47 protein-coding genes are annotated in these 49,703 nt (G+C 54.8%); 23 read left to right on the top strand and 24 right to left on the bottom strand.

All coding sequences use genetic code 11. The features are described 5' to 3' along the window. Nucleotides 1-72: 72 nt before the first annotated feature. Together mobB and mobA are read right to left on the bottom strand one after the other, a co-directional pair. Nucleotides 73-576, bottom strand: coding sequence for a molybdopterin-guanine dinucleotide biosynthesis protein MobB (gene mobB / locus INF86_RS07885; protein ID WP_063150752.1), 504 nt, complete (start codon nucleotides 574-576; stop codon nucleotides 73-75). Next, the gene (gene mobA, locus INF86_RS07880; protein WP_063150751.1) at nucleotides 573-1,157 is read right to left on the bottom strand and encodes a molybdenum cofactor guanylyltransferase MobA; all 585 of its coding nucleotides are present in this window, start codon (nucleotides 1,155-1,157) and stop codon (nucleotides 573-575) included. Before mobA ends, mobB begins: the two co-directional genes overlap by 4 nt. 68 nt (nucleotides 1,158-1,225) lie before the next feature. Here mobA and INF86_RS07875 point away from each other — a divergent pair, with 68 nt between their 5' ends. The 3 genes from INF86_RS07875 to dsbA all read left to right on the top strand — a co-directional run bounded on the left by INF86_RS07875 (nucleotide 1,226) and on the right by dsbA (nucleotide 3,208). After that, nucleotides 1,226-1,495, top strand: coding sequence for a YihD family protein (locus INF86_RS07875; protein ID WP_003861904.1), 270 nt, complete (start codon nucleotides 1,226-1,228; stop codon nucleotides 1,493-1,495). 75 nt (nucleotides 1,496-1,570) lie between these two features. After that, nucleotides 1,571-2,557 carry a serine/threonine protein kinase gene (locus INF86_RS07870; RefSeq protein ID WP_022649859.1) on the top strand — a complete coding sequence of 329 codons (987 nt, stop codon included), beginning with the start codon at nucleotides 1,571-1,573 and terminating at the stop codon, nucleotides 2,555-2,557. A 27-nt stretch (nucleotides 2,558-2,584) separates the two neighbouring features. Continuing rightward, nucleotides 2,585-3,208, top strand: a complete 624-nt coding sequence (gene dsbA / locus INF86_RS07865; protein WP_193543403.1) for a thiol:disulfide interchange protein DsbA — start codon at nucleotides 2,585-2,587, stop codon at nucleotides 3,206-3,208. A 21-nt stretch (nucleotides 3,209-3,229) separates the two neighbouring features. Here the strand turns inward: dsbA and INF86_RS07860 are convergent, their stop codons facing one another. Beyond that, nucleotides 3,230-4,138 (bottom strand): acyltransferase, encoded by a 909-nt coding sequence (locus INF86_RS07860; RefSeq protein ID WP_022649857.1) that lies wholly within the window; start codon nucleotides 4,136-4,138, stop codon nucleotides 3,230-3,232. Nucleotides 4,139-4,577: 439 nt separating this feature from the next. On the opposite strand from INF86_RS07860, the gene polA reads away from it, so the two are divergent. Further along, nucleotides 4,578-7,370 (top strand): DNA polymerase I, encoded by a 2,793-nt coding sequence (gene polA, locus INF86_RS07855; protein WP_032626913.1) that lies wholly within the window; start codon nucleotides 4,578-4,580, stop codon nucleotides 7,368-7,370. A gap of 311 nt (nucleotides 7,371-7,681) precedes the next feature. On the opposite strand, the gene yihA is transcribed toward polA, so the two are convergent. After that, nucleotides 7,682-8,311: a ribosome biogenesis GTP-binding protein YihA/YsxC gene (gene yihA, locus INF86_RS07850; RefSeq protein WP_003861913.1), complete on the bottom strand. Its 630-nt coding sequence runs from the start codon at nucleotides 8,309-8,311 to the stop codon at nucleotides 7,682-7,684. 580 nt (nucleotides 8,312-8,891) lie between these two features. Here yihA and yihI point away from each other — a divergent pair. Further along, on the top strand, nucleotides 8,892-9,407 hold the full coding sequence (yihI, locus tag INF86_RS07845) for a Der GTPase-activating protein YihI (RefSeq protein WP_022649854.1): 516 nt from the start codon (nucleotides 8,892-8,894) through the stop codon (nucleotides 9,405-9,407). A 188-nt stretch (nucleotides 9,408-9,595) separates the two neighbouring features. Further along, nucleotides 9,596-10,969 carry an oxygen-independent coproporphyrinogen III oxidase gene (hemN, locus tag INF86_RS07840; protein ID WP_032626916.1) on the top strand — a complete coding sequence of 458 codons (1,374 nt, stop codon included), beginning with the start codon at nucleotides 9,596-9,598 and terminating at the stop codon, nucleotides 10,967-10,969. A 100-nt stretch (nucleotides 10,970-11,069) separates the two neighbouring features. Here the strand turns inward: hemN and INF86_RS07835 are convergent, their stop codons facing one another. The 4 genes from INF86_RS07835 to glnA form a co-directional block, all read right to left on the bottom strand. Beyond that, entirely contained in the window at nucleotides 11,070-11,180 is a 111-nt protein-coding gene (locus INF86_RS07835; protein WP_017382667.1) for a YshB family small membrane protein, read from the bottom strand. A gap of 111 nt (nucleotides 11,181-11,291) precedes the next feature. Continuing rightward, nucleotides 11,292-12,704 carry a nitrogen regulation protein NR(I) gene (glnG, locus tag INF86_RS07830; protein ID WP_022649852.1) on the bottom strand — a complete coding sequence of 471 codons (1,413 nt, stop codon included), beginning with the start codon at nucleotides 12,702-12,704 and terminating at the stop codon, nucleotides 11,292-11,294. An 11-nt stretch (nucleotides 12,705-12,715) separates the two neighbouring features. Next, nucleotides 12,716-13,765: a nitrogen regulation protein NR(II) gene (gene glnL, locus INF86_RS07825; RefSeq protein WP_003861923.1), complete on the bottom strand. Its 1,050-nt coding sequence runs from the start codon at nucleotides 13,763-13,765 to the stop codon at nucleotides 12,716-12,718. Between the two features lie 167 nt (nucleotides 13,766-13,932). Beyond that, complete coding sequence (gene glnA / locus INF86_RS07820; protein WP_003861925.1) at nucleotides 13,933-15,342, bottom strand: glutamate--ammonia ligase; 1,410 nt, start codon at nucleotides 15,340-15,342, stop codon at nucleotides 13,933-13,935. A 377-nt stretch (nucleotides 15,343-15,719) separates the two neighbouring features. On the opposite strand from glnA, the gene typA reads away from it, so the two are divergent. Next, on the top strand, nucleotides 15,720-17,543 hold the full coding sequence (typA, locus tag INF86_RS07815) for a ribosome-dependent GTPase TypA (RefSeq protein WP_022649851.1): 1,824 nt from the start codon (nucleotides 15,720-15,722) through the stop codon (nucleotides 17,541-17,543). A 79-nt stretch (nucleotides 17,544-17,622) separates the two neighbouring features. Here the strand turns inward: typA and ompL are convergent, their stop codons facing one another. The 7 genes from ompL to yihU form a co-directional block, all read right to left on the bottom strand. Continuing rightward, a complete protein-coding gene (gene ompL, locus INF86_RS07810; protein WP_032626918.1) occupies nucleotides 17,623-18,309 on the bottom strand; it encodes a porin OmpL in 687 nt (228 codons plus the stop codon). 74 nt (nucleotides 18,310-18,383) lie between these two features. Further along, nucleotides 18,384-19,808: an MFS transporter gene (locus tag INF86_RS07805; protein WP_193543402.1), complete on the bottom strand. Its 1,425-nt coding sequence runs from the start codon at nucleotides 19,806-19,808 to the stop codon at nucleotides 18,384-18,386. A 43-nt stretch (nucleotides 19,809-19,851) separates the two neighbouring features. Beyond that, on the bottom strand, nucleotides 19,852-21,234 hold the full coding sequence (locus INF86_RS07800; protein WP_022649848.1) for an MFS transporter: 1,383 nt from the start codon (nucleotides 21,232-21,234) through the stop codon (nucleotides 19,852-19,854). A gap of 45 nt (nucleotides 21,235-21,279) precedes the next feature. Further along, nucleotides 21,280-23,304, bottom strand: a complete 2,025-nt coding sequence (locus INF86_RS07795; protein WP_193543401.1) for an alpha-glucosidase — start codon at nucleotides 23,302-23,304, stop codon at nucleotides 21,280-21,282. Between the two features lie 16 nt (nucleotides 23,305-23,320). Then, entirely contained in the window at nucleotides 23,321-24,562 is a 1,242-nt protein-coding gene (yihS, locus tag INF86_RS07790) for a sulfoquinovose isomerase (protein WP_126490448.1), read from the bottom strand. 14 nt (nucleotides 24,563-24,576) lie between these two features. Then, entirely contained in the window at nucleotides 24,577-25,452 is an 876-nt protein-coding gene (gene yihT, locus INF86_RS07785; protein WP_048966002.1) for a sulfofructosephosphate aldolase, read from the bottom strand. Nucleotides 25,453-25,469: 17 nt separating this feature from the next. Continuing rightward, complete coding sequence (gene yihU, locus INF86_RS07780) at nucleotides 25,470-26,360, bottom strand: sulfolactaldehyde 3-reductase (RefSeq protein ID WP_022649844.1); 891 nt, start codon at nucleotides 26,358-26,360, stop codon at nucleotides 25,470-25,472. A gap of 155 nt (nucleotides 26,361-26,515) precedes the next feature. Between yihU and INF86_RS07775 the strand changes: the two genes are divergently transcribed. The 6 genes from INF86_RS07775 (at nucleotide 26,516) to fabY (ending at nucleotide 31,260) form a co-directional block, all read left to right on the top strand. Next, nucleotides 26,516-27,412, top strand: a complete 897-nt coding sequence (locus INF86_RS07775; protein WP_063163772.1) for a sugar kinase — start codon at nucleotides 26,516-26,518, stop codon at nucleotides 27,410-27,412. Between the two features lie 34 nt (nucleotides 27,413-27,446). Next, nucleotides 27,447-28,247, top strand: coding sequence for a DeoR/GlpR family DNA-binding transcription regulator (locus INF86_RS07770; protein WP_022649842.1), 801 nt, complete (start codon nucleotides 27,447-27,449; stop codon nucleotides 28,245-28,247). A 118-nt stretch (nucleotides 28,248-28,365) separates the two neighbouring features. Beyond that, complete coding sequence (gene yihX / locus INF86_RS07765) at nucleotides 28,366-28,965, top strand: glucose-1-phosphatase (protein ID WP_023305109.1); 600 nt, start codon at nucleotides 28,366-28,368, stop codon at nucleotides 28,963-28,965. Then, nucleotides 28,959-29,840 carry a virulence factor BrkB family protein gene (locus tag INF86_RS07760; protein WP_023298923.1) on the top strand — a complete coding sequence of 294 codons (882 nt, stop codon included), beginning with the start codon at nucleotides 28,959-28,961 and terminating at the stop codon, nucleotides 29,838-29,840. The genes yihX and INF86_RS07760 overlap by 7 nt, the downstream gene beginning before the upstream one ends. Then, on the top strand, nucleotides 29,837-30,274 hold the full coding sequence (gene dtd, locus INF86_RS07755; RefSeq protein ID WP_193543400.1) for a D-aminoacyl-tRNA deacylase: 438 nt from the start codon (nucleotides 29,837-29,839) through the stop codon (nucleotides 30,272-30,274). The genes INF86_RS07760 and dtd overlap by 4 nt, the downstream gene beginning before the upstream one ends. A 44-nt stretch (nucleotides 30,275-30,318) precedes the next feature. Next, nucleotides 30,319-31,260, top strand: coding sequence for a fatty acid biosynthesis protein FabY (gene fabY / locus INF86_RS07750; RefSeq protein WP_022649838.1), 942 nt, complete (start codon nucleotides 30,319-30,321; stop codon nucleotides 31,258-31,260). 8 nt (nucleotides 31,261-31,268) lie between these two features. Here the strand turns inward: fabY and INF86_RS07745 are convergent, their stop codons facing one another. Further along, nucleotides 31,269-32,189, bottom strand: coding sequence for an alpha/beta hydrolase (locus INF86_RS07745; protein WP_154051969.1), 921 nt, complete (start codon nucleotides 32,187-32,189; stop codon nucleotides 31,269-31,271). A gap of 199 nt (nucleotides 32,190-32,388) precedes the next feature. On the opposite strand from INF86_RS07745, the gene INF86_RS07740 reads away from it, so the two are divergent. Beyond that, nucleotides 32,389-32,631, top strand: coding sequence for a ribbon-helix-helix protein, CopG family (locus INF86_RS07740; RefSeq protein WP_023298920.1), 243 nt, complete (start codon nucleotides 32,389-32,391; stop codon nucleotides 32,629-32,631). Between the two features lie 2 nt (nucleotides 32,632-32,633). Further along, nucleotides 32,634-33,005, top strand: a complete 372-nt coding sequence (locus INF86_RS07735) for a type II toxin-antitoxin system VapC family toxin (protein WP_080298797.1) — start codon at nucleotides 32,634-32,636, stop codon at nucleotides 33,003-33,005. Between the two features lie 39 nt (nucleotides 33,006-33,044). Here INF86_RS07735 and fdhE read toward each other — a convergent pair whose 3' ends face one another. The 4 genes from fdhE to fdnG are packed head-to-tail and all read right to left on the bottom strand — an operon-like array spanning nucleotide 33,045 to nucleotide 38,568. Beyond that, nucleotides 33,045-33,974 carry a formate dehydrogenase accessory protein FdhE gene (gene fdhE / locus INF86_RS07730; RefSeq protein ID WP_022649835.1) on the bottom strand — a complete coding sequence of 310 codons (930 nt, stop codon included), beginning with the start codon at nucleotides 33,972-33,974 and terminating at the stop codon, nucleotides 33,045-33,047. Beyond that, nucleotides 33,971-34,606 carry a formate dehydrogenase cytochrome b556 subunit gene (fdoI, locus tag INF86_RS07725; RefSeq protein ID WP_006808711.1) on the bottom strand — a complete coding sequence of 212 codons (636 nt, stop codon included), beginning with the start codon at nucleotides 34,604-34,606 and terminating at the stop codon, nucleotides 33,971-33,973. Before fdoI ends, fdhE begins: the two co-directional genes overlap by 4 nt. Next, nucleotides 34,603-35,505 carry a formate dehydrogenase subunit beta gene (gene fdxH, locus INF86_RS07720; RefSeq protein ID WP_003861960.1) on the bottom strand — a complete coding sequence of 301 codons (903 nt, stop codon included), beginning with the start codon at nucleotides 35,503-35,505 and terminating at the stop codon, nucleotides 34,603-34,605. The genes fdoI and fdxH overlap by 4 nt, the downstream gene beginning before the upstream one ends. Before the next feature lie 12 nt (nucleotides 35,506-35,517). Then, entirely contained in the window at nucleotides 35,518-38,568 is a 3,051-nt protein-coding gene (gene fdnG / locus INF86_RS07715) for a formate dehydrogenase-N subunit alpha (RefSeq protein WP_087878250.1), read from the bottom strand. A 371-nt stretch (nucleotides 38,569-38,939) separates the two neighbouring features. Between fdnG and fdhD the strand changes: the two genes are divergently transcribed. Both fdhD and INF86_RS07705 read left to right on the top strand, forming a co-directional pair. Then, nucleotides 38,940-39,776: a formate dehydrogenase accessory sulfurtransferase FdhD gene (gene fdhD, locus INF86_RS07710; protein WP_193543399.1), complete on the top strand. Its 837-nt coding sequence runs from the start codon at nucleotides 38,940-38,942 to the stop codon at nucleotides 39,774-39,776. Nucleotides 39,777-39,890: 114 nt separating this feature from the next. Next, entirely contained in the window at nucleotides 39,891-40,103 is a 213-nt protein-coding gene (locus INF86_RS07705) for a DUF1471 domain-containing protein (protein WP_003861966.1), read from the top strand. 40 nt (nucleotides 40,104-40,143) lie between these two features. Here INF86_RS07705 and INF86_RS07700 read toward each other — a convergent pair whose 3' ends face one another. Both INF86_RS07700 and INF86_RS07695 read right to left on the bottom strand, forming a co-directional pair. Beyond that, entirely contained in the window at nucleotides 40,144-40,467 is a 324-nt protein-coding gene (locus INF86_RS07700) for an AzlD domain-containing protein (protein ID WP_022649832.1), read from the bottom strand. Beyond that, nucleotides 40,467-41,126, bottom strand: coding sequence for an AzlC family ABC transporter permease (locus INF86_RS07695; RefSeq protein WP_193543398.1), 660 nt, complete (start codon nucleotides 41,124-41,126; stop codon nucleotides 40,467-40,469). The genes INF86_RS07700 and INF86_RS07695 overlap by 1 nt, the downstream gene beginning before the upstream one ends. A gap of 103 nt (nucleotides 41,127-41,229) precedes the next feature. Here INF86_RS07695 and INF86_RS07690 point away from each other — a divergent pair, with 103 nt between their 5' ends. The 6 genes from INF86_RS07690 (at nucleotide 41,230) to INF86_RS07665 (ending at nucleotide 48,153) form a co-directional block, all read left to right on the top strand. Continuing rightward, nucleotides 41,230-41,778 (top strand): helix-turn-helix domain-containing protein, encoded by a 549-nt coding sequence (locus INF86_RS07690; protein ID WP_022649830.1) that lies wholly within the window; start codon nucleotides 41,230-41,232, stop codon nucleotides 41,776-41,778. A 464-nt stretch (nucleotides 41,779-42,242) separates the two neighbouring features. Further along, a complete protein-coding gene (locus INF86_RS07685; protein ID WP_022649829.1) occupies nucleotides 42,243-42,782 on the top strand; it encodes a fimbrial protein in 540 nt (179 codons plus the stop codon). Between the two features lie 59 nt (nucleotides 42,783-42,841). Next, nucleotides 42,842-43,570: a molecular chaperone gene (locus INF86_RS07680; RefSeq protein WP_022649828.1), complete on the top strand. Its 729-nt coding sequence runs from the start codon at nucleotides 42,842-42,844 to the stop codon at nucleotides 43,568-43,570. Nucleotides 43,571-43,605: 35 nt separating this feature from the next. Then, on the top strand, nucleotides 43,606-46,128 hold the full coding sequence (locus INF86_RS07675; protein ID WP_051979836.1) for a fimbria/pilus outer membrane usher protein: 2,523 nt from the start codon (nucleotides 43,606-43,608) through the stop codon (nucleotides 46,126-46,128). A gap of 19 nt (nucleotides 46,129-46,147) precedes the next feature. Continuing rightward, nucleotides 46,148-47,452 carry a fimbrial protein gene (locus INF86_RS07670; protein WP_193543397.1) on the top strand — a complete coding sequence of 435 codons (1,305 nt, stop codon included), beginning with the start codon at nucleotides 46,148-46,150 and terminating at the stop codon, nucleotides 47,450-47,452. Further along, on the top strand, nucleotides 47,449-48,153 hold the full coding sequence (locus INF86_RS07665; RefSeq protein WP_022649825.1) for a molecular chaperone: 705 nt from the start codon (nucleotides 47,449-47,451) through the stop codon (nucleotides 48,151-48,153). The genes INF86_RS07670 and INF86_RS07665 overlap by 4 nt, the downstream gene beginning before the upstream one ends. A gap of 31 nt (nucleotides 48,154-48,184) precedes the next feature. Here the strand turns inward: INF86_RS07665 and rhaM are convergent, their stop codons facing one another. Further along, nucleotides 48,185-48,499 (bottom strand): L-rhamnose mutarotase, encoded by a 315-nt coding sequence (gene rhaM / locus INF86_RS07660; RefSeq protein ID WP_022649824.1) that lies wholly within the window; start codon nucleotides 48,497-48,499, stop codon nucleotides 48,185-48,187. After that, nucleotides 48,496-49,644, bottom strand: coding sequence for a lactaldehyde reductase (gene fucO / locus INF86_RS07655; protein ID WP_048965901.1), 1,149 nt, complete (start codon nucleotides 49,642-49,644; stop codon nucleotides 48,496-48,498). The genes rhaM and fucO overlap by 4 nt, the downstream gene beginning before the upstream one ends. Between the last annotated feature and the right edge of the window lie 59 nt (nucleotides 49,645-49,703).

Raw genomic sequence — 49,703 nt, 5'->3', positions numbered from 1 at the left:
AGGATGGCCTTTTTGCGTTTGTACGTCGAAAAACGATAGGCCGGGTCAGGCGAAGCCGTCACCCGGCAGATTTCAGACTGCACACCACGCCAAAATAAACTCTGCAATCCCCTCCACATTATTCAAATCCAGAACCGGTACTTCCAGCGTCAACGCAGCGTCACTGGCCACAGCAATCACATGTTCATCCAGCGTTAACTCACTTACATCATGCCCGGCACCGTTTCTGAACAGCAGGATCTTCGCAACAGCCTCGTGCTTAAACCCCTCAACCAGCACCAGATCCAGCGTGGAATGTTCCATCCGGCTGACAAGATAAGCGAGATCCAGCGGTGCTTCATCCGGAGTTTCTGTCATTAACGCCCAGCGCTGGTTACTCGCCACCATCGTTTGTGTAGCGCCAGCCTTACGCAGCTCATAGCTATCTTTCCCCGGCTTATCGACATCCATGTTATGGTGCGTGTGCTTAATCAATCCGGGACGAATACCTTTAGCGCAAAGTGCAGGTATCAGCTTTTTTAGCAGCGTAGTCTTCCCGGTGCCGCTCCAGGCAGAGATCGCTAATACGGGTATCATTTCTTCTCCTGCATCATCTGCAAATCTTTCGTCGTGTTTACATTCACAAACGCCGATTTCATGTCGCTGAAATCAACGGAATGCCCTCCTGACTGGCGCATAAATACCATGACGCGTCGCTCTCCTGCGGCCAGGTAATCTTCCAGCGCAGATATTAACGAGCGATTAATCAATGCGATCGTCGGATGGTCGCGTTCGCCGTCGTGTACCCAGACGACGGGAGCACCCTCGCACCGCTGCACCAGACGTTTAACCAGACAGGACGGGATGAAGGGCGTATCACATGAACAAAAGAGAAACCACTCTCCGTGCGACTGCTGCATAACGGAAAGCATTCCCGCCAGCGGGCCGGGGTAGTCCACAAGCTTATCCTGATAAACCGGATATCCACTGCGCTGATAAATATCAACATGTCGGTTAGCGCTGATCGCCATCGACGACACCTGATTTGCCAGGGTATCAGCAACATGCTGCCATAAGGGGGTGTTGTTCAGGAGCTGAAGACCTTTATCTTTTCCGCCCATTCGCGTTGCCCTGCCTCCGGCAAGAACGACCCCGATGATTTCCTGGCATTGATTCACGAATATCGCCTCTTTTATTGTGGGATTGACCCTGCTAACGTGTCTCTCTAAATGAAAGGAGCACTACCATGAAATGTAAACGTCTTAATGAAGTCATTGAGCTTCTCCAGCCGGCCTGGCAAAAAGAGCCAGAGCTGAATCTGATGCAATTTTTACAGAAACTGGCGAAAGAGTCAGGTTTTGATGGCGAACTGGCAGACCTTTCTGACGACATCCTGATCTACCACCTCAAAATGCGTGACTCGGCTAAAGATGCTGTTATTCCTGGTATTCAGAAAGATTATGAAGAGGATTTTAAAACCGCATTACTGCGCGCCCGAGGCGTAATTAAAGAGTAAAAGCTTGTAAGCGGAGCCACCGAAATCGCCACAAGATGATATCCTGAATCATTCGTATAATTTCCGGATGATCGGATGAACGACCAGGCTTTTACTTTCCAGACACTACACCCGGATACCATTATGGATGCGCTGTTCGAGCAGGGTATTCGGGTGGATTCCGGGTTAACCCCTTTAAACAGCTACGAAAACCGTGTCTACCAATTTCAGGACGAAGAGCGGCAGCGCTTTGTCGTAAAGTTTTACCGGCCACAGCGCTGGTCCGCAGAACAAATTCAGGAAGAGCATCAGTTTGCCCACGATCTGCTGGATGACGATGTTCCCGTTGCGGCACCGCTCAAATTTAATAACCAAACGCTGCTGACCCATCAGGGTTTTTACTACGCGGTATTTCCGAGCCTGGGCGGAAGACAGTTTGAGGCAGATAATATCGATCAGATGGAATGGGTTGCCCGTTATCTGGGGCGCATTCATCAGACGGGACGTAAAAAATCGTTTGTTGCCCGACCGACGATTGGTGTTCAGGAATATCTTATTGAGCCGCGAGAGGTATTCGAAACATCGGCGCTGATCCCAAAGGCGCTTAAGGATAATTTCCTCACGGCGACCGATAAGCTTATTGATGCTGTAAAAGCCTGCTGGCGGGATGATATTACCGCTCTACGCCTGCACGGTGACTGCCACGCCGGGAATATTCTCTGGCGCGACGGCCCGCTATTTGTCGATCTTGATGACGCTCGTATGGGACCTGCGGTGCAGGATCTGTGGATGCTGCTCAACGGTGATAAAGCCGAGCAGCGCATGCAGCTTGAGACCATAATTGAAGCTTATGAAGAATTTAGCCCCTTTAATTCAGACGAAATTGCCCTGATAGAGCCTTTACGTGCGATGCGATTTGTTTATTATCTCGCGTGGTTAATCAGGCGTTGGGAAGACCCGGCTTTTCCCCGAAATTTCCCCTGGCTTACCGGGGAGGATTACTGGCGCAACCAGATATCCACATTTACCGAGCAGGTTAAGGTTCTACAGGAACCCCCTCTGCAATTAACGCCGATGTATTAATTGGACACACCCAGGAGAGAGTTAATCATGAAAAAAATTTGGCTGGCGCTGGCTGGTATGATTCTGGCATTTAGCGCAACTGCTGCGCAGTTTACCGACGGTAAGCAGTACATTACGCTGGACAAGCCTGTAGCTGGCGAGCCTCAGGTGCTGGAGTTCTTCTCCTTCTACTGCCCGCACTGCTACGAGTTTGAGCAGGTACTTCATGTTTCTGACAACGTGAAGAAAAAGCTGCCGGAAGGCACCAAAATGACGAAATACCACGTTGAGTTCCTTGGCCCATTGGGTAAAGATTTGACTCAGGCATGGGCGGTTGCGATTGCGCTGGGTGTGGAAGATAAGATCACCGCGCCTATGTTTGAAGCCGTACAGAAAACCCAGACCGTACAAACTACGGCAGATATCCGTAAAGTGTTTGTTGATTCCGGTGTGAAAGGTGAAGACTACGACGCTGCCTGGAACAGTTTTGTGGTGAAATCTCTCGTGGCACAGCAGGAAAAAGCTGCCGCTGACTTCCAGTTGCAGGGCGTGCCGGCGATGTATGTTAACGGTAAATACCAGGTAAATATGCGTGGTATGGACACCACCAGTATGGATATCTTCGTACAACAGTACGCTGATACCGTGAAACACCTGGTTGAGATGAAGTAACAAACATAAAGAAAACGCCGGTCATTGACCGGCGTTTTTGTATGAAGATTTTAACTCCGCTATCTGTTCGTCTTTCTCTTTCCAGAGTGTATTGAGCCAAAGCTGGAAACGACGTTTGAAGTTTTTATCGTTAACGTAATCACCGTGCAGTTCCGTATCGATGGGCAACAGATCAACGCGGACTACGATACGCGTCAGCTTGCCGCTGAGCATATCGTAGAACGGCGTCCTGTCGTTTTCCGGATAGCAGAGCGTTACGTTCAACAATTTATCAAACTGCTCACCCAGCACGTTGAGGGCCATTGCGATACCCGCTGCCTTTGGCGGCAACAGGTGCTGATACGGAGAGCGAGTCTGCTGGCGCTTCTCTTCGGTAAAGCGCGAACCTTCGACGAAATTAACTATGGTGGTGGGATGCGCGCGAAACTTCTCGCAAGAACGGCGCGTAGTTTCCACGTCCATACCGCGGCGTTCCGGATGACGAATCAGATAGCTGCGTGAATAGCGTTTCATAAACGGCATATCCAGCGCCCAGCAGGCCAGACCAATGAAAGGCACCCATGCCAGTTGCTGTTTCAGAAAGTATTTGTTCATCGGAATATGTTTGCGAAACAGCACGCACAATACAACGATGTCGGCCCAGCTGTGATGATTGCAGATCAGCAGATACCAGTTCTTTTTATTCAGCTTCTCAAGGCCCTGAACGTCCCATTTTAACCAGGGGTTCAGATACAACAGGATCGCCAGCCCTTCACACCAGCAGTACATCATAAAATTACAAAAAGCAGACACTGCACGCCATACCGGAGGGACGGGCAGCAGGAGCTTAATTATTCCGGCAACGATGATTGGCACAGAACAGGCGATGGTAACCAGAATAGTTAAAATGACGCTTAGCAATAAGGTTATCGCAGCGAGTATTTTCGACATAATGAATTTTTTCAGATAGTTAGCTGTAATTAAGCAGCCGGCTATCCGGTGCTGGGCGCCGATCTTATCAGATATTGGCCCAGACCAGGGCGCTTTCGCACGAAGAGGCTGCGGCTTTTCCTGCCATGCAGCGAAATTTTCTATATAGACAGGGTGCTTACGTCTTATATCCACATAGACTAAATAACCATCAGCGGGGTGGGATCTTAAGTGATCTAATTTCAACTAATTGATTTTATTTGATAAATAAGTTTTCGGTATCAGTTTTATAGAACTGTTATTCACCTGTATTAAAAATATGCACAAACTTATCCACAGTTTGTTTTTGCGAGCGATCTTCACGATCGCAAAATCTTTTTCTGTATAAAGCGCTAAAACCTGATGTTTTCATCCTTCTGTGGCATCCTTTACCCATAAATTAATTAAAGGCACGGACATTATGGTTCAGATCCCAGAAAACCCACTTATACTCGTCGATGGCTCTTCTTACCTTTATCGGGCGTATCATGCGTTTCCTCCTCTGACCAACAGCGCAGGGGAACCTACCGGCGCAATGTACGGCGTGCTGAATATGCTGCGCAGCCTGATTCTGCAATACCACCCAACCCATGCGGCCGTGGTGTTTGATGCGAAGGGGAAAACCTTCCGCGATGAATTATTTGAGCATTACAAATCTCACCGTCCTCCCATGCCTGACGATCTGCGTGCGCAGATTGAACCGCTGCACGCTATGGTCAAAGCGATGGGGCTGCCTTTGCTGGCTGTCTCGGGCGTTGAGGCTGACGACGTTATTGGCACCCTGGCGCGCGAAGCTGAAAAGGCTGGCCGTCCGGTGCTGATCAGTACCGGTGATAAAGACATGGCGCAGCTGGTAACACCTGGGATCACGCTGATTAATACCATGACCAACACCATTCTTGGCCCGGAAGAAGTGGTTGCCAAATATGGCGTGCCGCCAGAACTCATTATTGATTTCCTCGCCCTGATGGGGGATTCCTCGGATAACATCCCTGGCGTGCCGGGCGTGGGCGAAAAAACAGCTCAGGCGCTGCTGCAAGGGTTAGGTGGGTTGGATACGCTGTACGCTGAGTCCGACAAAATTGCCGGACTTACCTTCCGTGGTGCAAAAACCATGGCCGGAAAGCTCGCCGATAACAAAGAGGTGGCTTACCTCTCTTATCAGTTAGCCACCATCAAAACCGACGTCGAGCTGGAGCTTACCTGCGACCAGCTTGAAGTGCAGGAACCCGCCGCAGAAGAACTGCTTGGCCTGTTCAGAAAATACGAATTTAAACGCTGGACCACGGATGTCGAAGCCGGGAAATGGCTTCAGGCGAAAGGGGCAAAAGCTGCGGCGAAGCCGAAAGAAACTATCGTTGTCGATGCCGAAGAGCAGGCAGAAGAAGCAGCGGCAGCGCTCTCATTCGATAACTATGAAACCATCCTTGAAGAGTCGCAGCTCGTCGCCTGGATTGAAAAGCTGAAAAAAGCACCGGTATTTGCGTTCGATACCGAAACGGACAGTCTCGATAACATATCTGCCAATATGGTAGGTCTGTCATTCGCGACGGAGCCGGGTATGGCAGCCTATGTTCCGGTAGCGCATGACTATCTGGATGCGCCGGAGCAGATCTCGCGCGAGCGCGCCTTAGAACTGCTGAAGCCGATTCTGGAAGACGAGAAAGCGCTGAAGGTCGGGCAAAACCTGAAGTACGACCGCGGTATTCTGCAAAACTACGGCATTGAACTGCGTGGTATCGCTTTTGACACCATGCTGGAATCTTACATTCTGGATAGCGTGGCGGGCCGCCATGATATGGATTCCTTATCCGATCGTTGGCTGAAACACAAAACCATCACCTTTGAAGAAATTGCCGGTAAGGGCAAAAATCAGCTGACCTTTAACCAGATCGCGCTGGAAGAAGCAGGCCGCTACGCCGCGGAAGACGCTGACGTCACGCTACAGCTGCATCTCAAAATGTGGCCGAAATTGCAGAAGCACGAAGGGCCGCTGAATGTTTTCCAGAACATTGAGATGCCGCTGGTGCCTGTGCTGTCCCGCATTGAGCGTAACGGCGTCAAAATCGACCCAACGGTGCTGCATAATCACTCTGGCGAGCTGGCGCAGCGCCTGACCGAGCTTGAACAGAAAGCGCATGAACTTGCTGGAGAGGCATTTAACCTGTCGTCACCGAAACAGCTGCAAACCATCCTGTTTGAAAAGCAGGGTATCAAACCGCTGAAGAAAACGCCGGGCGGCGCGCCTTCAACCTCTGAAGAGGTGCTGGAAGAGCTGGCGCTGGACTATCCGCTGCCAAAAGTTATCCTGCAGTACCGTGGTCTGGCGAAGCTGAAATCGACCTATACCGACAAACTGCCGTTGATGATCAACCCGAAAACGGGTCGCGTGCACACCTCCTATCACCAGGCTGTAGCGGCGACCGGGCGACTTTCGTCAACCGATCCTAACCTTCAGAACATTCCGGTGCGTAATGAAGAGGGCCGCCGTATACGCCAGGCTTTCATTGCGCCAGAGGATTATCTGATTGTCTCCGCAGACTACTCGCAAATCGAACTGCGTATTATGGCGCACCTGTCGCGTGACAAAGGCCTGCTGACGGCATTTGCCGAAGGGAAGGATATCCACCGGGCGACAGCTGCCGAAGTGTTTGGCCTGCCGCTGGACAGCGTGACAAACGAACAGCGTCGTAGCGCTAAAGCGATTAACTTTGGCCTTATTTACGGCATGAGCGCATTTGGCCTATCACGCCAGCTCAACATTCCGCGTAAAGAGTCGCAGAAGTATATGGATCTCTACTTTGAGCGCTATCCGGGCGTGCTGGAATATATGGAGCGTACCCGCGCGCAGGCGAAAGAGAAAGGCTACGTTGAAACGCTGGATGGCCGTCGTCTTTACCTTCCGGACATCAAATCCAGCAACGCCGCGCGCCGTGCTGGCGCTGAACGTGCTGCTATCAATGCCCCGATGCAGGGCACTGCGGCAGACATCATCAAACGCGCGATGATCGCCGTTGATGCCTGGCTGGAAAAAGAGAAACCGCGCGTGAAAATGATCATGCAGGTACACGATGAACTGGTATTTGAAGTCCATAAAGACGACCTGGAAAAGGTCTCTCAGAAGATCCATGAACTGATGGAAAACAGCATGAAGCTGGACGTTCCGTTGCTGGTGGAAGTGGGTAGCGGCGAAAACTGGGATCAGGCTCACTAAGCGTTATCGGAATAACGCGCGTTTTATGTAAGTAAGCAACATAAGTACGCGCGTTTTGTGACGATCATTAGAATTCCCTATGTAAAGAATGAAAAAAAACTACAAAAAGTGCTTTTTCAAGAGACAAAAAAAGAGTAGAGTTAACGACGTAGGGTACAGAGGTAAGATGTTCTATCTTTCAGACCTTTTACTTCACGTAATCGGATTTGGCTGAATATTTTAGCCGCCCCAGTCAGTAATGACTGGGGCGTTTTTTATTGCGGAAAGGAAAGTTTCGGGCGAAAAAAACGCGGTCATCGCCGCGCCTGTTGTTACTCTGCTTCCGCTTCTGTCGCCGGTTCCAGATCGTTAAACCAGCTGTCTAGCTTCTGTCGCAGTTTGTCCACACCCTGCTTTTTCAGCGAGGAGAACGGTTCAACCTGTACATCACCGTTGAATGCCAGCACCGCTTCACGCACCTTGTTCACCTGCGCCTTGCGCGCGCCGCTCGCCAGCTTATCCGCTTTTGTCAGCAGCACCAGCACCGCAATATCGCTTGCCACCGCCCAGTCAATCATCTGCTGGTCGAGATCTTTTAGCGGGTGTCGAATATCCATCAGCACCACCAGACCTTTCAGACACATGCGTTTTTCCAGGTATTCACCCAGCGCACGCTGCCATTTGATCTTCATCTCTTCCGGTACCTGCGCGTAACCGTAGCCCGGTAAATCGACCAGGCGTTTGCCTTCAGCCACTTCAAACAGGTTAATCAGCTGAGTACGGCCAGGTGTTTTTGAGGTACGCGCCAGGTTTTTCTGATTGGTCAGCGTATTCAGGGCGCTGGATTTTCCCGCATTGGAGCGGCCAGCAAATGCCACTTCAATCCCTGTGTCTGAGGGCAGGTGGCGAATATCGGGCGCACTGGTGACAAAATGCGTCTGTTGGTAGTTCCAGGTAGTCACGTGGTCGTCTCCAAAAATCGTAATCTGCGGGGGATTATACCTGAATGCGGGCAAAAGGCTTTTCCCTTCGTCATTGACGTGTAAGTGAAAGCCCTACGGAATGTAAGAGATCTGCCCTTAAGCGTATGAGAAATTTAAGAGAAATCGCAGGCGCTAAAAAACTCAAAATATTAAAATTCAAAGAGTTATTAATGAGTAATTATCTGAAAATCCGGTTTAGTACCTTTTCGTTGCTTGTTAGTTTAAGAGAACAAGGTAAAGTGTGCGTCAAGGCGAGGATGCCAGCAGGAAAACGACTTAAGGATAAGGGTCAGGAGCGCCAGGAGGCGAAGACTCAGGATTGTCAGGACGACCGGCGCCTGGAGGCGTTTTTAACAGGAAACGGAACCGTATCACGGACGGTAGTAGCCAAGGGATAAACAGGGTTTGTTGAAGGCAAACAGGGAATGTCTGACCCGTTAAGGGTTGTGAGTCAGGAAAAAAGGCGACAGATTGCTCTGTCGCCTTTTTTCTTTGCTTGCTTTCTGCTAGATTTCGCCGCAATTCTATACTGAAGAAAACGACTTAAAGATAAAACATCATGAAAAAACCGACCTCCGCTGCGGGCGCGAAACGCCCTGCAAAAGCACGCCGCAAAACGCGCGAAGAACTGAATCAGGAAGCGCGCGATCGCAAACGCGATAAAAAGCATCGTGGCCATACTGCGGGTAGCCGTGCTAATGGTGGCGGTGCCGCAGGCGCTTCTGCAAAAGGCAAACAGCAGAAAGATCCTCGTATCGGCAGTAAAACTCCCATTCCACTGGGCGTGACAGACACGCCGGTCACTAAGCAGCACAAACCAAAGAGCGAGAAACCTATGCTTTCACCGCAGGCTGAGCTGGATATGCTGGAGAACGATGAGCGCCTGGATGCGCTGCTGGAACGTCTTGAAGAGGGTGAAACCCTGACCGCTGAAGAGCAGTCCTGGGTAGATGCCAAACTGGATCGCATTGATGAACTGATGCAGAAGCTGGGTCTGTCCTACGATGATGAAGAAGACGAAGAGGAAGACGAAAAGCAGGAAGATATGATGCGTCTGCTGAAAGGTGGAAACTAACATTTGCACCCGGCAGGTACACTCGTCCTGCTTATAACCCTTCCGGTTATATGTTATCTGGTGTGGTTATTCGTTAAACTACGGCGGTTGTCGCGGCGACAGAAGTGGCTGCGCACCCGAATGATGGCCCGCAACGGGACCAGAACGGGCCGCCGTATACGAACGCGACACCAACGGAAGGAGTGAGCATGTCTGTACCATCTATCGACTGGGATTTGGCCCTGATCCAGAAATATAACTATTCCGGGCCGCGTTATACCTCATACCCCACCGCGCTGGAGTTTTCTGACGCTTTCGGCGAGGCGGATTTTCAGCATGCTGTGGCGCGCTATCCCGAGCGCCCGCTGTCGCTCTACGTCCATATTCCGTTCTGCCACAAGCTCTGCTACTTCTGCGGCTGCAATAAAATCGTTACCCGCCAGCAGCACAAAGCCGATCAATACCTCGATGCGCTTGAACAGGAAATTCTGCACCGCGCACCGCTGTTTAAAGGCCGTCACGTCAGCCAGCTTCATTGGGGCGGCGGTACGCCAACTTATCTGAACAAAGCGCAGATCAGCCGCCTGATGGCGCTTCTGCGCGGCAATTTCAGTTTTAACCACGACGCTGAAATTTCGATCGAGGTCGATCCGCGTGAAATCGAGCTGGATGTGCTGGATCATTTACGCGCCGAAGGCTTCAACCGCCTGAGTATGGGTGTACAAGACTTCAACAAAGAAGTACAGCGCCTGGTCAACCGCGAGCAGGATGAAGCGTTTATCTTTGCCTTACTCAACCATGCGCGTGAAATCGGCTTTACCTCAACGAATATAGACCTGATTTACGGCCTGCCGAAGCAGACGCCGGAGAGCTTCGCCTACACGCTTAAACGCGTGGCTGAGCTCAACCCGGACCGTCTGAGCGTCTTTAACTATGCGCACTTGCCGACGCTGTTCGCCGCGCAGCGCAAAATCAAAGATGCGGATCTGCCTTCCGCCCAGCAGAAGCTGGACATTTTGCAGGAGACCATCGCCTCGCTGACCGAAACCGGCTATCAGTTTATCGGGATGGATCACTTTGCCCGCCCTGACGACGAACTGGCGATTGCCCAGCGCGAAGGTGTTCTCCACCGTAACTTCCAGGGATACACCACCCAGGGAGATACCGATCTGCTCGGAATGGGTGTCTCCGCTATCAGCATGATTGGCGACTGCTACGCCCAGAACCAAAAAGAGCTGAAGCTGTATTACCAGCAGGTTGATGAAACGGGCAACGCGCTGTGGCGCGGCATTGCGTTAACGCGCGACGACTGCATCCGTCGTGATGTGATTAAGGCGCTTATCTGCAACTTCCGTCTCGAATTCCGCGAGGTGGAGTCGCAATGGGATCTGCAATTCAGCGATTACTTTGCCGAAGACCTGAAGCTTCTTGCGCCGCTGGCGAAGGACGGGCTGGTGGATGTGTCGGAGAGCGCGGTGGTCGTCACGCCGAAGGGGCGTCTGTTGATTCGTAATATCTGCATGTGCTTCGATGCCTATCTGCGCCAGAAAGCGCGTTTACAGCAGTTCTCGCGCGTGATTTAAGTTGCAATGCCGGATGGCGCTTCGCTTACCCGGCCTACAACTCGCAACTATGTAGGCCGGGTAAGGCGAAGCCGCCACCCGGCTTTTCATCGACAGCTCGTTAGCTAAACAGCCCAACCAGTGCCGCACACAATACCGCCGCAACGGCAGTTTGTGGCGTGTGGCTTTCTGCTGCACCGCTCGAAAGTAAGGTCACTAATGATTCCAGCATGATGCACCCCCCAAGTTTCCGGGCACGATCATACAAAACTCATCGGAACAGTAAAGCGCAAAATAACGGCACTTTGCGCTCAATTAGTAACCTTTACACAGCGGAGTAAGATCACTCCATTCCCAGCTCTTTCAGCTTGCGCGTGAGGGTGTTTCGACCCCATCCCAACAGGCGAGCCGCTTCCTGTTTGTGGCCCTGGGTATGACGAAGCGCGGTGGTCAACAGCGTGCGCTCCATTTCAGGCTGTGCTTCAGAAAGCAAGTTTTGATGACCGGAACGCAGCGCGCGATCTGCCCACTGCGCCAGCAGCGTCGCCCAGCTATCCGGCAACGTATGTCCTGCGGTGCTCTCGGGCACGGTGGCTTCAAACAGTTCTGCCGGTAAATCCTGAATCAGCACTTCCTGGCCGGCGGCCATCACCGTCAGCCAGCGACAGGTGTTTTCCAGCTGACGCACGTTGCCCGGCCACGCCAGACGGGTGAGGGCGGCATCCGTTTCCGGATGAAGCTGCTTGGCTTCCACGCCCAGCTCGCGGGCCGCCACCTGCAGGAAATGGCGCGCCAGACGCGGGATATCTTCCCGACGCTCGCGCAGCGGCGGCAGGTGGACGCGGATCACGTTCAGACGATGGAATAAATCCTCACGGAATTTCCCCTCCTGTACGCGCAGCTCCAGGTTCTGGTGCGTCGCGGCGATAATGCGTACGTCCACCTTCACCGGCGCATACCCGCCCACGCGGTAAAACTGTCCATCTGCCAGCACGCGCAACAGTCGGGTCTGTACATCCAGCGGCATATCGCCGATTTCATCCAGGAAAAGCGTGCCGCCGTCAGCCTGTTCAAAGCGTCCCTGACGAATGGTATTGGCTCCGGTAAATGCCCCTTTTTCGTGGCCGAACAGCTCAGATTCAATTAAATCCTTAGGGATCGCTGCCATGTTCAGGGCGATAAAAGGGGCTTTCGCCCGCGGGCTGTGGCGATGCAGGGCGTGTGCGACCAACTCTTTACCGGTCCCTGATTCACCGTTAATCAAGACGCTGATAGACGAACGCGACAGACGCCCGATGATGCGAAACACGTCCTGCATGGCCGGCGCTTCACCGATGATGTCCGTCGTTGGTCCAAAGTCGGGGGCATTGCGGGGCTGCTGTTGCTCCTGATAGTGGCTGATAGCGCGCTCAACCAGCGCAACGGCTTCGTCGATATCAAACGGTTTTGGCAGGTAATCAAACGCGCCCTGCTGGTACGCGCTGACGGCAGCATCCAGGTCGGAGTGGGCGGTCATTATGATGACCGGAAGCATAGGGTGGCGCTGTTTGATCTGCTTTAAGAGCGCCAGTCCGTCCATTCCCGGCATGCGAATATCCGAGAGCAGAACGTCCGGCGTTTTGGTGGTGAGTGCGTCGAGCACCTCGCTGCCACTCTCAAACGTCGTGCAGCTTAATCCCGCTCCTGTGAGCGCGCGTTCAAGCACCCAACGGATGGAGCTATCGTCATCGACTACCCAGACTATCCCTCGTTGCATAAACGTCACCTTTATTTTTTAATCGGCAGGAAAACCGAAAACTCGGTATGTCCCGGCCAACTGGTAAATTCAATTTTGCCGGAGTGTTGGTCAATCAAATTTCGGGCTATGGATAACCCCAGCCCGGTGCCGCCTTCGCGACCGCTGACCATCGGGTAGAACAGGGTGTCCTGGAGATGCGGCGGGATCCCCGGTCCGTTATCTTCCACATCAATACGTGCTGCCAGACGATAACGTACGCCGTGCAGCGTCAGCTGGAACGCGGTGCGGGTACGCAGAATAATTTCGCCACCCTCCGGGCCCAGCGCCTGCAACGCGTTACGCACAATGTTCAACAGCACCTGTTCAATCTGGTCCGGATCGTGCGCCAGCTCCGGCAGGCTTGGGTCATAGTCACGCACCAGCGTGACGTTATCCGGCAGCTCCATCGAGACGAGTTTCACCACCCGCTCCGCGACCTTGTGAATGCTTTCTGAAACGTGCATCCCTGGCTGCTGCGGCCCGAGCAGGCGATCGACCAGATTACGCAGACGGTCCGCCTGCTCAATAATGACGTTGGTATACTCCGCCAGGGCAGGGTCAGGCAGCGCTTTGGTCAGAAGCTGTGCCGCGCCGCGTAAGCCGCCCAGCGGGTTTTTGATCTCATGGGCCAGCCCGCGCACCAGGTCGCGCGCCGCAATCTGCTGCGCATGCTGAAGCTGCTCCTGGCTGAGACGACGCTGGTTATCCATCGGCGCCATTTCCAGCAGAATCATGCCATCTGGCAGACGCTGTGCGGTGAGGGACAAAATATGCGAGCGTCCGTCAATCACCAGCGTCACTTCGTTATCGGTGAAGCCCTGACCCGCCTGCAAACTCTCCTGCATCAGGCCAATATTCAGCGAGAAATAGCTCAGCAGTTCTGGCAGCGGCGTGCCAAACAGTTTACGGGCGCTTTGGGCGAGCAGCTGCTGCGCCGCCGGGTTGGCGTAATGCACCGCCAGCTCGTCGTCGACCAGCAAAATACTGTTAATTAAAGAATTGAGGATCTGCCCAGCATCGGGCAGCGTGCCAGTTGCCATTCAGCAGTCTCCTGGAGTCGTTGCACTATTTTAGTGCAGTATAGCGTTTTAGAGGTAAAAAGCGCGTGAGATCAGGTTGTTGGTGGAGAAAAAAGCCCATCCGAAGATGGGCTAAAGTTTCCACGGCAACGACTCCCGACGCGTATGCGCCGGGTAAAACAAATCAATTAAACGCTGTAGTACAGTTCGAACTCAACCGGGTGCGGCGTCATGCGAACGCGGTCGTTTTCTTCGGTACGCAGCGCGATGTAAGCGTCGATAGCTTCATCGGTGAACACGCCGCCAGCGGTCAGGAACTCGCGGTCTGCGTCCAGCGCCTGGAGGGCTTCTTCCAGAGAGCCAGCAACCTGTGGGATCTCTTTCGCTTCTTCTGGCGGCAGGTCGTACAGGTTTTTGTCCATGGCTTCGCCCGGGTGGATCTTGTTCTTGATACCGTCCAGACCGGCCATCAGCAGTGCTGCGAAGCACAGGTATGGGTTAGCCGCCGGGTCCGGGAAGCGCACTTCGATACGACGCGCTTTCGGAGACGCAACCACCGGGATACGGATAGAAGCAGAACGGTTACGGGCAGAGTACGCCAGCATTACTGGTGCTTCGTAGCCAGGGACCAGACGCTTGTAGGAGTTAGTGGTTGGGTTCGCCAGGGCGTTGATCGCTTTAGCGTGTTTGATAACACCACCGATGTAGTGCAGCGCCTGCTCGGACAGACCCGCGTACTTGTCGCCAGAGAACAGGTTAGTGCCGTTCTTGGACAGGGACATGTGGCAGTGCATGCCGGAACCGTTGTCGCCAAACATGGGTTTTGGCATGAAGGTCGCGGTTTTACCGAAACGGTGCGCAACGTTGTGTACAACGTATTTGTAGATCTGAATCTCATCCGCTTTTTTGGTCATGGTGTTGAAGCGGGTAGCGATCTCGTTCTGGCCAGCCGTTGCCACTTCGTGGTGGTGCGCTTCAACAACCAGGCCCATCTCTTCCATGATCAGACACATGGTAGAACGGATGTCCTGAGAAGAATCGACCGGAGGAACCGGGAAGTAACCGCCTTTCACGCCCGGACGGTGACCTTTGTTACCACCTTCGTACTTGGTGGAAGAGTTCCATGCGCCTTCGATGTCATCGATAGCGACGTGGGAGCCAGAAATGGAAGCACCAAAACGGATGTCGTCGAACAGGAAGAACTCTGGCTCTGGCCCGAACAGAACGGTGTCTGCGATGCCGGTAGAGCGCAGGTACTCTTCAGCGCGTTTTGCGATGGAGCGTGGGTCACGGTCATAGCCTTGCAGCGTGCCAGGTTCCAGAATATCGCAGCGGATGATCAGCGTAGGTTCTTCGTAGAACGGGTCAATGAGCGCAGTGGTTGCATCTGGCATCAGAACCATGTCGGATTCGTTAATGCCTTTCCAGCCGCCAATGGAGGAGCCGTCAAACATTTTGCCTTCTTCAAAGAATTCGGCGTTCACCTGATGAGCAGGGATCGTGACGTGCTGTTCTTTACCTTTAGTATCGGTGAAGCGCAGATCAACAAACTTCACTTCATGTTCGTTCAGCATCGTCAAAACGTGTTCAGCGGACATACTTAACTCTCCAGATTGGTCATTGTCGTCGTGGTAACGAGGTCTTCAAATCGGCTGGGCTGCCATATTTTTACTGTATTTCTGTAAAGCGAAATCTGTGCCAACTTTTAAAACACCCCAAAAAGGCGTTATCATGCGCACCATAGTGCAGAAGGGCTGCACCACATTGGATTCGTTGCACCATTATAGTGCTTCAGTGTGAACATTGAGCACCATATTGGTGCAATTTACGTTAAAGTGCCCTTTTACCGCTCCGTGAAAGCGATCACAAAGCATCTCTGCAATACTTGTTTGCGGGGGATGTTTGTGATCCTGTTTTGTAGTGCGATTAATCCGTGTACAATAACGCGCTATTTCTAAATGCCTGAGGCAAAGTTGTGATCGAAAAATTGCGTAATATCGCCATCATCGCGCACGTCGACCATGGTAAAACTACCCTGGTTGACAAGCTGCTACAGCAGTCCGGTACGTTTGATGCTCGTGCCGAAACTCAAGAGCGTGTGATGGACTCCAACGATTTGGAGAAAGAGCGTGGGATTACCATCCTCGCCAAAAACACCGCTATCAAATGGAATGACTACCGTATCAACATCGTTGATACCCCAGGGCACGCCGACTTCGGTGGTGAAGTTGAGCGCGTGATGTCCATGGTGGATTCCGTGCTGCTGGTGGTTGACGCATTTGATGGCCCTATGCCGCAAACGCGCTTCGTGACCAAAAAAGCATTTGCCCACGGCCTGAAACCTATCGTTGTGATCAACAAGGTTGACCGTCCTGGCGCGCGTCCTGACTGGGTTGTTGACCAGGTCTTCGACCTGTTCGTTAACCTCGACGCGACTGACGAACAGCTGGACTTCCCTATCGTTTATGCGTCTGCGCTGAACGGTATCGCCGGTCTGGATCACGAAGACATGGCGGAAGACATGACTCCGCTGTACCAGACGATTGTTGACCGCGTTCCTGCGCCAAACGTTGACCTGGAAGGCACCCTGCAAATGCAGATCTCCCAGCTCGACTACAACAACTATGTTGGCGTAATCGGCATTGGTCGTATCAAGCGCGGTAAAGTGAAACCTAACCAGCAGGTCACTATCATCGATAGCGAAGGCAAAACCCGTAACGGTAAAGTCGGTAAAGTTCTGACTCACCTGGGTCTTGAGCGTATCGAGAGCGACATCGCTGAAGCGGGCGACATCATCGCTATTACCGGTCTGGGTGAACTGAACATCTCCGACACCATCTGCGATCCGCAGAACGTCGAAGCGCTGCCAGCCCTGTCCGTTGATGAACCAACCGTATCCATGTTCTTCAACGTCAACACCTCTCCGTTCTGTGGTAAAGAAGGTAAGTTCGTTACCTCTCGTCAGATCCTTGACCGCCTGAACAAAGAGCTGGTGCACAACGTTGCGCTGCGCGTTGAAGAAACCGAAGACGCTGATGCATTCCGCGTTTCCGGTCGTGGTGAGCTGCACCTGTCTGTTCTGATTGAGAACATGCGTCGTGAAGGTTTCGAGATGGCGGTATCCCGTCCGAAAGTTATCTTCCGCGAAATCGATGGCCGTAAACAAGAGCCATTCGAAAACGTAACGCTGGACGTTGAAGAGCAGCACCAGGGTTCTGTCATGCAGGCACTGGGTGAGCGTAAAGGCGACCTGAAAAACATGAATCCAGATGGCAAAGGCCGCGTACGTCTCGACTACGTGATCCCAAGCCGTGGCCTGATCGGCTTCCGTTCTGAGTTCATGACCATGACCTCCGGTACCGGCCTGCTGTACTCCACCTTCAGCCACTATGACGACATCCGTCCGGGCGAAGTGGGCCAGCGTAACAACGGCGTACTGATCTCCAACGGTCAGGGTAAAGCGGTTGCGTTTGCGCTGTTCGGTCTGCAGGATCGCGGTAAGCTGTTCCTGGGTCACGGTGCTGAAGTTTACGAAGGCCAGATCATCGGTATTCACAGCCGTTCTAACGACCTGACGGTAAACTGCCTGACCGGTAAGAAACTGACCAACATGCGTGCGTCCGGTACTGACGAAGCAACGGTTCTGGTTCCACCGATCAAGATGACGCTGGAGCAGGCTCTGGAATTCATCGATGATGACGAACTGGTAGAAGTGACGCCTCAGTCAATTCGTATCCGTAAACGTCACCTGACCGAGAACGATCGTAAACGTGCTATGCGCGGTGCGAAAGAAGAGTAATTCGGTTATGCCGTAGGCCGGGTAAAGCGCAAGCGCCACCCGGCAACGAAAAGCCGCTGAGCGATCAGCGGCTTTTTTATTAGAACGAATAACGTAACCCTAACCGAATCCGGTACTGCTCGCGGTTGTAATCATTCCATCGGTCCAGCCACTGTAGTTCGAGGTACGGCAGCCAGTTTCTGTCGATCTTATAGCTGAACTTGTTGGTAATTTCCCAGTGATGATCTTTGCCATTTTTGCTGTGGTAATCATTCACCCGCTGGAAAAAATGCGGCTCAAAGGTGTAGAAAAACGCATCCGTCACTTTGAAATTCCAGTAGTTGGCGAATTCGTGCGTGTCGTTTTTATCCATCTGCCCGTTATAGTCCGGCGTATCGTAATTGTTATGGTTATAGCGATAGCGGAACGTCAGATTGAACCAGTCCGTAAATTTATAGTTAGTATCTAAATAGAGTGCTCCACCCGATCCTGCGCTGCTGTCATTGATCAAGCCGCCGGGCTGGAAGGTGAGTTTGTCGGTCGGTTTGAAGAGCGGATACCAACCCTCGATTTCGTTATAGCTGTGCTTCAGTTCGTCCCATTTCCCCACGTTATAAGCGTTGGTGAACATCAGCCCCGCGCCCATATCGAAGTTATAGCCCGCACGCAGGATCACCTCGTGCAGCTCAGAGGCCGTATTGTACGCTTCGCGCGTTTCGACATAGGCCCCGGCAAAAACCGGGCAGGACACAGACGACACGATCAGTACGGTGATGATTCTATTCATAATTTGTCCATGTATCAGGTACAGAAAGGCCTCCCTCCTGATTAACAGGAAGGACATATTGGCCGGATTTATAGTTATAAAGTGACTGCTGACGCTTTATTGTTGGTGGTTATCTCAGGGGTATTTGCTGTCTGTTTTTTCCGTTTTCCAATCTCCTCGATAATAAAGGCGAAGCGCGCTTCGTTGAGTTTATAAAACAGCCCCATGGTCACGGCAGCAACGATCGCCAGGCCGCACGGCCAGAGGAAAATCAGCTGACGCAAACCCAGCAGCGTGCCCGCGCTCTGCACGGCATGGGGAACGTAGCCAATCTGGGTCAGCATGATGCCGGGCAGAAAACCGGCGAGCGCAGCGGAGATTTTGCGCGAGAAGGTATAGCCGGTATACACCGACCCTTCGGCGCGAATCCCGGTTTTCCACTCGCCGTAATCAACCGTATCCGGCACCAGCGCCCAGTTCAGGCTGTTCACAAACGCCGTGCCAAAGAAGGCCATGCAGGAAAAGAGCACGAACAGCAGGGAGCTGGTCCCCCAGAAGAAATTCAGCACGTCGCCCACCGCCCACAGCGCCAGCCCGCCCAGATAGACCGGTTTCTTGCCAAAGCGCTTTACCGCACCGGGCACCAGAAACACGCCAATCAGAATGCAGCCCATGCTGAAAAAGCCCATCCACGACAGGAGATGCAGATCGTTCAGCACGTACTGGGTGTAGTAGACCTGAATCGCCAGCTTGATGTTAAACGCGGCGAGGGTACAGAGGTTGGCGATGCACAGCACCAGCAGCGGCGGATTGCGGAAAATTGCGCACAATGATTTCAGAATGCCGGGCTTATGGTGATCGGGCGTAAGCTCGACGTAGCGCTCTTTCACCCCGCTGTAGCACCACCACATGCAGAACAGCCCCCCGGTGACGAACACCAGCGCGGCCACCAGATAGCCGAGTGAGGGCTGGCTGACGAACAGCGCCTGAATCGGCATAAAGCCGACGGTGCAGAGCAACAGTCCTACCGTTGCGCCGCCCTGACGCCACGCCGCAAGCTGCGCGCGCTCGTTCGGGTTTTTGGTGATGGCCGGAACCATTGCACCGTAGGCGCAGTTCATCAGGCTGTAGCAGAGGCCAAACATCATGAAGAGCACGGTGGCGAGGGCCGTTTTCACCGTCAGGCTAAAGTCGTTGGCCATAAACTGCGCCGTGGCCACCAGCGCCACCGGGACGGAGGCGTAGAGAATGAATGGCCGGAATTTCCCCCGCGCGCCGATATTACGCCGGGAGTCCAGCAGCACCCCGGTCAGCATGTCGGTAAACGCGGTAAAGAACTTGGCGACCAGAAAAATGATGCCGCCGTAGAACGCGGGCATGCCCAGCTCGTCCGTGTAAAACTTCAGCAGATACAGCGTGCCAATACACAGCATCAGGTTCGAGCCAAAATCGCCCATCCCGTAGGCGCACTTCTCTCGCAGGCTCAATTTCAGGGTTAACGGATCAGTATTGTGTGTCATGGTCGATCCTCAAAGCGCCCCGCAGGGCGCTCAATCACGTCATTTATGCCGTACGTTTGCGCAGCTCAATTTCTTCCACGATGCGCACATACATCTTCTCGTTGAGGTTGTAGAAGCAGCCCATCGCCACGATGGTGATGACCGCCAGCAGGCTCGGGTAGATAAATATCAGCTGCCGCAGCCCTTCAACCGTGCCGGCGGATTGCACCACGTTGGGCACATAGCCAATCTGCGTAAGCATGATCCCCGGGAAGAAGCCCGCCAGCGCCTGCGATACCTTGCGGAAGAAGGTAAAGCCGGTATAGACCGTCCCCTCGGAGCGTACGCCGGTGCGCCACTCGCCGTACTCCACGGTATCGGAGACCAGCGCCCAGTTCAGGCTGTTCACGAACGCGGAACCGAAGAACGCCAGACAGGAGAACGCCACAAAGCTTACCGAGCCGCCGCCGAAGAAGTAGTTAAGCAGATCGCCTGCCACCCAAATTGCCAGCCCGCTGATATAGACCTTTTTCTTACCAAAGCGCCGCACCGCGCCGGGCATCATAAAGACGCCGATAAAAATACAGCCCATGCTGAAGAAGCCCATGTACGACAGCAGGATCGGGTCGTTCAGCACGTACTGCGTGTAGTAGACCTGAATGGCGAGTTTGACGTTAAAGGCACCCAGCGTGCACAGGTTAGCGATGCACAGGATAAACAGCGGACGGTTCCCGGCGATGGCGCGAAACGACTGCAACAGCCCCGGTTTCTGCGCCGGGTTAGCAGGTTGCGTCTCAACGTAACGCTCGGTTACGCCTTTATAGCACCACCACATAAAGAACAACCCGAACAGCGAGAAGAGGGTGGCGGCAAAGATGTAGCCAAGCTGGTCATTGCCCTCAATGAGGTTCATCACCGGGACAAAGCCCACGGTACAGAGCAGCAGGCCGAGCGTGGCGCCGCCCTGACGCCAGGCCGCCAGCGAGGCTCGCTCGTCCGGGTTTTTGGTAATGGCGGGCACCATCGCGCCGTAAGAGCAGTTCATCATGCTGAAGAACAGGCCGTACAGCATGAACAACACCGTTGCCATCACCGTTTTGCCGGTCATCTCAAACGGTGTGCCGACGAAGTTGGCAATCGCCAGCAGCGTCACAGGGAAGGCTGCATACAGCACGAACGGGCGGAATTTCCCTTTCGGGCCAATCTTGCGCCGGGAATCGAGCATGATCCCGGTGCCCATATCGGTGAAGGCGGTAAAAAACTTCGCAATCAGGAAGATAATCCCCCCGTAGGTACCGGGCAGTCCCAGCACGTCGGTGTAGAACTTCAGCAGATACAGCGTGCCGATATCCAGCAGGATGTTAGAGCCGAGATCGCCCATCCCGTAGGCGAGTTTTTCTTTAAACGGCAGGCGCAGGGTTGCCGGGTCAGAAGTATGTTGACTCATTATTGTTCTCCGTCTGCCCGCAGGTTTCCCCGCGGGCGAGCCTTATCAGATATGACGTAAGGTGCTAAACAGATCTGCCCATTCGCTTTGCTGGCGATAGAAGACCGGCGGTTTGCCGAGCGGGGCATCAACGGTCACGTCACCGCCCTGGCAGGTTTCCCCCGTCCACGCATTGACCCAGCTGTCCTGCGGCAGATAGAGCGACCAGTCGCGGCGTCCCTCTTCATGAACCGGCGCCACCAGCAGATCGCGGCCAAACAGGTACTGGTATTTCAGCGTGTAGGCGCGCGCGTCGTCCTCGTAGTGCAGAAACAGCGGACGCATCACCGGCAGGCCGCTTTTCGCGTTCTGCGCAACCGCAGCTTTGATGTACGGCTTCAGAGTGGTGAACACGGTGGTCATGCGCGCGAAGTGCGCGATGGTTTCGGCGTCGCTGTCGAACTGCCAGTTGTCGCCAGGGCGATTGCCCTCGTGGGTACGCATCATCGGCGTAAAGGCGCTGAAGTCGCACCAGCGCAGCAGTAGCTCTTTGCTGCGCTTCATCTCGAACAGCGTCGTATAGCCGCCAATGTCGCTGTGGTGCAGCCCGTGCCCGGTCATCGCCAGAGACAGCGCCGCCGGTACGACGGACGCCAGACCGTCGTCCAGGCTCCAGTCGACGTTCTGATCCCCCGCCCACATCATCACCGAGTGCTTCTGGCTGCCGGTGTAGCCCGCGCGCATGAAGAACAGGATCTCCCCGAGCTTGCCGGTCTCCTCCAGTGCTTCGTAGTTACATTTCGCCCACAGGGCAGGCCAGGCGTTATGCATGATCTCCGCGCTAACGCCGTTGTGCAGGAAGGTATCGGTCGGCAGATATTCCCCGAAATCGGCCATCCAGCCGCCGCAGCCCAGTTCGATCAGGTTCTTTTTGATGACCTCTTTGTACCAGCCGTAGGCTGCCGGGTTGGTCAGGTCGATAACGCCTGCGTAGAACTCGCCGAACTCAACGTGGTAATCCTCGCCGTTGGCGTTTTTGGTCAGATAGCCGCGTTTCGCCGCCTCTTCGCAGAGATCTTTATCGCTGGCGACGTACGGGTTGATATAGGAGAGGAACTGCACGCCTTCCTGTTTCCACTGCGCAATCCGCTCATCAAGCTGCGGATAGAGCGCGCTGTTCCACTTCCAGTTCCACATCACGCGTTTGCCGAAGGAGGTCATCCGGATGCCGGACCAGTCCTGCGCCCAGATGCCGTTCACCTTCACGCCGCCCTCGCGCATGGCGTCGAGCTTCTGCTGACACACCTCGGTGCCACCCTGAATACCCAGCGTCACGCCGTCGTAAACCCAGTCCGGCAGTTCAGGCTGACGCCCCAGCAGGCCGGTCAGTTTTTCCAGCAGATCGACGTAGGTTTCTGCGCATTCGAAGCGCAGCGTGGCGTTATCTTCCCAGAACGCCAGCTCGTGGAAGTCCGGCGCGCTGAAGTCGAAGTTCATATAACAGCTGTTATCCACGTGGCAGTAGTACTTCTGGGTGCTCACGAAGGTAGGCTGCGGGAAGAAGGTCCAGTAGTAATCGCCGCCCGCGTTCTCTTTGCAGTCGGCCTGCCAGGTGACGTAGGTCTGCTTATTGCGGCCCACGCCCTGCTCGCTGGTCCACAGCGGAAACGGCTTGCCGCGCAGATCGAAATACGAGAACTGCTCGCCGCAGCCGTAAATATGATCGTCAGGCTGAGCTGCCAGCCGCAGCCAGATGCGGTTATGGCTGGCGGCGTCATTTTTCAGCTTCAGCTCCAGACGGCCTTCAGCATCTACGCCCACCAGCAGTGTCGCGCTCACCGCGTCGCCGCGGGTAAAGCGGATTGCCCAGCCCGCGCTTTGCTGCGTAACGGTCGCGTTCGTCAGGGCAATCTTTTCGTTGAGCTTGTCTTTGATGCTGAAGTTGCCGCGAAACATCTCGATATCCGCCTCACCTGCGCCGATCCACAGGCAAGGGGCATCCGCAGAGTGGGATAAAATCAGACGGTCCTGCCAGCGCAGGGTAAAACCACTTTCGTTATTTTTCAGGTCAATATTGTGTAGGGTACGCATAAAAACTCCGTCTTTATTATTTGGCCAGGCTATCCAGTAATCCGGCGGCTACGGCAGGCGCTAAGCCCGGCGCCAGCGGCAGGCGGGGGATCACCAGGCAGTGCAGCAGGTGGTAAATATCCTGCTTGCCGTCCCAGACTTTGGTGGTCACTTCGTTGTTGGTGTCCAGCTCCTGCCACCAGGATCCGTTCTCGTAATCCATCAGGTATTTGATGCAGTAATCCCACCACTTCTGATACCAGGCTTCGTACTGCGCTTCGCCGGTGACGGTATAGAGGGCATAGGCCGTGCCCATCGCCTCGACGATTGGCCAGCGCACGCGTTCGCGGACGATTGGCTTGCCGTCCCAGCCCACGGAATAGACAAACCCGTCGGCGCCGTCGGGTGCCCAGGCGTCGCGGATGGTGGCGTGGAACAGGCCTTTCGCATCTTCCAGCAGCCATTCCGGCGGGGTTTCAAAGCGCGCTTCCAGGGCGGCGCGCAGGTGCAGCATCAGGCGACCCCACTCAATCCAGTGCCCCGGCGTGCCGCCGTAGGCGCGGAAGCGGTGGGCGGGGTTATCGATGTTGTAGTCGCGGATCGGGTTCCAGTTGGTGTCGAAATGCTCGTTAACGCGGTACTCCCCTTTGCGCGCCACGTCGTGAATAATCACCGAGGCGATGCGCAGGGCGCGGTCGAGCCATTTACGGTTGTGGGTCACGTCATAAACGATCAGGAAGGCTTCCACGGCGTGCATGTTGGCGTTACCGCCGCGGTAATCTTCCGTTTTGCTGAAGGCTTCATCCCAGGACTCCAGGCACATCTGCTCCTGTTCGCTCCAGAAGTAGCGCTCAATCACCTCGATGGCGTCGTCCAGCAACTTGCGTGCCTGCGGATGGCCGGTGGTGACGGCGCTCGCCGCGCCCAGCAGGACGAAGAAATGCTGATAGCCCTGCTTGGACGCATCAATCACGCCTTCATCGTTTACGCAGGCGTACCAGCCACCGTGCTGCTTGTCGCGCAGCGGACCGTTCAGGGCATTAATGCCGTGCTCAACCAGGGCGTACGCACCAGGACGTCCCATGTTCGCCGCCACCGCGTAAACGTGCAGCATGCGGGCGGTGATCCACAGATGGGTGCCCATATCGCTACGCACCTGCCCGTTATTGCCCAGCCAGCCAAAGCCGGTCGGTACGGCGGCGTTTTTACCGAAATCAAGAATGCGGTCGGTCTCTTGTTCGAGCCAGCGGTTATGGCTCAGGGTATTAAACCATTTCATGTTCGGATCCTTTCTTAACGGCGAGCCATCATTTCGTCGACGATCTCACCCAGACGCTGAAGTTTTGGTACGGAAATATCACGCAGCATCAGCTCGGTGTCCGGCAGGCCAATCACAGAGGACCAGACGGCGCGACCGGCTAAAAAGCCCGATGCCCCCGCCTGCATCGCCACGCTCACCGCGCGCGGGAATAACTTATCGTCCACGCCGGAGGAGAGGATCACCCACGGCATGGCGATGTTCTCGTTCAGCTTCTGCGAGGCCGCCAGCAGCTCCTGCTGCGTGCCCTTACCAAACAGCGGCATTTCCACTTTGTAGAGGTCGGCACCGCTGTCGCCCAGCTCTTTGGCCGCATCGATAATCGACTGCTCGCGGTCAAACGCGGCGCCGCGGCGCGGTGGACGCACAACCGGCTCGATAATGCTCAACAGACCGTTATCGTGGCACAGCGTATTGAACGCTTTCACCATCTCCAGGCGCTGCTGCGGATCTTCATCGCTGCGCCACAGCACCAGCAGCTTCAGCGCCTTGCCGCCGTCGCGTTTGACCGCCTGCGCGTCAATGCTCTTGTCGATCACCACGCTGTCGACCGGAATACCGTTCCCCGGAATAAACTCGTCGGCTGCCACAATCATCGCGCAGCTTTTGGCCACGGCCCGCTGCTCGACAATCTGGCGATAGCAGAACTGCTGGTCGACGAGAATGGCAGAGGCGTACGGCGACAGAATTTTTGCCGCGTTGACTTTAAAATCCGTCAGGTGCTGGTCGATTACCGGTACCGGCGCGCCTGCCGCCGCAAACATCAGGCGCATCGCTTCGCGCTGATCCACGGCCAGCATCGCAAAACCGCCGGAAGGTCGGGTGATATCTTTCAGGGTGTACATCGTCATTCCTCAGTCCTTTCGTATCAGTGTGATTTTTTCAGCCCGGCAGATGCGCGAACCTGTTCAAGAATGGCTGTCCAGTCTTCGCGCCCGCGCCCGGCGGCGCGTGCCTGGTTGTAAACTTCGCGGGAAGCCGCGCCCAGCGGCATTGGGACATGCAGCTGGTTGGCCACGTCGAGGGCGATCCCCAGATCCTTATGCGCAAGGTCGATCATGAAGGCGGGTGAAAGATCCCCTTTCAGCACCTTGTTCGGCCATGACGTGGTGAAGTGGCCTTTGCCCGCAGGTGTGCCGCTCATCACCTTGAGCGCCACGTCAAAGGAGAGGCCAAGCGCTTCGCACAGTACGGCGGCCTCGGCGGAAAGGGCGTTCAGGGCGATGCTCATGTAGTTATTGATGAGCTTCACGCGGATGCCCATTCCCGGCCCGCCGGCGTTAATCAGTTCATTACCCATCGCCATTAAGACGGGGGTGGCGCGCTCAACCTGCTCTGCCGTGCCGCCTGCCAGCAGGAGTAGCGTACCGGCGATGGCATGATCAGAGGTGCGCCCGACGGGCACGTCCATCAGGCTGAAGCCTTGCTCAGCCATGTCGCGGATCAGCGCGTCGGTTTGCAGCGGGTGAATGGTGGACATATCAATGACCAGCGCGTCGCGGGACAACCCTTCGCACACGCCGTGCTCGCCGAACAGCACGCTGCGCACCAGGTCGCCGTTTGGCAGCATAGTGATCACGAATTCGGCATCCGTTGCTGCCTGTGCGGGCGTTGCCGCCGCCCGGGCGCCGCTCTCTACCAGCGCCTGAACCGCCTGCGGGTTCACATCAAAAACGTTAAGCTGGTGGCCCTGTTTCAACAGATTCTTCGCCATGGGCGCGCCCATCTGTCCTAAACCGATAAATGCGATTGCTGACATGCCTCTCTCCTGTCACATCGTGTCAATTTTTGCGCGTTTGTGGTGTCTGTTTTTGATCGTATTTGTAATTTATAGTCAAAAAATTGACACGGGTCACTTTTTAAACATTTGGTGAAATTAAAATGAAGGCATCAGAAATCGCAGAAGGAATCACCATGACTCGCATCGTTTGTGTCGGCATTACCGTGCTGGATCGCATCTGGTATCTCGATGATTTACCAAAAGAAGGTGGGAAATATGTCGCAAAAGACTACACGGAAGTGGGCGGCGGCCCGGCGGCAACGGCGGCAGTGGCAGCCGCGAAGCTGGGCGCGGAAGTGGATTTTATTGGTCGGGTGGGGGACGACGATACCGGCAGACGGTTGCTTGCGGAGCTGGAATCCCTGGGGGTGAACACTCGCTATATGCGCGTAGTTAAGGGGGCCCGATCGTCGCAATCGGCGGTGCTGGTGGATGCAGGTGGGGAAAGAGTGATTGCTAACTACCCCAGCCCCGATCTGCCCGCCGAGGCAGGCTGGCTGCATGAAATCGACTTCTCTCAGTGGGACATTGTCTTAGCCGACGTGCGCTGGCATGACGGGGCAAAACAGGCATTTACCCTGGCCCGTCAGCAGGGCGTTCCGACGTTGCTGGATGCGGATGTTACCCCGCAGGATATCGCGGAGCTGATCGCCTTAAGCGATCACGCGGCCTTCTCTGCGCCTGGGCTGCGGCGTTTAACGCAGTTGGATGAAACAGAAGACGCATTAAAAAAAGCACAAATGCTCACAAATGGACATGTGTATGTCACGCAGGGGCGAGACGGCTGTTTCTGGCTGGAAAACGGCGCGCGATGTCATCAGCCTGGATTTGAAGTGAAGGTCATTGATACCACCGGCGCGGGCGACGTGTTCCACGGTGCGCTGGCGGTCAGCCTGGGGCAGAAATTGCCCGCCGCAGACGCCGTGCGTTTTGCCAGCGCCGTCGCAGCACTGAAATGCACAAAGCCCGGCGGGCGCGCGGGTATACCCGACTGTGATCAAACCCGCTCTTTTTTGTCACTTTTTGTATAAAATGCGGGGCGTGATGGTTTTCAGAGGACAGCCCATGAGCCTTACCGAACTGACCGGCAACCCGCGTCACGATCAGCTGCTGACGCTGATTGCCGATCGCGGCTATATGAACATTGATGAACTGGCGCAGCTGCTGGATGTGTCGACGCAAACCGTGCGCCGGGATATCCGTAAGCTTAGCGAGCAGGGGCTGATCACCCGTCATCACGGCGGTGCGGGCAGGGCATCCAGCGTGGTCAATACGGCGTTCGAACAGCGTGAAGTTTCGCTTACCGAAGAGAAACGGGCGATTGCCGAAGCGATTGCGGACTATATCCCGGATGGCTCGACCATCTTTATCACTATCGGGACGACCGTGGAGCACGTTGCCCGGGCACTGCTTAATCATAATCATCTGCGCATCATCACCAACAGCCTGCGGGTGGCGCACATTCTTTATAAGAACCCGCGTTTTGAGGTGATGGTACCTGGCGGTACGCTGCGCCCGCATAACGGCGGCATTATCGGGCCTGCGGCAACGGCGTTTGTGTCTGGCTTCCGGGCGGACTACCTCGTGACCAGCGTGGGGGCGATAGAGCACGACGGCGCGATGATGGAATTTGACGTTAACGAAGCCAGCGTGGTGAAAACCATGATTGCCCACTCCCGTCACATTTTACTGGCGGCCGATCATACGAAATACCACGCCTCCGCGGCGGTTGAAATTGGCAACGTGGCGCAGGTGACGGCGCTGTTCACCGATGAGCTGCCCGGCCCGGCGCTGCAAAGTCACCTAAAATCCAGCAAGGTTGAGGTTGTCGAAGTGAATTCCGGAGAAGAGCAGCAGGCTGGCTGATCGTCTTATGGCCCGATATTGCGATTCGGGCCTTTCCTTTCTCTAAGCTGAATCTGGCGCATAGCTAAACTTTCTCTTTCCCGCTACAGTTACTTTTCCACGGCGAAAGGAGATAAACATGCTTTATATCTTTGACTTAGGAAATGTAATCGTCGATATCGATTTTAACCGGGTGCTGGGCGCATGGAGCGATTTTAGCCGTGTTCCGCTGGCGACGTTAAAGCAGAATTTCGCGATGGGTGAGACTTTCCATTTGCACGAGCGCGGTGAGATCAGCGACGAAGCGTTCGCAGAGCGTTTCTGTCAGGAAATGGGTCTCTCGTTAAGCTACGAGCAATTTTCCCACGGTTGGCAGGCTATATTTGTCGCGATCCGCCCCGAAGTGATCGACATCATGCACAAGCTGCGCGAGCAGGGGCATCGCGTTGTCGTGCTGTCTAATACCAACCGTCTGCATACCACCTTCTGGCCGGATGAATACCCGGAAATTCACGCGGCGGCAGATAAAGTGTATCTCTCCCAGGAGATGGGGATGCGTAAACCTGAGGCGCGCATCTATCAGGCGGTATTGCAGGAAGAAGGATTCACGGCAGCGGATGCGGTCTTTTTTGACGACAACGTCGATAATATAGAAGGGGCTAATCAGTTAGGTATCACCTCCATTCTGGTGACCGGAAAAGAGACGATACCGAACTACTTTGCGAAGCAGTTATGCTAAAAACCGTTCATCAAAAAGCCAATCACCACACGCGCCCGCTGAGGGCGTGGCTGAAACTCCTCTGGCATCGCATTGATGAGGACAACATGACCACGCTGGCGGGCAATCTCGCTTACGTGTCCTTGCTCTCGCTGGTTCCGCTGGTGGCGGTGATTTTTGCGCTTTTTTCGGCGTTTCCGATGTTTGCCGATGTGAGCATGCAGCTTCGCCATTTTGTTTTCGCAAACTTTATTCCTGCCACCGGCGATGTGATCCAGAACTACATTGAACAGTTTGTCGCTAACTCCAGCAAGATGACGGCGGTGGGGGCGTGTGGGCTTATTGTTACCGCGCTGCTGCTGATGTACTCCATCGACAGTGCGCTCAACACCATCTGGCGGAGCAAAAAAGTCCGCCCAAAGGTCTATTCCTTTGCCGTCTACTGGATGATTTTAACCCTCGGCCCCTTGCTGGCGGGGGCGAGCCTGGCGATCAGCTCCTACCTTCTTTCGCTGCGCTGGGCGAGCGATTTAAACAGCGTGATCGATAACGTGCTGCGCATCTTCCCGCTGATTTTATCGTGGCTTTCGTTCTGGCTGCTTTATAGCGTGGTGCCAACTACGCGCGTACCCAACCGGGATGCCGTGGTGGGTGCGCTGGTCGCGGCGTTGCTCTTTGAGTTGGGCAAGAAAGGATTCGCGCTTTATATCACCATGTTCCCCTCTTATCAGCTGATTTACGGCGTACTGGCGGTGATCCCCATTTTGTTTGTCTGGGTCTACTGGACGTGGTGCATCGTCTTGCTTGGCGCCGAAATAACTGTCACTCTCGGGGTCTACCGCGAACTTAAAAAAGCAGCAGAAGCTGAAAAACAACAAGAAGCAGACCAACCATGATTGCATTGATTCAGCGCGTAACCCGTGCCAGCGTCACCGTGGCGGATGAGGTGACGGGTGAAATCGGCCCAGGACTTTTGGTGCTCCTGGGTGTCGAAAAGGATGACGACGAACAAAAAGCCAACCGCTTGTGTGAGCGCGTGCTGGGCTACCGCATTTTCAGCGATGCGGAAGGCAAGATGAACCTGAACGTTCAGCAGGCGGGCGGCAGCGTGCTGGTGGTGTCCCAGTTTACGCTGACTGCGGATACCGAACGCGGCATGCGGCCGAGTTTTTCGAAGGGCGCGGCACCGGATCGCGCAGAAGCCCTTTACGAGTACTTTGTTGAGCGCTGTCGCCAACAGGACATGAATACACAAACCGGACGATTCGCTGCGGATATGCAGGTTTCGCTGGTGAACGATGGCCCCGTCACATTCTGGCTCCAGGTATGAGCCAACTGGCGGCCTGGCCGCGGGTAACAAGAGAGAGTACAGCTATGTATCACCTTCGAGTACCGCAAACGGAAGAAGAGTTAGAGGTTTATTACCATTTCCGCTGGGAAATGCTGCGCAAGCCACTGCATCAACCGAAAGGGTCTGAACGCGACGCCTGGGACGCGATGGCGCACCACCAGATGGTGGTTGATGAAGAGGGCAACCTCGTTGCCGTGGGGCGTCTGTATATCAATGCCGACAACGAAGCTTCAATCCGCTTTATGGCCGTTCACCCCTCCGTGCAGGACAAAGGCCTTGGAACGCTGATGGCCATGACGCTGGAATCCGTCGCCCGTCAGGAAGGGGTCAAGCGCGTCACCTGTAGCGCCCGTGAAGATGCCGTTGAGTTCTTTGCCAAGCTTGGTTTCGTGAATCAGGGGGAAATCACCGCCCCGCAAACTACGCCGATTCGTCACTTTTTGATGATCAAACCCATCGCCACCCTGGACGATATTCTCCATCGTGCCGACTGGTGCGGGCAGCTCCAGCAGGCGTGGTATCAGCACATTCCGCTCAGTGAAAAAATGGGCGTGCGTATTCAGCAATATACCGGGCAAAAATTTATTACCACCATGCCGGAAACCGGCAACCAGAACCCACACCATACCCTGTTTGCCGGTAGCCTGTTTTCACTCGCCACGCTCACCGGCTGGGGACTGATCTGGCTGATGCTGCGCGAACGTCATCTCGGCGGCACCATTATTCTGGCCGATGCCCATATCCGCTACAGCGCGCCGATCAGCGGCAAGCCGAGCGCGGTAGCTGACCTGGGCGCACTGGGCGGCGATCTCGACCGTCTGGCGCGTGGGCGTAAAGCACGCGTACAAATGCAGGTTGAGCTGTTCGGCGATGAAACGCCGGGCGCGGTGTTTGAAGGCACCTATATCGTTCTGCCTGCGAAGCCGTATGGCGCGTATGAAGAGGGCGGGAACGAGGAGGAGTAGTCTCCTTCTCACTCTCGCCCGGCATGGTTAATGCGCCAGGCAATATCTCGCATAACGTCTCGCGCTGACTGGCTAATTCCACCCAACTGGAAGAAGCCGTGAATTACACCCCGCCATCGTTGAGCGGTACACTTCACGCCTTGCTCCGTGAGGCGCTGATAAAGCGCCTCGCCTTCGTCGCGTAACGGATCATACTCAGCGGTAACAATATGGACCTTCGGCAGACCGCTAAAGTCGTTGCGCCACAGTGGGCTGACTTCAGGATGCTGACGGTAAGCTCTATCCAGATACATTTCATAGCCGCTCAAAAGGGTATCGCGAGTAATTACGTAGTCCATGCCATTGAGGGTATAGCTTTCAAAACTGGCCGTAGCGTCGAGCATGGGGTAGATAAGAATGAGCTGTGCGGGATCCCAGAGACCTTTGGCCTTAAGCCGCAATGACGTTACCAGCGCAAGATGCCCTCCCGCACTGTCTCCACAAAGTGTAATCCGGTTTTTATCCACACCTAATTGTTCTGCATTTTGCCAGACAAGATCTGCCGCTCTCTCTGCATCGTCATGCGCAGCGGGGAAGGTATGCTCGGGTGCGAGTCTGGACTGAACCGCAATGACCCGACAGTTACCGTAAAACGCCAGTTGGCGAAGCTGATTATCATGGGTTTCAAACCCACCGCTGACAAAACAACCGCCATGATAGTAGAGGGCACAAGGTAACGTTTCAGGGGCATTGACAGGCGAAAATAGCCGAAAGGTCATCTCCTCAAGAACAAGCGTTTCAACCTGGACACGAGTTTCTGTCTCCCCGGCCAGAGCTGTGCTGGCAACATACCCGGCTCTCCGTTCATCTATATTCTGCTTTCGCGAGGAAGGCCGCCCTGCTGCAATAAAATCTTGTACAAGCTTATCAATTCCCTTTTCCAGCGCCATGGTTACGTCCTCATGCTGTATTTATATACAGTTTTATAGCCTGGTTTACGAAAGATGAAAACAGAGGAATTTGAAGATATAAATGTCCTGGAAAGCGGCTCGCAAAATCGGTGACTGCCTTAACAATGTTCTTTAACCATGTCTTAATTATGGATATATTGCCTGAAAATTAACCGTGGATGATATACTAAGGTGATATATGAGTCTTTTGGCGGACCTTACTATGGGCAGAATACTGATCGATTTGTCTGATGACGTGATTCAACGACTGGATAACCTGAAGCAGTTGCGCAACCGGCCGCGCGCCGAACTGCTGCGGGAAGCCATAGAACTGTATCTCGACCAGCAGAATTCATCGGTTATCCGCGAAGCGCTTGGCCTGTGGGGAAATCAGCAGGAAGATGGGCTTGAGTACGAACGCAAGCTGCGTGAGGAGTGGTAATGATGGAGCACATGGCTGTGTATGACACCAATATCCTCATCGATCTTTTTAATAACCACGTTGAGGCTGCGGATGCGATCGATCGCACAGCTTCGCATCGTGCCATTAGCCTCATCACATGGATGGAAGTAATGGTGGGCGCTCGCAGGCACGGTCAAGAAGCAAAAACGGCAGCCGTGATGGGGGCCTTTGAAATTATTGATATAACAAGGGAAATTGCTGAAAGAAGCGTATTACTTCGCGAACAGCACGGGATGAAGCTTCCTGACGCCATTATTCTGGCTACTGCTCAGAGCAGAAGCTGTCCGTTAATTTCGCGCAATACGAAAGACTTTTCGGGTATTGCTGGGGTCGTTTCACCTTACCACCTGTAGGCCGGGCAAGCGTGCGCCGCCCGGCATTCTCACAGGAGATTACTCCCCTTCCCCCGGGAACAGGAACGGGTTGATCGAGCTACGGGCAAAGCCCTCCTGCTCCATCTTCGCGTCCAGGATCAGCGAGGCGAGATCGTCGGCTACCGCTTCGACTTTCGGGTCTTTTTCCTGATACAGAATCTTCAGGTAGGTCCCGCAGTCGCCGCAGCTTTCGGCTTTCACCGCCGCGTCTTCGTTTTCCAGCGACCAATAGTTCAGATCGCGGGTCTGTTCGCAGTTGCTGCACTTGATGCGCACCACGTGCCACTCGGTTTCACACAGGTTGCAGTGCAAGTAGCGCAGCCCCTGCGTCGTACCAATCTGTACCATGCTGGAGACCGGCATTGAGCCGCACACCGGGCAAAACTGGCGCGCTTCGCCATATTCAGCGCGGGCTTTACCCGGGATCAGGCTCGCCATTTGCGCCCAGTAGAGCGACAGCGCAGCCCAGATGAACGGCGCTTTATCGCTGCTCACCAGCGAGAAGTCGGAGGCAAACAGCGCGCTCGCCATCTCTTCCAGCTCTTGCTCTGAGGCTTTTTCCAGGTTCTCAATGACCGCCAGCGCCGTGCCGCTCATTTCGGGCTTCAGCTCGGCAATCAGCGAATGCAGCAGCTTATGCCAGTGCTTGTCGCGCGGCAGAACGTGAATGTCCAGCGGCGGCTTGCCCTGCGCATTGGCTTCTTTGATGCGTGCGGTCAGATCCATTTGCAGCGGGTGGTCGTATAGCACCACTTCCTGCGCATGGGCGACCAGCGCGGCAAAACGCAGAAAATCGCCCAGCGGGTTGTTCTCTGCCAGCTCGCGCAGACGTTCTGCGCGGCGGTTGTAGAGGTTCTTGAGTCTGGGGAACAACAACGGCGGAATATAATCCGCCGTGCGTTTCTCGCTCGACCCCAGCTCATCTTGCGGGATTATGCGAATACTCATTCAGATGACTTTTCCTGTTTCTGGCGGACTTCACGGTACCAGCGCGGGTGATGTTTCTTCGCCCACGTACTGGTTACCCATCCTTCCACCATCGCGGTAATGGTGCCTTTCACCCAAAGGGCGGCGTAGATATGCACCATGATAACCACAATTAACGCCACTGCGGCAAATGAATGCAGCATCAGCGCAAATCGGATCACCGGGATTGAGAAAGCAGGCGCAAAGTACGGACGCCAGATGATCACGCCGCTCACCAGCAACAGGACCAGGAAGATAATCGCCGCCCAGAATACGCATTTCTGGCCGAAGTTATAACGCCCGGTATCACCCACTTCCTCGTTGACGACGATCTTACGAATATTCTTCGCCCAAAAGATATCATCCCGATTGATTAGGTTATGGTGCCAGTAGCGGAAAAACATGATGATAAACGAGGCAAACATCACCACACCCACGAACGGGTGCAGGATGCGCGCCAGCTGCGGCGTGCCCAGTATCTGCATCAGCCAGTTGAAGGAGGGGAAGAAGAACCCCAGCCCGCTTATCGCCGCCAACATGAAGCAGAAGGCGGTGACCCAGTGGTTGATGCGTTCCGGCGCGGTGTAGCGCACGATGGTGTCACGTTTTCTCATTTGCGCACCTCGTCTTTCTCTTCATGCAGGTTATCGTCTTCCTCTTCCGCGCGGTTCGGACCAACGCCGACGTAGTGGAAGATGCTCGCTGCAAAGGTGGCCGCAAAACCGACCGCGGCCAGCGGTTTCCAGATACCTTTCCAGAACTTCACGGTGGCGCTGATTTCCGGGTTCTCCGGCAGGCCATGGTACAGATTCGGCTTGTCGGCGTGGTGCAGCACGTACATCACGTGCGTACCGCCAACCCCGGCCGGATCGTACAGGCCCGCGTTATCGTAACCACGGGTTTTCAGCTCGCCCACGCGCTCTGCCGCCAGCGTTTTCATATCCTCTTTAGAGCCAAAGTGGATAGCGCCGGTTGGGCAGGTCTTCACGCAAGCTGGCTCCTGACCGACATTTACGCGGTCAACGCACAGCGTACATTTGTAGACGCGGTTGTCTTCCGGGTTCATGCGCGGCACGTCGAACGGACAGCCCGCGATGCAGTAGCCGCAGCCAATACACTGCTCAGACTGGAAGTCGACGATGCCGTTGGCATACTGAATGATAGCCCCTTCTGACGGACACGCCTTCAGGCAGCCCGGATCCGCACAGTGCATACAGCCGTCTTTGCGGATAAGCCATTCCAGTTTGTCGTTCTGTTCCACTTCCGAGAAACGCATTACCGTCCAGGACTTGGCGGTCAGGTCCGCCGGGTTGTCGTACACCCCGACGTTGTGACCCACTTCGTCACGGATGTCGTTCCACTCTGAACAAGCCACCTGACAGGCTTTACAGCCGATACAGGTGGTCACGTCGATAAGTTTCGCCACTTCCTGCTGGTGGTCCCGCGCCTGAGGCGCGGGCGTGAAACCGTTAGTCGCGGAACGACGGATAATGTCTTGAGATTGATAAGCCATAAGTCGTCTCCGTTACACCTTTTCCACGTTCACGAGGAAGGCCTTAAACTCCGGTGTCTGCGTGTTCGCATCACCGACGAACGGCGTCAGGGTATTCGCAATGAACCCTTTCTTCGCCACGCCCTCATAACCCCAGTGAATTGGGATGCCGATGGTATCCACCTGCTGACCATGAACGTTCAGCGTGCGAATACGCTTGGTCACCACCGCCTTGGCTTTGATGTAGCCGCGGTTAGAGGAGACCTTCACGGTATCGCCATGGGCGATGCCGAGCTTGCCCGCCAGCTTCTCGCCGATCTCCACAAACTGTTCCGGCTGCGCGATGGCGTTAAGCAGCGCGTGCTTGGTCCAGTAGTGGAAGTGTTCGGTCAGACGGTAGGTGGTGCCGACATACGGGAACTTGTCCTTTTTACCCAGCGCTTCAAAATCGCCCTTGAAGATACGGGCTGCCGGGTTAGAGACCACGTTCGGGTGCAGCGGGTTAGTACCCAGCGGCGTCTCAAACGGCTCATAATGTTCCGGGAACGGACCTTCCGCCATCTTATCGATAGCAAACAGGCGCCCCATCCCTTCAGGCTGCATGATAAACGGCCCGACATCGCTGCCTGGTGCGGCAGTGCTGTAGTCCGGAATATCCACGCCGCCCCATTTCGCGCCGTCCCACTTGAGTAGCTGACGCTTCGGATCCCACGGGTTGCCCTGCGGGTCAGCAGAGGCACGGTTATAGAGGATGCGGCGGTTAAGCGGCCATGCCCATGCCCAGCCCAGCGTATTACCGAGGCCCGACGGGTCGGCGTTATCGCGGTTGGCCATCTGGTTGCCTTTCGGCGTCCAGCTACCGGCAAAGATCCAGCAGCCGCTTGACGTCGTACCGTCGTCACGCAGGTGTGCGAAGGTGCTGAGCTGATCGCCTTTCTTCGCCAGCACGGTGCCGGTCGCCGGGTCGATAACGTCCGCCAGCGCCTTACCGTTGCTCTCCATGGCCACTTCTTCCGGCGCAGGGTTTTCCGGCGTCGAATAGTTCCAGGTCATGTTCAGCACCGGCTCAGGCGTTGCGCCGCCTTCAGCCGCGTACATTTTACGCAGGCGTAAGAAGATACCGGCCAGGATCTCGCCGTCGTTCAGGGCGATGCCCGGGGCGTCCGCGCCTTTCCAGTGCCACTGCAACCAGCGGCCAGAGTTGACGATAGAGCCGTTCTCTTCCGCGAAGCAGGTGGACGGCAGACGGAACACTTCGGTCTGAATCTTCGACGGGTCGACATCGTTCGACTCACCGTGGTTCTGCCAGAACGTCGAGGTTTCGGTATTGAGCGGGTCAATTGTCACCAGGTACTTCAGTTTCGACAGAGACTCGACAACCTTGTTCTTGTTCGGGAACGACGCCACCGGGTTAAAGCCCTGGCAGATATAGCCGTTGACCTGGCCCTGGTGCATCATTTCGAAGTACTGGAGGACGTCGTACCCTTTGTCCCACTTCGGCAGCCAGTCAAAGCCCCAGCTGTTTTCCGCCGTCGCCTTGTCGCCGTAGAAAGCTTTCATCAGCGAGACGAAGAACTTCGGATAGTTGCCCCAGTAGTTTACCTGGCCTTCGAGCAGCGGTTTTGGCGTGCTGGCCGTCAGATAGGTTTGCAGGTCGGTCTGTTTCTCGCTCGGCAGGTTCATGTAACCCGTCAGGCTCTGAGACAGCAGGCCAAGGTCGGTCAGACCCTGAATGTTGGAGTGACCGCGCAGGGCGTTAACGCCGCCGCCTGCCATCCCCATGTTGCCGAGCAGCAACTGAACCATCGCCATGGTGCGGATGTTCTGCGCGCCGATGGAGTGCTGCGTCCAGCCGAGTGCATACAGGAACGACGCGGTTTTATCTTTCGCGCTGGTTTCCGCAATCAACTCGCACACCTTCAGGAAGTCCGCCTTCGGCGTCCCACAGATGTTTTCGACAACCTCTGGCGTATAGCGGGACACGTGCTCTTTCAGCAGGTTCCACACGCAGCGCGGGTGTTGCAGGGTGGTGTCGCGCTTCGCAAAGCCGTTTTCGTCCAGCTCGTAGTTCCAGCTGGTTTTGTCGTACCTGCGTTTTTCGGCGTCATAACCGCTGAACAGGCCATCTTCGAAGTGGTAATCCTCACGCACGATCAGGCTGGCGTTGGTATAGGCTTCGGTGTACTCGCGGTTATATTTTTCGTTGGTCATCAGGTACAGCAATACGCCTGACAGGAAAGTGATGTCAGTACCTGAACGAATAGGGGTGTAGAAATCCGCCACTGACGCTGTACGCGTAAAGCGGGGATCGATCACAATCAGCTTCGCGCCGTTGTGGATTTTGGCTTCCATCGCCCAGCGGAACCCGACAGGGTGCGCTTCAGCGGCGTTACCGCCCATCACCACAATAAGGTTGGCGTTCTTGATGTCGACCCAGTGGTTGGTCATCGCACCGCGACCAAATGTTGGAGCAAGACTTGCTACCGTTGGTCCGTGTCAGACACGCGCCTGGTTGTCGACCGCGAGCATACCGAGTGCGCGCGTAAATTTCTGGGTTAAATAGCCGGTTTCGTTACTGGACGCTGAAGCACACAGCATGCCGGTGGAGAGCCAGCGGTTAACGGTGGTGCCTTCGGCATTCTTCGCAATAAAGTTGGCATCGCGGTCTTCTTTCATCAGCTTAGCGATGCGATCGAACGCCTCTTCCCAGCTGATTTGTTGCCATTTGTCAGAGCCGGGAGCACGGTACTCAGGAAACTTCAGGCGGCTTTCAGAGTGGATAAAATCTACCAGACCGGCCCCTTTCGGACACAGCGCACCACGGTTGACCGGATGATCCGGATCGCCTTCGATGTGGAAAATAGATGCTTTGGCGTTTTTCGCACCGTCGCCGAGGCTATACATTAACAGCCCACAGCCGACGGAGCAGTACGTACAGGTGTTACGGGTTTCGCGGGTGCGCAGCAGTTTATACTGCCGAGTTTCCGCCAGCGCTACGCCGGGCGCAAAGCCCAGTGCCGCCGCCGTGGTGCCTGCCATACCGCCAGCGCAGATCTTAAAGAACTGCCTTCTGCTGACCTGCATGGGTCACTCCTTGGTTCATTACGACATTGCTATGTAGTTTTACTTTGCGGTTGAGAATTAACCGCAAAGGAGAAAAATTTGCGTTAATCCCTCATTTCTCCGAGGGATAAGCCCAGAATACCACAATGTCGGTACGCCTGTTCCAACGGCGTTAAAACAAAGTGAACGTATTATCACGGCATTGATTATAAAGTGTGATATCAATCACATTTCTCTCTGCGGATGTTAAGGGTGTGTAGCAGATGACCGGTTGCACCCCTCCGAATTGAGTAGGAGAATGGATGCTGAAAAGTTGATCCATACTATGCGTAAGGTCCGCTGTTTGTGGTGCAATAGCAGGCTCACTTCCGTGGTTGTTCAGGAATACCGTCGTGTTTAAACAAAACCGTGCTACCCACGCGTCGCCACTACCTGCGGGCATTGTGGAACTGTCGGTACACAGACCGCCTCACATTTCACATGCCACGCCGGATTTTCTGGCGGAAGAGGTCCCCGTTGCCCTGGTTTACAACGGGATTTCGCATGTGGTGATGATGGCCTCGCCGAAAGATCTCGAGCTGTTCGCCATCGGTTTCTCCCTCTCGGAAGGCATCATTGCGCATCCGCAGGAGATCTACGGCATGGACGTCGTACCGGCCTGTAACGGTCTCGAAGTGCAAATCGAACTCTCCAGCCGCCGCTTTATGGGGCTGAAAGAGTGCCGCCGGGCGCTGGCCGGACGTACCGGCTGCGGCGTGTGCGGTGTTGAACAGCTTAACGATATCGGCAAACCCATTATCCCGCTGCCGTTCACCCAGACGTTCAATCTGGCGCATCTTGATCGGGCGCTTGTGCACCTGAATGACGTTCAGCCCATCGGCCAGCTCAGCGGTTGTACGCATGCGGCGGCGTGGGTATTGCCGTCGGGGAGCATTGCAGGCGGGCATGAAGATGTTGGCCGCCACGTCGCGCTGGATAAGCTGCTGGGCCGTCGCGCTCGGGAAAACAACGTCTGGCAGCAAGGGGCCGCGCTCGTTTCCAGCCGCGCCAGCTACGAGATGGTGCAAAAATCCGCCATGTGCGGCGTGGAAATTTTGTTTGCGGTGTCAGCGGCAACCACGCTGGCGGTTGAAGTGGCGGAGCGCTGCAACCTGACGCTGGTGGGGTTCTGCAAGCCAGGCAGGGCGACAATTTACACCCATCCGCAGCGATTAATTGTTAATCAGTAATTTTGAATGAGTATAGCAAATCCTTCCGCTTTTAGTTGTTCATGATGAGGTCTAGTATTTATCTCATCAAGGCACGGTGCCTTATCTAAACAACTTAACGAAAGGGTTTATCTCATGAAAAGCATCAAAACTTTTGTCGCAGTAATCGCTCTGGCTACATCTTTCGGTTCTTTCGCTGCGCAGACTGTGACCGCATCCGCCTCTACGCTGGACGGTGCAGAAGCTAAAATCGCCGCACAGGCTCAGGAAGCGGGCGCGTCATCCTACAAAATTACTCAGGCATTCACCGGTAACCGCGTACACATGACCGCTGAACTGAACAAATAATTTCGCAGTACCGTCGAAAGAGCGCCCCTGGGGCGCTTTTTTAGTTTATGCCCGCCAGACGCAGTAGCGCCGTCACCACCGCCGCCGCGACGATCACCACAATTAACGGCATTTTGCGCCAGGCCAGAAACACCGCGAACCCCACCCCCAGCACGCGCGCCATCCCGGCAAAATGGTCCCCTTCATAAAACGTTGTCGCCAGCGCGACGGAGAACAACAAAACGGTAGCCGCATCTGAAAGCAGCGCCTGCGACCGTTCAGAAAGCGCCAGCCGGCTGCCGAGTTTTGCCCCGCCGAGACGCATCAGATAGGTTCCGGCAGAAAGAATGGCGATGCCGAGAATAAAGACCGTCATGTTTTCCATTATTTTTTCCTCGCGGCAAGGCCGAGCAAAGAGAGCAGCACCGGCAGGCCCACCGGTGCGAACGGCACGGCTGCCAGCGACAACAACGCGCCGCTACAGGCGCGGATCAGCGTGGTACGGTTTTTAAATGCCGGCACCACTAACGCCAGCAGGATCGCCGGGAACACCGCGTCCAGCCCGATGGTTTCCGGGTCTGGCAGTAGCTTGCCGACCATCGCCCCCAGCACCGCGCCCAGCGGCCAGATGATTGCCACGCCTAACCCGCACAGCCAGTAGGCCGCTTTACGCTGCTCGGCGGTTTTTTGCGACAGGCCAAACACCACGCTTTCATCGTTCATGATATGACAGCCCAGTAAGCTCAGGCCGCGCTTGCCCACCAGGTCACGCACCGTCACGCCGAACGGCACATGGCGCGCGTTTACCAGTAAACCCGCAGCGGCCGCCGCCAGCGGATTGCCGCCGCTCGCCACGATGCCGATAAACATAAACTCGGATGCGCCTGCCAGCACCGTGAGGGAGAGGACAAATGGCACCCACAGCGGGAAACCGTAGGCCATCGCCAGTGAGCCATAAGACATGCCGACCACGCCCACCGCTAGGCAGACCAGGACGATCGCTTTTATCGTGTCGCCTTTCAGGCAAGAGAGGTGATTCTTCATACCATTTTAGCCATATCGAACGTATTTCCATTATAATGAACGCATCAAAAACGTTTTACAAGGCGAACGATTCGTTCGTTATAGAGAGAATGAGGCCGTTATTATGACGCAGCCAATCAGCGTAATCGCCAGAAGCCTGGTGCGAGAACGCCTGCGAACCGGACTTTCGCTGGCGGAGATCGCCCGCCGTGCCGGGATCGCCAAATCCACGCTTTCACAACTGGAGTCTGGCAACGGCAACCCTAGCCTGGAAACGCTCTGGTCGCTTTGCGTGGCGCTGGATATTCCGTTTGCCCGATTACTGGAGCCACAGCAGCCCGTCACGCAGGTGATCCGCCGCGGCGAGGGCACAAAAGTTGTCGCCGGGCAGGCGAACTACGAGGCGATTTTGCTCGCGGCGTGTCCGCCGGGGGCGCGTCGTGATATCTACCTGCTGCTGACTCAGCCGGGGGCAGACCGTATTTCCCAGCCGCATCCGCCAGGGTCGGTTGAGCATATTATCGTGACCCAGGGGCGGGCGATGGTCGGCCTGATCGACGCGGCAGAAGAGCTCGGCCCGGGAGATTACATTTGCTACCCTGCTGACCAGCCGCATATCTTTAAGGCGCTGGAGCCAGATACGCACGCGCTGCTGGTGGCGGAACAAAGCTAAACAGCGGCAAACCCGCTGCCGGTAAGACGACAGCGGGGCGATAAAATGAGACTAAGATCATAAAACAAAATATCCATATTAAATATATTCGACCATTAAATCATTTATGGCGTGAATTGTTCTTTGTACTTTAATTTAAGTTTAATACAGTTTTTAGAATATTTAATCATTTGGATTATAGATGAATATGAAAGACTAATTGTTCGTTTATGCGAGAATTCATTGGGTTAGGTGGGAGACGTCACGTTTAATGGCGATACTTTATCCTGTTAACCTATTTTTGTTATTCATAGAATTTATGTGTGATTACCTTTTTTTTCGCAGGGCTGCTTATTTTTATGATTTGTTAACCTCTGAAATACATTTACACATAATTTTTATAGGGGTATGTTTGTTCTAAGGAATAATCATTATTCGCGCATTGGCTCTTATAACGATAAGGGCATGAAAAGGAGACAATAAAAATGAAAAAAAGAGTGCTGGTAGCATTTATTGTATCTGTCGGAGTAAGTGGCGCTGTCTATGCAAATAATACCGTACGTTTTTTAGGAGAAGTTACCGATCAAACCTGTACCATAAAAATTAATGGCACCGATTCTTATCCGGTTGTCCTGTTGCCTGCCGTCAGTAAAAGCGAGCTGACGGCCGCGGGGTCCAGCGCAGGGCAAACGCCTTTCACTGTGACGTTGAGCGGCTGCGATGTTACTGCGACGTCGTCATCTTCGGCAGGCGTACGTTTTGTCAGTAATTATCTGGACGGTAACAACCTAAAAAATATCGCGGCGGCAAGCCCGGCGACGAACGTTGCTATTCAGCTACTTGAAGGCACGACCGAGCTGGACTTCACCAGCGGCATAGCAAAAACGTCTATGCAGACGGTAGGTGGAACGAGCGGTCCAGACTCTGTCTCCTTTGATATGGCTGCACGTTACTACTCTTCTGCTGGCGGGGCTACGGCCGGAGCAGTAGAAGCGCAAGCACAGTTCGCAATTACCTATTTGTAACTCTTTTAGGCGCTACTTAACGTAGCGCCATTTATTCCCTATTAATTAGGGAGGTGTATATGCTGTACACTAATAAATGCTGTTTTATTGCTGTAATGGCATTTTTGTCTTCTATTTTTATATCGAACATAGCATCTTCCAGTGTTATTCTTAAAGGTAATAGAATAATTTATTCTGCCGATGCAAAAGATAAGGTTGTAGAATTTTCTAACAATGGTGATACACCGATGCTGGTGCAGGTGTGGCTGGATAAAAATAACCCAGACTCAACGCCAGACACAGCGGATGCACCTTTTATCGTCACGCCACAAATATTTCGGATTAATGCGCTGAATGGTCATGCGCTGCGGCTAAAATTTACAGGGCAGACCCAACAGCTCCCACAGGATCGCGAGTCCGTGTTCTGGTTTAATTATTTGCAATATCCCGCCATTAAATCGTCCGATCTTGCACAGAATCGCCTGGCATTGATTGTAAAAAGCCGGCTCAAAGTATTTTATCGCCCGCCCGGTCTGCGCGGCGACGCCAGTCAGGCTCTGACGCAACTTCAGGTGCAGCGTAAAGGAAATATGCTGACGTTACAAAACCCTACGCCATGGCATATTTCACTGCGCAACGCGCTGTTAACCCGAGGTGAGAAATCTACGGCGGTTGGCCAATCGGTGATGATTCCACCATTTGGCGACACACGCTGGGTTTTAACCGATCCGGTGGCCACATCTGTCACGGTTTACGCCATGAATGATTATGGCACGGCGGTGAGCCACACCTTCACGCTGCCTCGCTAGAAGTCGACATGGAAAGAGTGGGCAGGGAGGGTTTTATGCTCCGACATCGCGCGTATCCCCGGTGTTGTCTGTTTGTCTCGACGCTGACGTTAATCAGCGCCTCTTTCGTGCAAGCGCAAGAAGCGTATGTCTTTGACGCGTCGCTACTTCGCGGGTCTGGCCTGAATAAGGTTGATATTGAACAGTTAAACCAGGATTCAATGATCAAGCCCGGCAGTTATACACTGGATCTATATGTTAACGGTACGCTGGCCGCGAGGGATGACATCGTATTTACAGCCGTGGAACATCGCGTAATGCCGTGTTTTAGCTGGGGTACCTTAAAAAAGATTGGGCTGAAATCGTTGCCGGAAGAGCCTGGAGAAGGCTGCTATCGTCCGGACAATGCGCTTTTTTCCGGCATCACGGTGAGCAGCGTGATGTCGCAAATGCGTGTTGATTTTTCGGTACCACAAACCCTGCTGGATAAACTGCCGCGAGGAGGAATACGTGAAGAGAGCCTGGAGTCCGGAGAAAGTATGCTCTTTCTCAACTACATGGCTAACCAGTACCACGTCACGCAAAAGCAGGATGGCGGTGGCACGACAGACTCCACTTACCTGAACCTGAATGGCGGGTTAAATCTGGGACTGTGGCGCTATCGTCAGCAGTCTGCGCTCAACTATGACAGCGATCTGGGCAGCCATTGGACAACAACGCGGCGCTATGTCCAGCGAGCGATTGTGCCGCTGCGCAGTGAAATGATGATTGGCGAAGGCTACACCGACGGCAGATTTTTTTCCGGGATCAGCTTTCGCGGCGTGCAGCTCACCTCCGATACCCGAATGCGTCCGGAATCTCAGCGCGGCTACGCGCCAGTGGTGCGTGGGATTGCGCGAACCAACGCCAAAGTGACCATTCGCCAGGGCAACAACACGCTCTATGAAACCACGGTCGCGCCCGGTGCGTTTGCGATTGACGATCTTTATCCCACTAATTACGCAGGTGATCTGAACGTCATTGTCACGGAAGCGGATGGGAATGAAAGTACGTTTAACGTACCCTTTTCCGCGCTGGCGGAATCCATGCGCGCGGGGTTTTCGGAATACAGTGCGACAGTGGGGCGCGTGCGGGACGTGGGCAACAATGACGAATTCAGTGAAATTGTCTGGCAGCACGGGGTAACGAATGCGCTCACTATCAATGCGGGCAATCAACTGGCAAACGGCTATCAGGCGTTTATGCTCGGCGGCGTTTACAGTTCCACGCTGGGCGCATGGGGGATGGACAGCACTTTCTCGCGCGCACGGCTGAACAGCGACGATTACCAAACCGGCTGGATGTCCAGGCTCAACTACAGTAAACATTTTCCACAGACGGGGACGTCGGTTGCGTTGGCGGGCTACCGCTACTCTACAGGCGGCTATGCTGAGCTGTACGATGTGCTCGGTTCACGCGCTGCGCATAATGAGGAGTGGCAATCCTCCACCTGGCGGCAGCGCTCCAGGGTTGAGCTTTCGGCCAGCCAGGCGCTGGACTGGTTGGGTAATATTAATCTTTCCTTCTCTTCACAGGACTATCGCGACCAGAAAAGCCGCGATAAGCAGCTTCAGGCCAGCTGGAGTAAGGCATTTGCCTACGGCATATCGGTGAACCTTACGGCGGCGCGCACCCGACGAATCACCCCATCTTCACAAAACGGCATGGGGAACGCCGTCGACTGGAGCGACGCCTGGCAGGCAAAAACGCAAACGCTGTGGTCATTATCGTTTTCTATTCCGCTTGGGCAGAGTCGCTACTCGCCAATGCTTTCGATTAGCGCTAACCATAGTGATGATGACGGCGGAGATTATCAGTCGACGCTTAGCGGGGTGATGGGTGAGCGCGATCCGCTGAGCTACAGCCTCAACTACGCCACAAACGATCGCGGGGAGCAGTCCGTCTGGGGAGCAAATTTTCAGAAGAATTTCCCTTGGGCCAGCGGCGGCGCGTCGTGGTCTTCCTCCAGCGATTACTGGCAGGCGTCGGCATCGTTACAGGGGGCACTGGTATTGCATCGTGGAGGTATCACGCCGGGACCGTATCTTGGTGACACCTTCGCATTGATTGAAGCACCCGGTGCGGATGGCGCACGGATATCCGGCGGGCAAGGGGCACAGGTGAACGCGTTTGGCTATGCGCTTGCACCATCGTTGGTGCCTTATCAGTTCAATACTGTCAGCCTGGACCCGCAAGACATGGCCGACGATGTGGAACTCCAGACATCGGTTCAGCGTGTTGCGCCATTCGCCGGGGCGATGGTTCGCCTGCGCTACACCACGCTTCAGGGACAGGCCATGTTGATCACTGCGCAGAGGCTGAAAGGTGAGGTTATCCCGATGGGGGCCGCCGTTTACGATGAGTATGACAACAGCATTGGCATGATGGGGCAGGCGAGTCAGCTTTATTTTCGCGCCAGCGACGAGAAAGGCATATTGCGGATTAAGTGGGGGGAGGCCCAGCAGGAAAGCTGTCGAATAGCCTGGCAAAATACGCAGCCGTCGGAACCGTTACGGGTATTAACGTTGCCTTGCCGTTAAGCCCACCAGGGAGGAAATCATGAACAGACTACGTTTTGTCGTCGCGGCATTTTGCCTGATGAGCGTGGCGGCGTTTGCCCAGTGCGAAAAAGGGCCAAAATTCGAGCACACCGAAGAGGACGCAATGGGGACAGGGCTTGCGCTGGGGCGTATCAATGTCAGCAGCATTGACGTTCAGCCGGAAGGTACAGTTTTGGCTAGTAGCGTGGTGCGCTTCTCTGATAATCCGCTCTATAGCAGCCCCGATAATATTTTGTGGGTCTGCGATATTAGCGATAAAAATAACATCTTCGAAATCATTGCCACTAACGGAGATGACCGTTACGGCGGTTACTGGGATATGGGGCAGGCAAGCGGTAATCCGAATGTTTACGGCACCTTATTTAAAAAAGTCGGGGTGCGTTTAACGCACCTTAACTCAGGCACTGTGTTTACCCGAAATTATCAACGGATACCGATGACCCGTTACGCGGTCTCAGACGATGGCAAAAAAATTTATATTCGGGTCAAGGATTTTAGCCCCATTCGCGCCGAGGCGATTCGTCTCAGCGCAGATGTTCCCACCAACACGGGAGCTGGAACCTGGTGTGGCGCTCCGGTGAGTAGCGGCAGCTATAGCTGTAATCAGCCCAATGGCTACGTCAGTTTTTGTTCGCCGGGCAGTAAAAATAACGATGCTTACTGTGATTCCGGAGACTCGGCAACCAGTTACACCGGGTGGGGTTACGATAACTGGATGGCGTTAAACATGGGAACGGCACCTGTCTCAACGCTGACCACCATCGCTACGTGCGTGGCGAAAAACGTCACGCCTGTGGTCGTGTTCCCTTCTGTTACGCGAACTGAGCTGGAAAGCGGCAAAGCGGCGCAAGCCAATTTCAGCGTGACGGTTCGTTGTGAAAATACAGCCGTCGGCGGTGTGGCGCAAAACCAGACGGCGCTGGGGTTACAGGTGCCTTACGAAAGCTTTCTCGCCGCGCAAACTCTTGGGCTGGTAAACAGCAGCGGCGGGGTGAGCCATCTCCTTTCCGAGAATTACGGACAAACCGGTATGGCAAGGGGAGTGGGGATACAGATTGCTAATGCCAGCGACGGTATAGTTCGCCAGTTCCTCGGTTGGGATCGCTGTACGACCACCAGTTGCGCAACGGGCAATAGCGGTGGCTGGTATCCCGTCAATGTAGGGGCAACCCGAATTGTAGGATCAGGGAATACCCAGGACTACCTGATTAACTTTAATGCTTCACTGGTGCGTTTACCTGACGAGGCGATCGCTGCCGGTAAGGTAGATGCCAGGGCGTATGTTTGGGTGAAAGTGCAATGATGCGTATTTCTCTGTTATTGCTATGGATGCTTGTGTCCTGGCCCTGCGCAGCGGGCATTATTGCCTCCGCAACGCGTGTGATTTTTCATGAAGGCGAAGCGCAACAGAGTCTGATGCTGGTGAATACCAATCCGTGGCCGGTAGTCGTGCAAACCTGGGTGGATGATGGCGATATCAATCGCGAACCGGGAAGTGTTAAAACGCCGTTTGTTGCGGTGCCGCCGTTGTTTCGTCTGGAGCCTAAGGGCGTACAAGGGCTACGTATCATGCACAACAAAGCGCGTATGCCCACTGACCGGGAATCGGCATTCTGGCTGAACATCTATGAAATCCCGCCTACCGGAAGTGTTGCCACACAACAACAAAGCATGGTGCTGACGATGAATACACAGATGAAAATATTCTGGCGTCCGGCGTCGCTCAACAATCCAGAAAGCGCGTGGGCGCGATTAACCTTTCATCGCGAGGGTTCTGTGCTGGTTTGTCATAATGATTCGCCTTACTTTGTCTCTTTTGCGGGCATTAACTTTAAGGCAGGCGAAAAGCTGTATCCGGTGACACAACTACCCGACATGATGGTTGCCCCCTTCGGGGAGAAGCGCTACGCCTTTGCCGCCAATGCCCCCTTCTCCGGGCAGGTGCAGGGGGAGTTAATCGACGACAACGGTAATAGCGCTGTTTATAACTGGCCGGTTAAATAACGCGACCCGACACAATATGCCGGGCCATGGCTCAGTCCAGGTAAAACACCTCGTTCAGCTCCGCACTCACCGGGCTGTTGTCCGGGTTAGACGGCATAACGTCAGCCATATGTTTCCACCAGCGCTGGCAGACGTCGGTGTTTGCCACCGCGTTCCAGCGCTCCTCCGATTCAATCTCCACTGTCGCAAACAGCAGGTTGCGGGCTTTGTCGAGGTAAATGGCGTAGTGGTGCGCGCCGTGGGCTTTCAGTACCGCTTCCAGCTCAGGCCAGATCGGGTTGTGGCGGCGCGCATACTCCTCGTGCGCATCCGGGTTTACCTGCATCACAAACGCTTTGCGGATCATAATGCCTCCAGGTACAGCTCGCGGACCTCATCGCGGCTGGCGGTACGTGGGTTGCACGGCGCGCACGGGTCAGCGAGCGCTTTATCCAGCCAGCCTTCAATATCGGCTTTGGTGACGCCGAGCTGGCTAAATCCGGACGGAATGCCGACGCGGGCACTTAGATCGCGAATCGCCTGAATGGCGGACATGCTGGCCGCTTCGTCGCTCATGCTGCGCGTGTCAACGCCCATCGCCTGTGCCACACGGGCGAATCGGGCGACCGCGTTCGGGCGGTTAAAGTTTTCGATGATCGGCAGCAGGATGGCGTTGCAGACGCCGTGCGGCAGGTTGTGCGTCGCGCCCGGCTGGTGCGCCAGAGCATGCACCAGCCCCAGCCCGGCGCTGTTAAACGCCATGCCCGCCAGATACTGCCCAAAAGCCATCTGCTCGCGCGCTTCCAGGTTGTGACCGTCGTCGACCGCTTTCGGCAGCCAGAGGTTGATCAGACGAATGGCTTCCAGCGCGTTGGCATCGGTCAGCGGGTGTGCACCTACGGACACGTAAGCTTCAATGGCGTGGGTTAGCGCGTCCATGCCGGTTGCGGCGGTTACGGAGGCCGGAATATCGAGCATCACGCTGGCATCGTCCACGGCGATATCCGGGATGATGTTCGGGTCGATGATCACCTCTTTCACCTGACGCGCGGCGTCGATGATCACCGCGTTGCTGGTCATCTCCGCTGCCGTGCCTGCGGTGGTGTTGATCGCCACCAGCGGCACGCCCGCGTTTTTCACCTTGCCGACGCCGGAATAATCGGTTGACGGACCGGGGTTGGCGGTGAGGATTTTGATTGCCTTGGCGGTATCAATCGGGCTGCCGCCGCCAAAGGCAATCAGGTAATCACACTCCGCATCCTGATATGCCGCATAGCCTTTTTGCACCAGCGCTTCCGTTGGGTTTGGGAAGACCTCATCGAACAGGTGATACGACATCTGATGGGCGTCCAGGGCGGAAAACAAACTGTCGAGCAGGCCCAGCTTCACCAACTGGCCGTCGGTGACAATCAGCGCTTTTCCCCACTGTTTGTTTGCCACCAGATTGACCATATCGCCGATCGCGCCCGCGCCGTGCAGGCTGATTTTGGGGAGTGCCAACATAAAGCTCATGATAATTCTCCTTAATATGCTTTTGAGGTAATCCGTTCCCCTCACCCTAACCCTCTCCC

This window comes from Enterobacter cloacae complex sp. I1M, from assembly GCF_014982425.1.
Lineage (GTDB): Bacteria > Pseudomonadota > Gammaproteobacteria > Enterobacterales > Enterobacteriaceae > Enterobacter > Enterobacter intestinihominis.
The sequence above is the reverse complement of the archived record's forward strand: the minus strand, read 5'-3'. Positions and strand labels throughout refer to the sequence as shown.

Coding starts and splice junctions, on each gene's coding strand:
- mobB (WP_063150752.1), bottom strand. CDS start 576: ATGATACCCGTATTAGCGATCTCTGCCTGGAGCGGCACCGGGAAGACT.
- INF86_RS07875 (WP_003861904.1), top strand. CDS start 1,226: ATGAAATGTAAACGTCTTAATGAAGTCATTGAGCTTCTCCAGCCGGCC.
- INF86_RS07870 (WP_022649859.1), top strand. CDS start 1,571: ATGAACGACCAGGCTTTTACTTTCCAGACACTACACCCGGATACCATT.
- dsbA (WP_193543403.1), top strand. CDS start 2,585: ATGAAAAAAATTTGGCTGGCGCTGGCTGGTATGATTCTGGCATTTAGC.
- INF86_RS07860 (WP_022649857.1), bottom strand. CDS start 4,138: ATGTCGAAAATACTCGCTGCGATAACCTTATTGCTAAGCGTCATTTTA.
- polA (WP_032626913.1), top strand. CDS start 4,578: ATGGTTCAGATCCCAGAAAACCCACTTATACTCGTCGATGGCTCTTCT.
- yihI (WP_022649854.1), top strand. CDS start 8,892: ATGAAAAAACCGACCTCCGCTGCGGGCGCGAAACGCCCTGCAAAAGCA.
- hemN (WP_032626916.1), top strand. CDS start 9,596: ATGTCTGTACCATCTATCGACTGGGATTTGGCCCTGATCCAGAAATAT.
- INF86_RS07835 (WP_017382667.1), bottom strand. CDS start 11,180: ATGCTGGAATCATTAGTGACCTTACTTTCGAGCGGTGCAGCAGAAAGC.
- glnG (WP_022649852.1), bottom strand. CDS start 12,704: ATGCAACGAGGGATAGTCTGGGTAGTCGATGACGATAGCTCCATCCGT.
- glnL (WP_003861923.1), bottom strand. CDS start 13,765: ATGGCAACTGGCACGCTGCCCGATGCTGGGCAGATCCTCAATTCTTTA.
- glnA (WP_003861925.1), bottom strand. CDS start 15,342: ATGTCCGCTGAACACGTTTTGACGATGCTGAACGAACATGAAGTGAAG.
- ompL (WP_032626918.1), bottom strand. CDS start 18,309: ATGAATAGAATCATCACCGTACTGATCGTGTCGTCTGTGTCCTGCCCG.
- INF86_RS07805 (WP_193543402.1), bottom strand. CDS start 19,808: ATGACACACAATACTGATCCGTTAACCCTGAAATTGAGCCTGCGAGAG.
- INF86_RS07800 (WP_022649848.1), bottom strand. CDS start 21,234: ATGAGTCAACATACTTCTGACCCGGCAACCCTGCGCCTGCCGTTTAAA.
- INF86_RS07795 (WP_193543401.1), bottom strand. CDS start 23,304: ATGCGTACCCTACACAATATTGACCTGAAAAATAACGAAAGTGGTTTT.
- yihS (WP_126490448.1), bottom strand. CDS start 24,562: ATGAAATGGTTTAATACCCTGAGCCATAACCGCTGGCTCGAACAAGAG.
- yihT (WP_048966002.1), bottom strand. CDS start 25,452: ATGACGATGTACACCCTGAAAGATATCACCCGACCTTCCGGCGGTTTT.
- yihU (WP_022649844.1), bottom strand. CDS start 26,360: ATGTCAGCAATCGCATTTATCGGTTTAGGACAGATGGGCGCGCCCATG.
- INF86_RS07775 (WP_063163772.1), top strand. CDS start 26,516: ATGACTCGCATCGTTTGTGTCGGCATTACCGTGCTGGATCGCATCTGG.
- INF86_RS07770 (WP_022649842.1), top strand. CDS start 27,447: ATGAGCCTTACCGAACTGACCGGCAACCCGCGTCACGATCAGCTGCTG.
- yihX (WP_023305109.1), top strand. CDS start 28,366: ATGCTTTATATCTTTGACTTAGGAAATGTAATCGTCGATATCGATTTT.
- INF86_RS07760 (WP_023298923.1), top strand. CDS start 28,959: ATGCTAAAAACCGTTCATCAAAAAGCCAATCACCACACGCGCCCGCTG.
- dtd (WP_193543400.1), top strand. CDS start 29,837: ATGATTGCATTGATTCAGCGCGTAACCCGTGCCAGCGTCACCGTGGCG.
- fabY (WP_022649838.1), top strand. CDS start 30,319: ATGTATCACCTTCGAGTACCGCAAACGGAAGAAGAGTTAGAGGTTTAT.
- INF86_RS07745 (WP_154051969.1), bottom strand. CDS start 32,189: ATGGCGCTGGAAAAGGGAATTGATAAGCTTGTACAAGATTTTATTGCA.
- INF86_RS07740 (WP_023298920.1), top strand. CDS start 32,389: ATGAGTCTTTTGGCGGACCTTACTATGGGCAGAATACTGATCGATTTG.
- INF86_RS07735 (WP_080298797.1), top strand. CDS start 32,634: ATGGAGCACATGGCTGTGTATGACACCAATATCCTCATCGATCTTTTT.
- fdhE (WP_022649835.1), bottom strand. CDS start 33,974: ATGAGTATTCGCATAATCCCGCAAGATGAGCTGGGGTCGAGCGAGAAA.
- fdoI (WP_006808711.1), bottom strand. CDS start 34,606: ATGAGAAAACGTGACACCATCGTGCGCTACACCGCGCCGGAACGCATC.
- fdxH (WP_003861960.1), bottom strand. CDS start 35,505: ATGGCTTATCAATCTCAAGACATTATCCGTCGTTCCGCGACTAACGGT.
- INF86_RS07705 (WP_003861966.1), top strand. CDS start 39,891: ATGAAAAGCATCAAAACTTTTGTCGCAGTAATCGCTCTGGCTACATCT.
- INF86_RS07700 (WP_022649832.1), bottom strand. CDS start 40,467: ATGGAAAACATGACGGTCTTTATTCTCGGCATCGCCATTCTTTCTGCC.
- INF86_RS07695 (WP_193543398.1), bottom strand. CDS start 41,126: ATGAAGAATCACCTCTCTTGCCTGAAAGGCGACACGATAAAAGCGATC.
- INF86_RS07690 (WP_022649830.1), top strand. CDS start 41,230: ATGACGCAGCCAATCAGCGTAATCGCCAGAAGCCTGGTGCGAGAACGC.
- INF86_RS07685 (WP_022649829.1), top strand. CDS start 42,243: ATGAAAAAAAGAGTGCTGGTAGCATTTATTGTATCTGTCGGAGTAAGT.
- INF86_RS07680 (WP_022649828.1), top strand. CDS start 42,842: ATGCTGTACACTAATAAATGCTGTTTTATTGCTGTAATGGCATTTTTG.
- INF86_RS07675 (WP_051979836.1), top strand. CDS start 43,606: ATGCTCCGACATCGCGCGTATCCCCGGTGTTGTCTGTTTGTCTCGACG.
- INF86_RS07670 (WP_193543397.1), top strand. CDS start 46,148: ATGAACAGACTACGTTTTGTCGTCGCGGCATTTTGCCTGATGAGCGTG.
- INF86_RS07665 (WP_022649825.1), top strand. CDS start 47,449: ATGATGCGTATTTCTCTGTTATTGCTATGGATGCTTGTGTCCTGGCCC.
- rhaM (WP_022649824.1), bottom strand. CDS start 48,499: ATGATCCGCAAAGCGTTTGTGATGCAGGTAAACCCGGATGCGCACGAG.
- fucO (WP_048965901.1), bottom strand. CDS start 49,644: ATGAGCTTTATGTTGGCACTCCCCAAAATCAGCCTGCACGGCGCGGGC.